Origin of the sequence: Caulobacter sp. UNC279MFTsu5.1, assembly GCF_900114015.1 — a bacterium.
GTDB lineage: Bacteria > Pseudomonadota > Alphaproteobacteria > Caulobacterales > Caulobacteraceae > Caulobacter.
In genome coordinates, this window is record NZ_FORN01000027.1 from 1 (window position 1) to 57,671 (window position 57,671).

Genomic DNA, 57,671 nt, shown 5'->3' on the forward strand with positions numbered 1-57,671 from the left:
CCGCTCCGCACATCACCCGATAGCCGTCGTTGTAGATCTGGTTGTAGTGCGGCCCCCAGATGATGTTGATCGGGAAGTTCGAGGCCAGGCACAGGCTCACGGTCGTGCGCAGGCTCTGCGGCCAGGATTCGATCGGGCCCAGCGGGGTTTTCGACCAGTCGCTGGCGGCGATCAGCTCCGCCATTTCGCCGCCGCCGGACAGAAAGTCGGAATTCCTGAACGCCGGAACGTCGATCCGCTTGTTCATGACGGCAAGCCTTGTCGGGGCGTCGAAGACCGTTGTCCGTGTTGAGAGTTCGCTTCTGAAGTCTACGCAGAGTTGTGGCGGGCCGCAATGGCGGGAACTAGGTAGCTACCCTTAGCGGATGTCATCATCCGCCATGGGCTGCGGGGTCGCACTGTTATCTCCAATTTTCCAGCTGGTGAGCATGTCAGGACGGCGCCAGTTGCTGACGTTGGCACCCCTCCAGGAACACGACATTCAGCGCGCGAGGCGCAGTGGCGAGATCGCCCCATGTCGGACCCTAGTTCGACCTCAAGTACTCTCCGCAATCAGCGCTTCGGCTTAGAGTTGGCGATCGGTCGGACGTGTTGCACGAGGAAATCGAGAAACGCCGTCGTATGGGTCTCCAGCGCGTGATTGCCCGCGCCCGGAATGGTGACGAAGACCTTCTTCGGGGCCTTAAGCTCGTCCAGCCAGGCCTTGGCCATGGGCGGCGGCGCGTTGGTATCCTCCGCGCCCTGGATCACGAAGACCGGCACGGCTAAGCGCCCGCCCAGCGAACCATAGTCGAAGCTCTCGCCCCACGAATGGCCCAGGGCCTTCTCGTTCTGCAAGGCGGCGGCCTGGGCGGCCATCAGTTCCTGGGGTGTCCAATGCGGCGCGCTCATCGCTTCCTGCATCGGGTTGGCCGGCACAGGCGCCCGGTACTTAACGTAGACCTTCTGGAAGGCGGCGACCCGTACAGGGTCACGCGGTTCGCGGAAGGGGGTGGGGCCGCTAGTCCTGAGATCTGCCAGCGACGCCTCGTCGTTCGCCGCCGTCGCGAGTCGTAGCAGGCGCTCGTAGCCGTAGCGTTCGCGCTCTGCGCGGGGCTTCACGATCTGGCCGGCCGCCACATAGGCGCTGAACATCTCTGGCTTGGCCTGGATCATCTTCACGGCCAGCGTCGAGCCGAAGTTGACACCTAGCAGGACGATCTTTCGCTTACCGAGGCGACCGCGCAGATATTCGCTCAGCGCTAGCCCGTCCTGGACCAGCCGGTCGATAGTTAGGTCCGACCCAAGCGTCGCGCCATTGGCTACGAACGTCTTGCCCGCACCGCGTGGGTCCCACTGAACGACGGTGAAATCCTTCTCCCAGGGCTGGAATGTCCGGATATAGGGGCTGAGGATCGCGCCCGGCCCGTCGACCTGTGTCCCACCGATGATCAGAAGCACCGGATTGGCGCGGTCGTCGCCTCGTATCGTCACCCACTGCTTGATGCCGCCGATCTGGACGAAATCCTCTTCGTCGACCCCGTTAGGCGCGGTGATGGCGTACGGGGCGGACTGGGCCACCGCCACGTCTGCCCCCGCACAGGCGAGAAATCCAGCTAGCAGCACGAACATGACGGCGCTGATCGATGACTTCATGGACGGCATGCCTCCCTCCTTATTACGCATGTAATCACCATTCGAATTACATGTGTAACTTCTAGAGTCAATCCGGCCGGGCAGCGCCAGAAGCTGCCGTTGGAGCAGCTCCAGATTCCGGACCTTCAGCAAAATACGCCGGTGGCGACGTCCAACCCGTCGCATACGAAAAGGGGCGAGGCTGTTTGCGGCAGGAAATGAGGGAAGCCTGTCATTGTCGCGGCGCCTGTATCGGGTGATACGGCAGGCGGAGGACCCTACATGGCTCTTGAACTTAGGCCGAACTGCGAATGCTGCGACAAGGACCTCGCGCCCGCCTCAACCGAAGCTCGGATTTGCACCTACGAGTGCACCTTCTGCAGCGACTGTGTCGATGAGGTGCTGTTGGACGTCTGCCCTAACTGCGGTGGCGGATTCGTCCCCCGGCCGATCCGTCCTTCTCGGGACCTACGGCCCGGTCTAGGCTTGCCTAGCCGGCCCGCGAGCATCCAGCGACGCCGCCTGTCCTATTCAATGGACGAAGTGCGGGCCTTCAGCGCGCAATGGGCGGAGATGCCTCCCACCGACCGCTAATTGCTCGCCGACATGCGCTAGCCGCGATTTTCCGTCCGCGGCCCGTCCGCCGAGTGCGGCTTCACCCGCATCGAGTGGCCTGTCAAGACCGCCCATCCCGAGGTCAGCCGGGTGTTCATCGAGGCCGAGAGCTTCGCCGCCGGCCGGCGGCCAAAGAGCCGATCGCAAGCTAATCCACGCCCGACGTGGGCCCTCGGGCTTTCGGATTCCCAAGGTTTGGAGTCTCTGACAGATGCTCCGCCCAAATCGGTAAGGACTCCTGCGCGCCGCGCGGCCGGGCACCCTATGTTTTCGCAGGGGCGGTCAGGACCAGCATCAGTACGCTGTGCGGCGCCAGCCGCGCTTGCAGTTTGGTGCTGGTGTCGCCGGTCTTCTTGCTCCACAGGTCGGACCAGCGGTAGGTCGTCTGCTTGAAATCGACCGACAGCTTGCTCAGATCATCGGTCAGGATTTGCGCCTTCCAGTCATGGTGAATGTCGGCCGCCTGGTTGGAGCGGTTCAGGAACATCAGCGCCCATTGGCCGCCATCGAGCGGCTTGGCATAGATCTCCAGCGGACCGTCGACCATGACGCGCAGCGCCTGCACACCCAGCTTGTCCTGGCTCACCGCGATCACACCGGGGTTGGTCAGGATGCGGCGGGTCGACTCAGACATGGTGCGCAGGTCGTTGCCCAGGATGAGGGGCGAGGCCATCATGGCCCAGATCGACAGATGGGCGCGGTCTTCATCCTCGCTCATGCCGTTGCCCACTTCGAGCATGTCCATATCGTTCCAGTGGCCGGGCCCTGCGAACTTGCGCAGGCCTGCCTGCCTGTCGAGGATGCGCAGCACGCCCAGACCAGTCGATAGACCGGGGCTGAATTCGCAGTCGAAGCAATTATAGATATCGGGCGTGGTGCGCCACGAATGGCCAACCTGGCCGCCCCACTCCCACGGCTTGCCGATGCCCCATTCGCATATGCTGAACAGCATCGGACGGCCCGCCTTGGCGATCGCGTCGCGCATCGTGGTGTAGGCCGGTTCGGGGCTCATGCCCGGGGTGTCGCACCAGTCGTACTTGACGTAATCGATGCCCCAGCGCGCATAGCTCCGCGCATCCTGATACTCGTGGCCACGGCTACCGGGACGGCCGCCGCAGGTGTTCGCGCCGGCGTCCGAGTAGATGCCCAGCTTGAGCCCCTTGCCATGCACATAGTCCGCCAGCGCCTTGATGCCGGATGGGAAGCGCGTGGGGTCGGGCTGGATGTTGCCGTCGGCGTCGCGCTGGCCCTGCCAGCAATCGTCAATGTTCACGTATTGGTAGCCGGCCTCCTTCAAGCCCGTCTCGACCATGGCGTCGGCGGTCTCGCGGATCAGGCGTTCGTCGATACTGCAGGCAAATTTGTTCCAGCTGTTCCAGCCCATTTGCGGGGTGCTGGCCAAGCTTTCAGCCTTTTGAGCCCAGCTATTGCCGCAGGCGGCGGCGCCCAGAAAGACGCCCAATACGAGCTGCGCTATGCGTTTGGTGTTCATCTCAAATCCCTGAGCCTGATCCTGTCGTCCTGGCGCCACGCCATACTGAGGTGGACGATCTTAAATGCGGCTTTTCTGTCTTCAGCAAGCACAATCTCCCATTTCTATAAAATCTCGATAGTCATTCAAGCGTGAAAACAATATTCAAGCCTTGTTTTTCTGTGAAATATCTGCAATCATCATACCATATGAAAGCCACAGCCTCGGATCTTGAAATCATAATCTAGATTCATTCTAATCAGTCGTAATTTGCACTCTTATCTGACGAATTCGACGCAAGCAGCCGCGAGACGTTCTCGCTACCTTGCGTCGAAGAGCGTTAGCCGCCCTACCCGCAAAACCGCCGGCGGGCCTGGCCCACCGGTTTTGCCCCGACTATTCCAGGCCGAGCACCGTCACCGACGCCGGCGCGACGGTGACGGTCAGCTTGCCGCCCGCGACCTTGGCCGACAGCGCCCTGGGGGCGACGGTGTTGGGTGCGTCGAAGGTGTTGATGCTGTTGACCTTCGGCGCCGAAAGGGTCTGGCCCGAAGCCTTCGTGGCTTTCACGCCGGCCAGTGAAACGCTGAACGTCGCGGGCGACTTCGGGTCGATATTGGTGACGGCGATCCAGACCTTGCCGGCCTTGTCCCTGGCCGCGATGGCGTCGACGCGCGGCAGGGTGACGCCGTCCGTCGTATAGGCGCCGGCGTCGAAGGTCAGCGGTACGAAGGTCGCGTCCTGGAACGGCACGTACATGTGGAAGACGTGATAGGTCGGCGTCAGCAGCATCCTGTCCTTGTCGGTCAGGATCATGGCCTGCAGGACGTTGACCATCTGCGCGATATTGGCCATGCGGACGCGGTCGGCGTGGCGCGCGAAGATGTTGAAGTTGAGCGCGGCCAGCACGGCGTCGCGCTGGCTGTTCTGTTGCACCGCGCCGCCCGAGTTCGATCCCGACGCCGGCACGAGCCACGCGCCCCATTCGTCGACCACCAGGGCGACCTTCTTTTCGGGATCATATTTGTCCATGATCGCCGACTGCGTCTTGAGCGTGTCGTCCATGCCGAGCGAGTCTTTCAGCAGGACGGCGTAGTCCTTCTCGTCAAAGCCGGTGTCCGACATATGCGGCGGCCAGCCGCCCGTCGAATAGGAATGCAGGGACAGGCCTTCGATGTCCCAGGCCCAGGACCGGCCCTTCCAGGCCTTCATGACAGCCTCGGTATAGATGGGGTCCGGGCCGCTCGGTCCGACGGCCACGCGCTTCATCGGCTGGGCGGGATTGTAGCTGTGCACGAAGTGCGAGAAGCGCTTCATTTCGTTGACGTAGAAGTCCGCCGACATCGCGCCGCCGCAGTCCCAGGATTCGTTGCCGAGACCAAGGACCGCGACCTTGTACGGCTCCGGATGACCGTTCTTGGCGCGCTCGGCGCCCAGGGCGCTGTCGGTCGAAGACGTCATGTACTCCAGCCATTCGGACGCTTCCTGCGCGGTGCTGGAGCCGAGATTGACCGAGATGTAGGCTTCGGTTCCGATCTGCTGGGCGAAGTCCATGAATTCGTCGGTGCCGAAGGTGTTGGGTTCACCGATGGCCGGCTTGCGCTCAGGGCCGATACCGCGGCGCCAGTTGTATTGGTCGGCGAAGCAGCCCCCCGGCCAGCGGACGTTGGGGACCTTGAGCGCCTTCAAGGCCCCTACGACATCGTTTCGGATGCCGCGCGTGTTCGGGATGGTCGAATCCTTGCCGACCCAGATGCCGCCATAGATCCCGCTACCCAGGTGCTCGGCGAACTGGCCGAAGACATGGCGGTCGATCACGACGCCGGGCTTGGACGCATCAAGCGCTACCTGAACCGGGGCGTCGGCGGCATGGGCCGCGACAGGCAGGATCACGGCGGCGGCGATCGCGGCCGCGGAGGTCAGAAGGCGCATTGATTGGATCCCCGGTAGATTATCGCGCCATTGTCCAGCGCGGCTATTTGTCTGATTAATTGGCCGGCGGAGGGGGCACGGACACGCCGGCCTCGGTCTGGACGACGGGCTTCAATGTGCCGTCCGGGTTGTATTGCAGGTATTCTACCGTCACGGCGCGGCGGCCGACGGCGCCGCCCTGGTCCCCGACCGTAAGCGTCGCATTGTGCAGGAAGATGTACCCCTGGCCCCTGAACTCGGCGATGCCGGGATGGATTGTGAAGCTGTTCTTGGCCGATTTGGTCAGCTCGCCGCGATAGGTCCATGGCCCGTCCAGCGAGGTCGCGGTGGCGTAGGACACGTGTTCGTCGGTCTGAGTCGCGCGGTCGAGCGACGCATAGGTGAGGTAATAGAGATCGCCGCGCTTGTGCAGCCAGGGACCTTCCTCGAAATGCGGCGGGGTGATCTTGCGGATCGGGCCGTCGATTTCCGTCATGTTGGCCTTGAGTTTCGCGATGTAGCAGTCGCGATTGCCCCAGGCGATCCAGGTCACGCCGTCATCGTCGGTAAAGACGGTGGGGTCGATATCCTCCCAGCTGTGCTTGCCGTCGGGCGTCATCTGGTTGGTGATCAGGGCCGATCCCCGCGCGTCGGTGAAAGGCCCGGTCGGGCTGTCCGAAACGGCGACGCCGATGGCCTTGCCCGGACGGCTGTCGTCGTGTTCGACGGCGGCGTAGAAGTAGAACTTGCCGTTCTTCTCGATGGTCTGCGACGCCCAGGCGTCCTTCTTGGCCCACTTGAAGTCCTTGACGTTCATGATCGGGGCGTGCGGCGTCCAGGTCTTCATGTCCTTGGTCGAAAAGACCAGCCAGTCGCGCATGTCGAACATCGCGTCGCCCTGGGCCTGGTCGTGGCCGGTGTAGAGATACAGCGTGTCGCCGACGACCAGCGGGGCGGGGTCGGCGGTGAACCGGTCGCGAAACAGCGGGTTGCCCCGATTGACGATGACCGGCTCGGGACTGGCCGACCGACCGACCGACGGCGCGCCGAATGAAGCGAGCACTACGGAGCAAGCGAGCGCAAGAGACAGATTTCGTTTCATCCAGTTCCCTCGGTCGCCGTTAGCGTCCGCGACATTACTCAGACAATTTGAACTCGTAAAGCGGTTATGGCGGCCTACCGTCGTGGGTGGCCGCTTCCCACCCTGCTCGATCCATTGGCGCGTCCGGTGTTATGGCGAGGTCGCGCCAGTAGCATGCGTAATCGGGCAGACCCCTAAAGGGTCGAGCTCCCAGTAGGGTCTCGGTTTCAGCCGAGACGAAGGGGGACGACGATGTTCTACGCAGCTTTGGAACCGACGTTGACGCACCTCCAAGAAGGCGACATTAAGCGCTCGATCGCAGACGCCGGGGCCGACCTAATCAACCGGTCAACGGCCTGGCGACGACAATCGATCTTCCAAATTGTTAGCCACCGAAAGACAGCGCCAAGCTCTGCCTATGAAAATCTCCGGCAGGACGATCGGAGCACTCAAGCAGCACGTGCCGGGCGATAGCGGGCTGACGCCCAATCGCTTCGGTCAGGGTCTAGTCGCTCTTCGGCGTCGCAAAGCCGATAGAAGCCACGCCATTGCCGGGCGCCGAAAATTGCGCGACCTAGGGTCCTTGAGCGCGTAGAGCCTTTGAAGGAATGCTCCTCGGCTCCTGCGCCTTTGAGGGAAGGTATGCGTTCGCATCGACATCGACGTCGACACTGGGCGGACGCCGGCGCTTTGCTGCTCGCGATGACGGCATGCGCCGCCCATGCCGCGCCGGTCCTTGTCGATGTTCGCGCCGGCCCCCTGCAGGACGCCCTGGCCGAACTCGCGCGAGAGGACAACGCCGAGGTTCTCTATTCGGCCGACCTGGTCCGGGGCCGGCGAACCCCGGCCGTCAAGGGCAGGCTCACCCGAGAACAGGCCCTCGCGCTTCTGCTGCAAGGGTCCGGCCTCGGCTACCGGATCACGCCCGACGGCGTCTTCGTGCTTTTCGAACTGCCCAAGCGCGATATCCCCGACCCGGGCGACGGCGCGATCTCAGAAGTGCTGGTGATCGGCCGACGCACCCAGAACGCCGACATCCGTCGCACCGAGAACGACATTCAGCCCTATACGGTCGCGGGGCCTCACAACCTCGCAGTGGCCGCGCAGGACAATGTCGACCAGTTCTTGCGCGAGCGACTGCCCGCCAACGGCCGGGTATATTCGCCCGGCCAGATGGTGAACGGCGCCGGGGCGCCCAACTCGGCGATCGACCTTCGCGGCGTCGGCTTGCAGAGAACCCTGGTGCTGGTCGACGGGCGGCGCCTGCCCAGCCTGCCGACTCAGATGACCGGGCTGGAACAGAGCGACATCAACGCCATCCCTCTTGGCGCGATCGAGCGTATCGAGACCCTGACCGCCACGGCCGGCGGCATCCATGGCCCCACCGCCATCGGCGGGGTCGTCAACGTCGTCCTGAAACGCGACTACCGCGGCGCCGACCTGACCGTGGTCTCGGGCATATCCAGTCGCGGCGACGCGGCCCGCGGGCGCCTCGAGGCCCGCCTGGGCTTCACGCCCGACCATGGAAGCACGGACGTGATGCTGTCGGCTTCGTACTCGGCGGCCGAGCGGCTCACCGTCGGCCAGCGCGATTACGCCCGACGATCCCTGGAACTGCAGGCCAGGAACAATCCGGCCGAGTTCCTGCTGCAGAACCGGGCCGTCAACGCGATCACCGTCCGCAGCCCCCGGGGCGAGCCGCTGCGGCTGGACGCCGCCTATGGCGGAGCCGTCCTGGGCGGCAGCTACACCTTCCTGCCGATCGGCTTCCAGGGGACGGACCTGGAGAAAGCGGCGGTCCTGGTCGCCAACGCCGGGCGCCTGCCCACCGACCCAGCCTATGGCGACACTTCGCTGATCGCCGCGCCCGAGACCTATTCGATCCTGTTCAGCGCCCGTCGCCGGATCAGCGACCGGGTCGAGGCGTTCGTGGACGGCTTCGATCTCCACCAGCACGGACGCATCATCACGCCCAATCCCAACAATACTCGAAGCGTCAGCGCCGCAGACGCGCCCGGCAACCTGTTCGCCGATCCGGTCAGTTTCTATTTCCCCCTGCCGGACCTGGTCGAAGAGAAGACGACCACCACCGACGTCCGCCGCCTCACCGGAGGTCTGATCGCCACCCTGCCCCGAGGCTGGCGGGCGTCCGCCGACTATACGGTGGGCCGCGCGCTGCTGGACGCCCGGCGCGAGGGCCTGACCATGAGCTTCAGCATTGATGGCGCCCTGCGCAACGGCCTCGCCGGGGCGCGAGGCCAACCCCCGGTCGTTCCGCTCGGCGACTTCGCCGCCCTGCGGTCGGCGGCCATGGCCTACACCGTTCCGACCGCCACCTATGGCCGATTCACCACCCAGTTCAGCAACGGGGTCGCGCGCGCGGCGGGCCCTCTGGTCACCCTTCCCGGCGGCCCCCTCACGGCCACGCTGCTGGCCGAGGTGCGACGCGAACGCATGCCGCAGACCGAGTATGGGCAGGTCAACGAATTCTCGACGATCATCAGCGTCTCGCCAGACAGGGTTCAGCGGGTGACGTCCGGCTATGTCGAGCTGCGCGCGCCCTTGCTGTCTCGCGAGCCCCGGATCGTCCCGGCGCGCGGCCTGGAGCTGCAGCTGGCCTTGCGGCGAGACGACATCAAGACGACCTTCCCCGACATCACCCAGACCGGCTTCGCCACCGTCCGGGTCATGACCGCCGTTCGCCACGAGGCGGACGTGTTCACCCTGGGCCTGCGCGCCTTTCCGGCCGACTGGCTGATGCTGCGCGCCAGCGCGGCGACGGGCGAGTCGCCGCCGGACATGACCCATCTCCAGGAAATGGTCTTCGTGGCCCGCAATCCAGCCATCTATCCCTATACCGATCCCAAGCGCGGCGGGCGGCTGCTGGTGGCCGACGGCCCGTTTCTGTGGGGCCGCAGCGGATGGCGCGATATCGGCCAGGAGAAGGGCCTGACGCGATCGTTCGGGATGGTTTTCAACCCATCCGGCCGGAGCGGCCCGCGCCTTTCGGTCGATGTCTCCCACGTCGAGATTCGCGACGAGATCGGGCTGACCCTCCTCAGCGCCCAGCAGGTGCTCAACGCCGAGGAGCGCTATCCCAACCGCGTCGTCCGCGAGCCCCTGTCCGCGGCGGACGCCGCCCTCGGCTACACCGCCGGTCGGGTCACCGCCCTCTATACCGGGCTAGGAAACGTCGGGCGGACCGAGGCTGAAACGGTCGATGCGCAGCTGGACTGGACGCTGCCCCCGGTGCTCGGCGGCGACACACGGCTTTACGGCGCCGCCACCTGGCAGCCGACGCTGCGAACCCGGCGCAGGCCGGACACGCCCTGGCTGGACCGCGTCGGCTATCGCGACGGCCCCTTGGAATGGCGCGGCAACGCGGGCGTCCAGTGGGAGCGCGGGCCGCTGCTGGTGGACCTGAACGTCCAGTATCTGGGGCGCTCAAGCCCGCTGTGGTCGGCCTACAGCAATATCATCCAGACCACTTCCCGCAATCAGGGACGGACCTACATTCCGTCGCGCGCCTATCTGGACCTCACCGCCCGCCGCCGGTTCGATTTCGCGGCCGACCATGGACTGCGGTCGTTCGACGTCGGTTTCGCCGTGCAGAACCTGTTCGACACCAGCCCGCCGATCGTCGCCGATCCCAATCACATGGGCTACGACTATCGCGGCGACGCGCGGCGGCGGCGTTTCGAGCTCAGCCTCGCCGGCCGGTTCTGAGGTCGACGCCCGATGAGGGTTCTTCGCAAACCTGCGTTCCCCCTTGTGAGGGCGTCCGACCGGACGCCGGCACTCCGGAGGACAGCCCGTGTTCAAGTTCGCCCCCGTCGCCTTGGCGGCGTTGTTGCTTTCGGCCTCCGCCCCAGTCTCCTCGGCTTGGGCGCAGGTCAAACCGTTCCCCGTCGATTTCAAGACCCAGGAGATCGCCACCAACGGCGCGACGATCCATGTTCGGGTCGGCGGCAAGGGACCGGCCGTGGTGTTGCTGCACGGCTATGGGGAAACCGGCGACATGTGGGAGCCGATGGCCGTCGAGCTGGCCAAGGACCACACCGTGATCGTGCCCGACCTGCGCGGCCTTGGCCTGTCGTCCAAGCCCGCTTCGGGCGGCTATGACAAGAAGACCCAGGGCGAGGACGTGGCGGGCGTCCTCGACGCGCTGAAGGTCGGCAAGACCGACCTGGTCACCCACGACATCGGCAACATGGTCGGCTACGCCTTCGCCGCCGAGCACCGCGACCGCGTCGGCCGCTTCGTGCTGATCGACGCGCCGCTGCCCGGGGTCGGGCCGTGGGAAGAGATCCTGAAAAATCCGCTGCTGTGGCACTTCCGGTTCGGAGGCCCCGACATGGAGCGCCTGGTGGCCGGCCGCGAGCGCATCTATCTCGACCGCTTCTGGAACGAGTTCTCGGCCAATCCCGCCCGCTTCACCGAGGCCTCGCGCGAGCACTACGCGACGCTTTACGCCATGCCCGGCGCCATGCATGGCGGCTTCTCGCAGTTCGCCGCCTTCGACCAGGACGCCGTCGACAACAGGGTCTTCGTGGCCCAGGGCAAGCTGAACATGCCGGTCCTGGCCCTGGGCGGCGAAAAGTCGTTCGGGCCGATGATGGCCACGGTGATGCGCTTCGCCGCCAGCAACGTCACCGAAGGCGTGGTCCCCGATTCCGGCCATTGGATCATGGAAGAGAACCCCAAGGTCACCGTGGCGATGGTGCGCGACTTCCTGGACGCCAAGCCGTGAGCGGCCGTCTCGCATCCACGGGCGCGGCGTTCCTACTGATCGCCTTCGCCGGCGCCGCCTCGGCCCAGGAGCGCCTGCTGCGCTTCACCCCGAGCGAGATCGAGGACATGACGAAGGGCGGCGCCGGGGCCGGCACCTCGGGCGTCGCCGGGATCAGCACGACGATCCTCTACGGCGATCCCACCAAGGCCGGCCCCTACACGATCGCGCTGCGGGCGCCGCCCAATGTCCGCATCGCCGCCCACAGCCATCGCGACGACCGCACCGCCGTGGTCGTCGCCGGCGTCTGGCGGTTCGGCTACGGACGCAAGGCGGACGAGGCCCTGGTCAAGACCCTGGCGCCCGGCAGCTTCTACAGCGAACCCGCCGGGGTCGAGCACTTCGCCATGACCGGACCGGAAGGCGCGGTCGTCTACATCTCCGGCTTCGGCCCGACCAGCACCGACTATGTCGAGGCGGCCAACGCGCCCAAGCCCTGACGGTCGCTGCATGAGAGAGAGGGGGGAGCAAGCCCGCCGAGCCTTGCTCCCCCTTTTGTCGGCTCAGTGGCCGACCGCGCGCAGCACGATGTCGGCGAAGCCCTCGGCGGTCGCCTTGCGGTTCCAGTCGCGCTGCAGCTCGCAGGCCACCTGGATCCAGCTGACCGGCTTGCCGCCCGCCTGGACGACGCGGTCGATGCCGGCGCGGTGGGCCAGCTCCGAGGTGCCGCCCACCGCGTCCACCACCGCGAAGACCTCGAAGCCCTCGGCCAGGGCGTCCATTGCCGGGAACGCCAGGCAGACCTCGGTCCACAGGGCGACCATGATCAGCTTTTTCCGCCCCGTCGCCTTTACGGCGGCGACGAAGTCCTCATCCTCCCAGGCGTTGATGGCGGTGCGGTCCAGCGGACGAACGTCCGGCAGCATGTCGGTGATGGGCGTGATGGTCGGGGTGTTGAGGCCCGTCGCCACGTTGACCGTGGTCAGCACGACCGGCAGACCATAGAGCTTGGCGGTCTTGGCCAGGTTCGTGACGTTGGCGATCAGCAGGCGTTTTTCCATCGTGACGATGGACGAGACCTGGACCGGTTGGAAGTCGATGATCACCAGCGCGGCGTTCTGGGGCGTCAGCAGGTGGTCGACCAACGGGTCGCGGATAGTCTGGGGCGATGTCATGTCGGATCCTCGCTCATGGGTTCGAGCGACGACAGATGTCGGCGAGGGAGACCCCAGGCCTGCGGCGCTCTACTAGGGAGAACGCCGCGTTCTCAAAAGTCCTCAGGAGCGACCGCGCCTAGCGCCGCGTCGAGACCAACTCATAGGTGTCAGCGTCGTGGGCGATCATCCTCACCGGCAGGACCTGCGACACCGAACGTCCGAAACGCTTGATGTCTCCGGTCTTGAAGACGCCGGTGATGCGCAAGGTCGCGACCTTGGGATCCTTGATGACGATCTGGGCCCGGGTGTAGCGGTTCAGCAAGCCGACCGCTTCGGACAGCGGCTGGTCGCGAAATTCCACCACACCCTGCTTCCAGGCCAGGGCCTCGTCCACATTGGCCGGCGACACCTTGCCCACGCCCCCCGGCTGGGCGGAGAAGGCTTGACCGGGCGAAAGCTTGATCGGCGGCGCGGCCGCGCCTCCCGGGGCCGAGCTCACCGATACCCTGCCCTCGGCCAGCACGACCCGCAAGGCGCCTGACGTCAGCCGCACGTCGAACTGGGTGCCCAGCGCTGTGATCACGCGTCCATCCGCCTGCACGGCGAAGGGATGGGCGCGGTCGGGCGCGACATCGAAGAAGGCATGGCCGTTCAGCAGGCGCACGTCGCGCCGGCCGTCTGCGAAGGCGACGTCGACCGCACTGTCGACGTCGAGCGTGACGCGCGTGCCGTCGGGCAGGTCGACGATGGATTTCTGTCCCCCGCCGGTGACGTAGTCGGCCCGCCCGATGGCCGTAAGAGAAGCGGCCTCGTTGACGGCGATTTGAGTCGGCTTGGCGGAGCGGTCGAACCAGCCCTGCTGGGCGCCTATGAACAGCGTCGCCGACACCGCCGCGATAGCGATCGAGGCCGCGACGAGTTGCGGCCAGAAGGGCTTGGCGGCGGGCTCGGGCCCGGCCTGCCTGGCCGCCCGCGCCATGGCGGCGATCAGGTCGCTGTCGTCGGCGTCGTCGAAAACGTCCCACATCTGATGCGCCTGGGTCCAGGCGATGCGGTTCTCCTCGCTCTCCTCCAGCCAGGCCGCGAACTGCTCGCGCTGAGGAGACTGGTCGAGGTCGTCGCGGGCCAGCCATCGCGCGGCGGCCTGAGCGGGGGTCAGGATGTCGCGGGTCATCGGGCGCCTCCCGCATGGGCCATCAGATGCTCGATGGCGCGAACCATGTGCTTTTCGACGGCGCTGACCGAGAGGCCAAGCTGCTTGGCGATGGCCTGATGGCGAAGACCGTCGATCCGGCGAAGCAGGAAGATCGTCCGCGTCCGCTCCGGCATGGTCATCAGGGCGGCGGCGGCCGCGTTGAGAGCCTGTTTGCCGGCATAGATGCGGGCGGGATCGAAATCCTGCTCGCCCTGAAGATCCGGGTCCAGCGCGACATGCTCGTCGGCGCGCCTGACCGTGCGGCGACGGTAGCGGTCGGCCAGCACGCTAGCGGCGATCTGGAAGATGTAGGCGCTGGCGTGGTCGGCATGGTCGGGCGTGCCGCGTACCGTCAGGCGCAGAAAAACCTCCTGCACCAGATCCTCCACCTCGCTGGCGTTGCGGATCCGGCGGCGAAAATAGGCGCCCAGGGGGCCGCGCATCGTCGCGGCTTGCCGGGCGAAGGCGTCCGCGCGCGCGGCGGCGTCCGAAGCGTCGCTCATGGGCCCCTCTCGCGCCATTCCCATCAGAGAGTCCGCCTTCTGTCCAACGACCAAAGCGCATCGGCTGTCGAGAAGGCAGAACGCAGGCCGGGAGGAAGTCCTCACCAAGCGTCCGGGGGGTGAGGAAATTTGACCGACCTGCGTTCAACCAGACGGGACGACGGCAAGGACAGCCGCCCGACGGAGACGAGGATGATGGACGACAACGCCGCGAGACCAGTGAAATCACGCCCCGGGGGATTGGCGCCGTGGCAGGAGCGCAAGGTCCTGCACCATGTCAGCGAGCACCTCGGCCGGTCGATTCAGATCCGCGACCTGGCCGGTCTCACCGGCCTCAGCGTCGGCCATTTCTCGCGTCGCTTCAGAGGCAGCTTCGGCCTCACCCCGCGCGCATACCTGATCCGTCGTCGCCTCGAATACGCCAAGACCCTGTTGATGCAGACCCCCTCTCACCTTTGCCAGATCGCCTTGGCCAGCGGATTCTCCGACCAGTCTCACATGTCCCGCACCTTCCAGGCGATCGTGGGCAGCACGCCGACCCGCTGGCGGCGAGAGCGAGCGCCCCATCCCACGCCCTAGCCGGACCGCCGAACAACCGCTCTTCCTCCTCTTTCAAGGACTTTTCCCATGACCCAGAAAGCGGCAGCCCTCGCCCTGGCCCTTGGCTTGACCAGCCTCACCGCCGCACACGCTCAAACCAAGCCGACGGTCGTTCTCGTCCACGGCGCGTTCGCCGACAGCAGCAGCTGGAACGGCGTCGTCGCCGACCTGACCCGCGACGGCTACCCTGTCGTGGCCGCCGCCAATCCCTTGCGCGGCCTGGCGAGCGACGCGGCCGCGGTGCGGACGGTGCTCAACGCGATCCCCGGCCCGGTGATCCTGGTCGGCCACTCCTATGGCGGCGCAGTGATCTCGGCCGCCAGCGACGGCGCCACCAACGTCAAGGCCCTGGTCTATGTCGCCGCCTTCGCTCCCGACGCCGGCGAGAGCATCTTCGAGCTCTCCGGGAAGTTCCCGGGCAGCACCCTATCGGCCGCCCTGGACAAGCCGGTCGATCTGCCCGGCGGCGTCCATGACCTCTACATCCAGCAGGACAAGTTCCCGGCCCAGTTCGCCGCCGACGTTCCCCTGTCCCAGGCCAAGCTGATGGCCGTGACCCAACGTCCGCTGACCGACGCGGCCGGCGCCGAGAAGGCTGTCGCCACGGCCTGGAAGGCCATCCCTTCGTGGTGGGTCTACGGCGAGGCCGACCGCAACATTCCGCCGGCCGCCATGAAGTGGATGGCCGAACGCGCCCACGCCAGGCAGGTCGTCACCGTGACAGGCGCGTCGCACGTCGTGATGATTTCCCATTCCCACGAGGTGTCCAAGCTTATCGAGGCGGCGGCGCGATAAAAATCCCTCCGCAGGCGGGCGCGGCGGCCCACCCCCATAAGCTGACGTTGGCAGCCCTCCAGGAACACGACGTTCAGTGGAGGCGCGCTGTGTACTCGGCCTTTGTCAAAGCTGATGCCCCTCATCGAGCTGGGCGTCGCACCCAGAGCCGGTCTAGCAGTCGCCTTGCCAGAAGCGATCGAAAGGAAAGGGATGCCGACTCGTTCATCCTCCGGACGACGAGATTTGCTCGAGCTGTTGGCGAACGACATTGATGGTCTCGATCAACTCGACCAGGCTAGGCGCCTCTCCCGAGGGGGGGCGGTCTGAAACTGGTGCGGGCGATCCAGTCGCACGGACCGGCGCGATGAAGCGATAGCCTCTACCGACGACGGTCGCGATAAACCGCGGCAAGCAAGGATCGTCCTCCAGGGCTCGCCGCAGGCCGGCCACATTCACCTTGAGGTTGGTTTCCTCGACATAGGTGTTCGGCCAGACCCGTGAGATGAGCGAGCGCTTGTCCACCAGTTCGCCCGGTTTCTCGACCAGAGCCGTGAGGATGTCGAGTGCGCGTCCCCCGATTCTCACCGGCGCCTCGCGCTTTAGCAGTAACTGCTGTTCCGGCCTCAGGAGGAAGCAGCCGAACGCAAAGCAGCGTTGGCCCGGCGCCGCTTGGTCAATATCGGATCCGTGCTCTGGTGAACGAGTCACCCCAAGAAGAGGTTCGGAAGCGGCGGCAGTCGGCATTTCGACATTCCTCCAGGCTTGGCGCATAGCCTTACCAGTCGGCATCTGGCCCATCACTGGAGTGGGTTCGACAGTGTCGCCCTATCCGACGACGGCAGCATAAGCTTCAGCTCCGACCTCGGTCCATGGCCCCAAACCGGGGAAGTCAGGATACCCGTTTCAGTGACAACACATCTCTAGCGCATGAGGTCAGCGACCGGACGGAAATCGCTTCCGGTCGATCAAACCGTTGACGGAGCGGCTACAGTTCGATGATCCCTCGCTTGGCGGCGACCGTCACCGCGTGCGTCCGGTCCGCGACCCCGAGCTTGGCGAAGATGCGCTTGAGATGCGCCTTCACCGTGTCCTCCGAGATGCCTAGCCTCCGGGCGATCTGCTTGTTCGGATTGCCGGCGGCCACCAGCGACAGAATCTCGATTTCGCGCTCGGTCGGGGCCTCGCCGATCGCGTGCACCGCGATCTGTGTTGCGACCTCCGGAGGGATATGGCGTCCGCCGCCATGCACTGCGCGGATCGCGTCGATGAGATCGGTTCGCATCGCGCTCTTGAGCAGATAGCCGTTGGCGCCCGCCTTAAGCGCTCGCAACGCTTTCGCGTCGCCGAAATAGGTTGTGAGCACCAGGATACGCACCTGCGGGTGTTTTCTGCTGATCGTCTGGATCGCCTCGACCCCGTCGATGCCCGGCATTTGGAGATCCATCAGCACGACGTCTGGATTGGCCGCATCGATAGCGGCGATCGCTGCGGCGCCATCGCCAGCCTCCGCGGCCACGACCATATCGGGCTGCCGCTTGATCGACCCCACGACCCCGTCGCGCAGCATCGGGTGGTCGTCCACGATCATCACGCGGATCGGATTGGCGGTTACTGAGTCATCCATCGCTACGTTCCATCGCGAACCAACGCCGCCAGGCTAGCCAGATCGGGCGCGATCTGTCGGCGTAGGCGATGTCGGCCCCAATCACCACTTCGACTTGCGTGCCACGAGCGGGGCCGGGGGTGATCGCCAGTTGTCCGCCAATCTTCGCCGCCCGCTCGCGCATGCCGACCAGGCCAAAGTGACCAGGGACGCCGCCCTGCGCGACGATCGCCGGCGCGATGCCGATGCCGTCATCGGTTATCCGTAGACTCAATACCCTGGCGCCGAAGATGATCGCGATCGTAACGCTACGCGCCTGCGCGTGGCGTGCAATGTTGAACAACGCCTCGTCGGTGATCCGCAGCAACTCGTCGGCGACCGCCGGATAGATGTCGCGCCGTGAGCCCTCGACCACCACACGTGTTTCGACCTTCTCGGGCCGCAGCAGCCGTTCGGCAGTACGCCCGACGAGGTCGGACAGGCTGCGCGTGTCGCTCCATTGGCGCAGCGCGTGGACACGATCGCGTCCCTCGATGACGATCGCGTCCGCGCTGTCGAGCGCGTCGATCATCTCGCGATGCGCGGGCGGTATGGTGGCGATGTCCTGGGCGATGTTGCTGAATCGCATGATCAGCCCCTGCACGCTTTGCAGCAGCGTGTCGTGCAACTCGCGCGCAATGCGCTCGCGCTCGTCCAGCCGCTCGTTCATCCGCGCCCGGATGTGATTGGCGACGGCGCGTAGCCGCAGCGAATAGGCGAGCCACAGCAACGTCAGCGCCAACGCCGCGCAAAGCAGGTAGAACGGCCAGCTCTGGAAGAAGGTCGGCGGAATTCCGAACTCCAGTGTCGCACCGGTGTTATTCCAGACGCCGTCCCGGTTCGCGGCACGCACCTGGAACCGGGATTTTCCCGGGCCAAGGTTGGTGTAGGACGCCGACCGGCGATTGCCCGGGTCGATCCAGTCCTCGTCGACACCCTCGAGCCGATAGCGAAACTCTACCTGCTTCGATGCGATCATGGTCATCGCGGAGAATGTGATGTCGAGCGACCGGGTACCGGCCGGGAGCGTGAGATTCGTCGGGTCGAGCTGAACATTTCCTCCACTGGCGAGCGAGCGTATCACCACGGGCGGCGGCCGGGTATCGCGGGTGATCCGGCCGGGATCGATGAACGATGGGCCGTTGTTGTTCAGCAGCCAGATCTTGCCATCGCTGGCGACCGCGCCCTGCTCGCCCGGGTAGGGACTGCCCTGCGGCGCGCTCGTGCCGTCCTCCGGCGCGTAGATGTCGCGCCTGAGGGGCGCGCTCGGGTCGTCGAAGGCGCGATCGAGGTCGGCCGTGTCGACCCTGGAAAGTATTCGTCCTTTCCTCAGCCAGGTATCGCCGCGAGGGGTTTGCAGCACCATCCGGAGTTGCGCGATCCACGGGAACCGTCGCCAATCAAGCCGCGAAACGCGGGTTCCACGTATGCGCAGCAAGGCGTCGCTCCCGCCGACAAAGATGTCGCGGGGCCCGGCTTGGATCTTTGTAATGGTCCCTGGCTTGAAGGGGGCGAGGTTTATCGTCGTCGCTCTCACCCCGTTCAATCGGACGAGTTCGCTTCCGGTCACATAGGCAACCTCCCCCCATGGAAGAAACAGCAAATTCGCGCTGCGGGGCGTGGGCAGCGTGCGCTCCGGCGAATGCCAACCGCTGGCGTCGTGCCACATCACTTGCCGATCGGCGGTGATGATCCACAATCGGCCGGAACTATCCTCGCCGCAGGCTCCCGACAGAGGCTTGCCCGGCGGGGGCGAAAATGATCGGCGAGTACCGTTGATGAAGCGGGAATAGCCGGACAATTCGACGGTCCAGACACCGCCGCTTCGACCGGCGCAAATGCCGCCGACGCCAGCGGGGGTGACTCGGCGCGCTGGACCGGGCGAGATCTGGAAAACTCCGAAGCTGTTGGAGAGATAAACTTCCTGTCCGTTTCGCTTGATGCTGTAGCCGTCGTCGGGATTGCCCACCAAAGCCGGCTCTCTGAAGACGGAGGCGGCGCGGAACTGGTCCAGCCCCGCATTGCTTCCCACCCAGACGGTGTTTTCGCGATCGACGAACACGCTGAAGGTGTCGTCCGCCGTCAAGCCTTCGGCCGCCGAAAAGCGTCGCATCTCGTCGTCGGCGGTACGTGGCAGGCGGCCGGCGTCGGGGGTGTAGTATACCCCGCTGCTGGTGCTGGCCTGCCACAGTCCGCCGCTGCGATCGAACGCCACCGGCGTCGAACTGACGCCCGGCGCGGCCGCGAGGACGATCGGGCGCTCGATCTTTTTTCCGTCCACGCCGACGACGAGCCGGACCCCCAACTCGTCCGTGAGCCAGAGTCGCCCCAGCCGATCACCGGCGCATGCCCCAATCGTGCCCATGGGATGGGGACTGGTTCGAAAGCGCGAAGTTCCGGGTGGGAGATAGGCCAGCAAACCGACCCCGGCGGGTCTCATCACCGCCGCCCAGCGCGTTCCGTCAGCCGTAGAGCAAAAGGATCCGACGAAGCCATCCGGCAGGCCGAAATTGTCCGGCGACGATGCCCAGCGCCGGTTGTCCCATCGAAACACCCGCCTCTCGTTATAGCCGCCGTCCCAAGTGGCCAGGATCGCGCCATCCGTGGTCTGCGTCATCGACGTGATCATCGCCGGAGGCTCCGGCATGGACATGTCGCGCAACTCGCCGTCCCGGAAAACGCCGACACCGCCATTCTGGGCGAACCCGACCCACAATTCGCCTGACCGGGTGACGAGCAGCGACAACACACCGGAACGCTCCATCGGCGATCCGACCGGCGGCGCAATGCGCTCAAATGTTATCCCGTCGAACCGATACAGTCCGTCGGCGGCTCCCAACCAGAGCCAGCCATCGGCGGTCTGCGCGATCGCCCCGATGCCGGTCGGCGCACCGTCGTCTGCAGTCCACCGGCTATGTGTGAACTGCCCGAAACCGAGCCGGGCATATTGAGCAGCGGCGGACGACGCTGAGAATGTTGCAGAAAGAAACAGCAGCGCGATCGAGATGCACTTACCCAGAGATAAATTTCGTACCGATCTATTCATTTGAGATTTTCATGACCGTTGCCTCGGTCGAACGGAGCGCATCGCAAGAAGCGTCGAGCTTAGTCGCCAGGACTAGCCTCCCGCTTCACGCACGTCGACAGCCAACCCTCGCCTAATGTCGTCGCGATACCGGAATTAACCCCGCTTCACCGAGATGAACGACTGCACGTCGCGTCGCGGCGCCCTGTGCGCGGAGCGACCATGACAGCGAATACTGTGTCATCTACCGTTGCGTTTCACCGCGATGCGACGCCACAAGGCCAGCCATATCGGCCGCGGCCTGTCGGCATAGGCGATCTCGGCCGCGACCTTCACTTCTACTTGCGTGCCGCCGGCCGCGACCGTGGTGATGGTCAGTTGTCCACTGATCTTCCCCGCCCGCTCGCGCATGCCGACGAGGCCGAAGTGACCCGCGACACCGCCCTGGGCGACGATCTCCGGCGCGATGCCGGTTCCATCGTCGATGATGCGCAAGACAAGTGCTTCCGCGCCATAAGCAATTGTGATCGAGACTTTGCGCGCGTGCGCGTGACGGGAGACGTTGAACAACGCCTCGTCCGTGATACGCAGCAGTTCATCGGCAATAGCGGGGTAGATCTCCCGTTGCAGCCCCTCGACGCCTACTCGAACCTCGATCTTGTCAGGCAGCAGGAGCCGCTCGGCAGTGCGGGTGACGACCTCGAACAGGCTCCGCGCTGCGCTCCATCGGCGCAACTCGTGAATACGGTCGCGCCCTTCCACCACGACGGCGTCCGCGCTGTCCAGCGCGTCCAGCATATCGCGGTGCGCCGGCTGAATCGTAATCATATCCTGGGCGATGTTGCTGAATCGCATGATCAGCCCCTGCACGCTCTGCAGCAGGGTATCGTGCAGCTCGCGCGCGATGCGTTCGCGCTCGTCCAGCCGCTCGTTCATCCGCGCCCGGATGCGCTCGGCGACGGCGCGTAGCCGCAGCGAATAGCCGACCCACAGCAGCACCAGCGCCAGCGCCGCACAGAGGAGGTAGAACGGCCAGCTCTGGAAGAAGGTCGGCGGGATTTCGAACTCCAGCGTCGAACCGGTGTTGTTCCAGACGCCGTCATCGTTCGCCGCCATAAGGCGGAACCTGTAGCTGCCCGGCTTAAGCCCTGTGTAAAAGGCTTCGCGGCGGGGACCCGGGTCGACCCAACCATCGTCGACGCCTTCCAACTGGTAGCGGAACCGCACGCGCGAAGGCACGGAAAGGCTTGGCGCTGTATACTCGATCTGGAGATTGGACGTGCCCTTCGGCAGCTGGATCGGCGTAGCGGCCATATAGGTGCGGCCGCCGGAAACTAAGGACTTGATGATCACTGGCGGTGGGAGCGAATTGAAGGAAAGCCGCTTGGGGTCGATCCAGGCGACGCCAAGCCTCGTCACGAACCAGAGACGCCCGTCGGAGGCCTCCATCGCCGTTTGCGACCGGGAGTCCTGCTGCGCCACGCCGGGCATCCCGTCGTCGCGATCGAACACCCGCGCCTTCACCGAGCGACCGGCATGCGCGAATGCATCGTCCAAGTCGGCGCTCTCGATCTTGACCACGCCGGCCACAGTGTTGAGCCACAGATCGCCTTCGGAGGTTTCGACGATCCCGGCCGTCCGGCTCAAAAACGGGTGCAAGTCCGACCTGAGGGTGACGAAGCGCCGGCCATCGAACCGCGCCAACCCGAAGTCCCCGCCCGCGTAAACATGCCGTCCCCGGATGGCCATCACCACGACGGTTCCCAGCGCAAGATCGTTGCGCGCGGAAAACACCCGGCGTGTCGGTCCATCGACCATCTCGATGCGGACGCCTTCCGCGATCCATACGCGCCCGGCTCCGTCTCGGAGCATCTGCATCGGCAGGATGCCTGGGGTCGCGAGGCGTGGCTCGGGCGTCCATCCACGCCCCTTCCGGCAAAAGGCGCCTTCCACGGACGAGACGCAGATTCGACCCGCGGCTTCCTCGACGAGAGCAAATGGCCTGCTTCTCGCCCACGGCAGCGGTACGTCCTGAACCGTGGCGCCGGACAGAATGCCCAGCGTACGGTCCGTGCCGATCCAGGTGCGTGACAGCGCATCCGTGTGCAGTATCAATGGCCGCCGCGGAAGTCGGACCACCTTCCGGGCGACATGCTCCGGGTCCGCTCTAAAGAGAGCGTCGTTCGACGTCACATACATCGAGCCCGCAGGACCCGGCGCGATCCGGAAACCATTCCGCGAATCCGTAGGCAGGCCGGTCGCGACCACCACGCTCGTCTCGCGAAACTGGTCGAGACCAAGATTCGTCCCTACCCAGACGTTGCCTTCACGATCCTCCAGGATAGGGTTGGCGAGGTTGGACGTAAGGCCGCGCTCCACGCCGAACCGCTCTCTCGCGCCATCGGCGACGGGCGCGCCGCCTCCCAAACCGACGCCGCCGAGACGAAAGACGCCGCCACTCCCGTAGGTTCCCCAGAGACTGCCGTGTCGGTCGAACAGGATGCTCTCCGCTCGCGGATTGGCCGTCATCGGCGGCACGACCCATGTCGGCGTGGCTTGGGCAGGCGACGCCGCGATGCGCTGAAGACCCGGGCGTGCGCCGGTGGTCAGCCATATCGCTCCATCCGGCGATTGCTTCAGCTTTGGTCTGTCCGAAGCCGAGGCGGCGACGCGCGAAAAGCGATCGTCGCCTGGATGCAGCACCTCAAGTTGGCCGCCGGCCGCTATCCAGACTGATCCGTCGGCCGCTCCGAGTACGCTGGTCGCCGCGCCTGCGGCTACCCCGCGAGAACGATCGAAAATCTCCCATCCACCCTGACGGAAGCGGGCGACTCCGCCTCTGCCATCCCCGCCTAGGGCCGCCCAAATCCCGCCCGCGCGGTCCTCAGCCAGCTCCAGCACGGGGACTGGCGGGAGACCTAAGTCGAACGTGGTCAGGTGGCCGGCGCGAAGTCTCGCCAAGGCGCCTGATGCAAACCCAATCCAAAGGTCGCCAGAGCGGGTGGCAAGCAGTGAATTGACGTTGAGCGTCGGAAGACTCTCGCCCTCGACTGGTCGGAACTTCTCGAAACTCGCTCCGTCGAACCGGTAGAGTCCGCCTCCCGTGCCCAGCCAGAGGTAACCGTCGTCCGACTGGGCGAGGGCCCAGACCTCCGGCGGAGCTCCGTCTCTGGACGTCCAGGCGGTGTGCCGAAGTTGCTGAAGACTCCGCTGCGCATCCGCCGCGCACGTGTCGCACAGGCTCGGCAGGAGCAGGGCAAGAATCCCCAGCAAAAGGAATTTCCCAGCGGACGACATGCCCCATCTTTTCATCCAAAGTGGACGAAGTGTCACGGTGGAGCATGGGGGGCACGAGTCTCACGGAATACATGTTCCGCCTGCCGCTCTGTTACGCATCGGCAGTCCGCCACATGTCGCTAAGCTATTCGGTCTGGCTGGAGCTTCCGTCGGCATCGCTTTAGGCGGTGTGGACAAATTCCACACGCCACGGCTGCCGTTCAAGCGCCCACTGGGGTCGGCAGGGAGCAAGGCGCAATGCCGGCGGTGGAGTGGACCTCCGTCAAGGCCGAGCAACGCTGCCAGGGCCGCCGCTTCGATGGGGGCCGGGGCCGACGAATTTTCGAGGAGGGTTCGGACTTCGTCACGACGACGAAGTCCGAACCCTCCTCGGTTTAGGCCCCCAAGCCTTCACCACAGGCGATGACCGGGGAGAGATGTCGTCAGGACTTGATGAACGCCAGCAGGTCGGGATTGAGAACATCCGCATGCGTGGTCAACATGCCGTGGGGGTAGCCGGGATAGCTCTTCAGCGACCCGTTCTTGAGCAGGTTGACCGCGCGCGGCACCGAGCTCGTGAATGGGACGACCTGGTCGGCTTCGCCGTGCATCACCAGCACTGGCACGGTGATCTTCTTGAGGTCGTCGGTATAGTCTTCGAGCCAGGAGGCGACCGTCTCGTAGTGCGCCAGGGCGCCGCCGGCCATACCTTGGCGCCACCAGTTGGCGATGATGGGCTCCGAGGGTGTGGCCCCATCGAGGTTGTAGCCGTAGAACGGGTTCTCGGGGACGAAGCGGTAGAACTCCGACCGGTTGGCCAGCATGCCCCCGCGAATGGTTTCGAACCACTCCGGCGGTTGGCCGGTGGGGTTTTCCTCGGTCCGGTACATGCTTGGCGTCAGGGACGCCACCAGCACCGCCTTAACGACGCGCTCCTGGTGGCGGGCGACATAGCGAGCCACCTCACCGCCGCCCGTCGAGTGCCCGATATGGATCGCATCGCGCAGGTCGAGGTGCTCGGTCAGGGCCGCCAGGTCCGCGACCCAGGTGTCCATGTCGTTGCCGGTGCTAGGCTGGTCGGACCGGCCGTGGCCGCGCCGGTCGTGGGCGATCACACGATACCCGTTCTGGAGGAAGAACATCATCTGGGCGTCCCAGTCGTCCGCGCTCAGCGGCCAACCGTGGCTGAAGACGATCGGCTGACCCGAGCCCCAGTCCTTGTAGAAGATGTTGACGCCGTCTTTCGTCGTGACCGTAGGCATTGTTCAGTTCCTTTCGATAATCTTCCTGCCCATCGTCTCGGATCTCCGTCTCTCCGCCTCAGGCAACCACGACCGCCTGGAGGCTCAAGGCCCGGCGGTCGGCCAGCGCGCCGACATTGGCGCGATAGTGCTGAAAATGCGGAGAGGCCCGATGCGCCGCGGCCGCGTCCTTGTCGACATAGAGTTCGTCGAGCACGAAGACGCCCGGCTGGGACGGATCGGTCCAGAGGTCGTAGCGCAGATTGCCCGGTTCCGACCGGCTGGAGCCGATCAACCCTTCGAGCAGGCTGCGCAGTTCGGTTTCCTTGCCCGGATGAGCCGTCAGGATGCCCACGGTCTTCACATTGCCGGTCATCTCAGTTCTCGCGCTGCGTTGCGATGCGCCTTCTCGGCGGATCGCCACCCTAGGTCGGCGCGTCGCTTCGGCGGGTTAAACGCGGTAAAACTCGGTCAAGCTCGACCGGCCTCGGCGCTCATGGTGTCGCAGGACACGACAAGCCTGAGCTCGAAGGTGGTCCCGGTGTCGCGCGGCAGCATCAGGAAATCGATGCCCGCGCCACGCGCGAGTTCTTCGACGATGGCGGCTCCCGTCCGACGCTCGCGGCGCACGGCGCCGATCCCGACGCCATTGTCGCTGATCCTGCATAGGATGGCCCCGCCGCTCCTCGTCAGCTCGATCAGGACCTGACCGCCTGGGTCCTCAAACGCATGGCGCGCTGCATTGGTGAGCAGCTCGGAGACGATCGCGAGCAACGCCCAGCCACGCTCGGCGTCGAGCACGACCTCGCAGGTCTGCAGCCGAATGAACGCGCCCTGTTCCGCGAAGCGCGCCTCGGCCTGGTAGTGGCAAAGCTCGCAAAGGCGATTGCCGAGATCGATCGAGGCCTCGCGCGGCGGCTGCAGGATCCGCTGGATCGACGCCAGGGCGTGCAACTGCGTCGCCGCCTGCGCCAACCGGTCTTGCACCGCCGAAGGCGTCGGCATTCTCGAGGCCACACGTATCTTCGCGCAGGCAGTGGCGAAATCGTTGGCGGTGCGATGGATATACTCCGCGAGCAGGAGCGCGGCCGCGGACGGGCCGGTCAGGCGCGCTTTCGCATTCTCGTCGGGTGCTCTTGCGACGGACACGGATGGCCTCCCGGATAGATCGGCGGCATCGGCGCCGTGGATTCAGGGCCAATCGTATCGCCAGTCGGCGGGCCCGGAGAGTTAAGCGGGGTCAATTCCGGGCAAAGTCTGATCCTCGGCCGACTAGTCTTGGGCGCTGTCGACCTCGCTGGTCTCTGGGGCCAAGTTTTCGTTTAACCCAAACTAACCGCAATTCACGACCGAGACCTGAGGCGCGAGCGTATCAGACGTGCGGCTGCTGCTTCCGCAGATCACCGCAACGGAGGACGTCATGAGCAAGGGAAAGGTCGTCGTCCTTGGTTCGAATGCGACTCGCATCGAGACCAGGGGCGGCTATTGGGGCGCTACCGGCCAGTACCTCAACGAAACCGTCGTCCCGGCGATGGCGCTGGTCGACGCCGGCTATGAAGTCGTGATGGCGACCCCCGACGGGACGCCGCCGACGATCGACAAGGCCTCGGACGCGCCCGCCCATTTCGGCGGTGATGTCGCGGCCTATCGGCGCGCCAAGGATTTCTACGCCGACGATCCCTCGATGAAGGGCCGCACGCTGGCTTCGATCCTGGAGGACGGCGTCGCCAGCTATGCCGGCGTGTTCATCCCGGGCGGCCAGGCGCCGATCGTCGACCTGATGCAAGACCAGCAGGTCGGTGAGATTCTGCGCCACTTCCACACGCATCAGAAGCCCACCGCGATGCTGTGCCACGGCCCGATCTCCGCGGTCGCGGCGATGCCCCATGCCCGCGAATTCCGCGCCGCGCTGATCGCCGGCGATCCGGAAAAGGCGAAGGAATGGGCCCGCGACTGGCAATATGCCGGCTACCGGATGACCGTCTTCCAGAAGAGCGAGGAGAAGGTGATCGAGGATACGATCCTGCACGCCAAGATCTATTTCGACATGCCGTTCGCGCTCGGCCTGGCCGGCGCCGTGGTGGATACCGGGCCCGACTTCGAGCCCTATGTCGTTGAAGATCGCGAGCTGATCACCGGACAGAATCCGCGGTCCGACCATCCGATCGCCAGGGCGCTGATCGCGGCGCTGGATCGCCAGCTCGCCGAGGCGGACCCGCAGCTCGCCACCGCATGAAACCCAAGCAAGGAGCAAGATCCATGAAACGCATCATTATCGGAGCATTGATGGCCATGACCAGCCTGTCCCCCGCCGCCGTTCAGGCCGCGCCCAACAAGCCCGTCTCGATCGTCCTCGTGCATGGCGCCTTTGTCGACGCCTCGGGCTGGAAGTCAGTCTACGACATTCTGACCAAGGACGGCTATGAAGTGCTGGTCGTCCAGAACCCGACCGTCACGCTCGACGGCGATGTCGAGGCGACCCGACAGGTGATCGCCAAGGCGACCAAGCCCGTCCTGCTGGTCGGTCACAGCTATGGCGGCGCCGTCATCACCGAAGCCGGCGCCGATCCCAAGGTGAAGAGCCTCGCCTATATCTCGGCGCTCGCGCCGGATGTCGGAGAATCGGTGTTCGAACTGGCGACCCGGCCGGTGCCGGGCGAGTCCGGTCCGCCCCTGCTGCCGCCGGCCGACGGGTTCATCATCGTCGATCCCGTCAAGTTCCCGAGCGCCTTTGCTCAGGATGTCGACATCTCGGTCACCGGCTTCATGGCGGTGGCGCAGGTTCCTTGGGGCGTGGGCGCCGTGCAGACCAAGCTCTCCACGGCGGCGTGGAAGGACAAACCGGTCCGCTGGATGCTGACGACGCAGGACCACATGGTCTCGCCGACCACCCAGCGCTTTATGGCGACCCGCGCCAAGGCCAAGCTGACCGAAATCCACAGCAGCCACGCCGTGATGCTTTCCCACCCCAAGGAAGTCGCCACCTTCATCGAGGCTGCGGCCGCCGACGCCCAATAGCCGCAACGTCCCGGGCGGCGGCGCGCGTGCGCCGACCGCCCCGGAACGCCGGAACAAAACGAGGGCGGCGGTGAGGTGAACGCCTTCGCCCCCGCGCCCGCGCTGCTGAGCCCGGTTTATGGCGCTCAGGCCTGCGCCCAAACGAACGCTCCTGCCGCGACCGACCACGCCGCCCAGGTCGTCAGCCTAGGGATCGCGGCAACTGAGCTGCGAGGACGGGAGGTGGGGGCGGGTGCAACTGACCTGTGCGGCATCTCCCGTAGGTGCGTAAAGCGCCAGACGGTCAACCATCTCGGCGAACTGATCGGATTATCGGTTGAAGGGAAAATGTTAGATGGTCGATATTTCACACACGCCGAACTCATTGACACGCCGCCAGGCAATCACCCTGGGCGGTGGCGCGCTGTTCGCCTCGGCGCTACTCGCCGCGAGCGGGTCGGCCAGCGCCGCTGCTGAGCGTTCTACACGAAGCGCGAGCCTGACCCAGGTGCGTAATGCGACCTTGCGCATCGACTATGGCGGGGTCCGCTTCCTTGTTGACCCGTTGCTGGCGGACAAAGACGCTTACCCCGGCTTCGAGGGAACGGCGAATAGCCAGCGGCGCAACCCGCTGGTGCCTCTGCCCATTCCGCTGGCCTCGATCGTCGACGTGGATGCCGTCATCGTGACGCACCTGCATCCCGACCACTGGGACGAGGCGGCGAAGGTCAAGCTGAACGAGTCGCTGCCGATCTTCGCTCAGAACGCAGAGGACGCCGCCCAGCTCCGATCGGCCGGCTTCTCAGACGTGCGGCTGCTGACCGAAAACACTGAGTTTCGGGGCGTGCGCCTGAGCCGTACTGACGGGCAGCATGGCACCGACGCGACACTGAAGGCACTGCCGCAGATCCTCGGCCCCGTCAGCGGCTTCGTCATGCGCCACCCCGCCCACAAGACCCTGTATGTCGCCGGCGACACTATCTGGAATGCCGAAGTCGAGCGCGCCATTGCCCGCTACTCCCCGGACGTGATCGTACTGAACGCCGGCATGGCGACGGTGATCGGACTCGATCCAATCATCATGGGGCCTGCCGACGTTCTCGCCGTGCACCGCGCCGCGCCGAACGCCATGCTGATCGCCAGCCACATGGAAGCCGTCAACCACTGCATCCTCAGCCGAGCCGACCTGCGCGCCTTCTCGAAACGAGAGGGATACGAACGGCGCCTGCTCATCCCCGCGGATGGCGAAACGCTGGCGATCTGAACCAGGGTCGCGACATGCAGGGAGGGCTGGCCGCTCTGGGCGTCCAGAAGTTCGATATGGTCACCCATGACATCGGCGACATGGTCGGCTTCGCGCTGCCGACGCAGCTACGCTAGAGGTCGATCTGCTCGGACATCTCCAGCGCGTCGTCGACCTCGATGCCAAGGTATCGGACCGTGCTCTCGAGCTTCCTGTGCCCGAGTAGAAGTTGGCATGCGCGCAAGTTGCCAGTCTTCTTATAGATCAACGCCACCTTCGTTCGGCGGAGGCTATGCGTGCCGTAAGCCCGGGGCTCGAGTTCAATCATCGACACCCACTTGTCGACCAATCGGGCGTACTGACGCGTGCTGACGTGATCGCCTGGTCGACTGCGGCTGGGAAACAGCCAGTCGTCGTTACGACGTCCACGCACCTTCAGCCAAGCCGTCAGAGCGTCTCTTGTGGGCTCGGTGATCTCGAACGGGACGGGCTGTCCGGTTTTCTGCTGGATAATCGTCGCGCGTGCTCGCAGCGCACCGCCCGGCGCCACGTCGCTGACGCGCAGCTTCACCAGATCACAACCTCTGAGCTTGGCGTCTATGGCGCAATTGAACATGGCGAGGTCGCGGACCCGCCCGTTCGCTTTGAGCTGCTGTCGGATCCCCCAGATGTGCCTGGGCTTGAACGGCGGCTTGGGGCCGATGACGCGGCCCGTGTTCCAAGGACGTTTGGGTGGAAGGAAGAGGTCAAATTGAGCCATGTTCGCCTCCCGCGAATTGGCTGCTCCCCTCAATTCATCCTAGCACGCGTGGGCGCCTGACCCTCCGGCGGCGTATGGCCGACGTTGGGTGGCACCAGGCTCCGGACCTTGCATCGTTGACGCCTTCGACCGCTATCGGCCCTTCCCAGCCGATCGCGACGTCTGCATCGCCGGCGGCATCGCGCCAAATGTGGACTTCCGCCGCCCCACCCGCAGGATTTATTTGGCTTTTACGCCATTGTGTGCGGCGGTTTTGGGCTCTCGATGCAAAAGGATCTTTCCATCCATTGTGCGGGGAGCAGTCGCCGCGTACTGCGGCCACATCCTGTCTCCACGCGCAGCGACCGGCGCCCGTATGGTTTCTCGGGATGTGACCTTTATGGCTAGCAAATGTGAATCGTAGCCGCCCCTGGCGCAAGCCGTTGTAAACTTCGTTGTCGCGCGGCGGCCTTGAATCTTGGCGTATAGCCAGCGCAAACGTGTTGCCGCGATTTCGGATCAGAACTGGCTAGGCACGGTAAGGATTGGCGTTGCCGCCATCTAGAACGGCTCAGAGCCGCTCGCGCATCGCGGCGCGAGCAAGGTCACGCCTTACTGGATGGTGACGGCTTGCAGGACGCCGTCCATGTCGCGGACAGTCGCTGGCGTGATGTCCATGGCGTTGTTCCAGCCATAGGCGTTGTCGCGCTCCATCACGACGCTGCATGCGCTGCGGGTGATGACGCGGCTGAGGGCGTCGTTGAGCGCACGATCGACCTGCTGCTGGCCGCGGGTCTGGGCGGCGATGAAGCGGGCGTTCTGCTGCTGGTCGAGCGCCTGGGCCTGTTGACTGAGGCCGGCCAGTTGCCGCTGGAACTCGATTGGCGCGATCGCGCCCTGCCGCCCTTCGAGCGCCCGGCGTTGTAGATCAAGGGAGGCGCGCCGTTGCGCCAGCTCGGCGTTCAGCGACGCCTGCATCTGGCGCAGTTGAGCCTGCATCGACTGGCCCGCGCGCGAGGCGCTGATGGCGCCCGTCCGCGACAGCAGGCACATGCCCGCGATGGGCGGCCCGAACGTCTGGGCGGAGGCCGGCGCGCCGACCATCGCCGCTAGGCCGATGATCGACATCCCGATCAAGCGCATGGAGCGTCTCATCCGATCAGTTGGCCGCCGCGACACGGTCCGCGCAGGATTTCTCCTGCCAGACCACTTCGGACACCGTGACGTTGTAGTGCCCGCGCGGACGCGCGAAGCGGATCTCCATCCGGCAACGCACTCGGTCCACGCTGCCCGGAGCGACCGGAAAGAACAGCACATAGTTCCACCGTCGCCGGACGCTCTCTGCGAAATGCGGCGGGCCCAGCAGGGGGTAGATACTGAACTTGTCGACCCCTGGCGTGATCAGCCGCACGGACGCCGGGCTGACCGTCACGCCCAGCTTATCCCGTTCACCCGGCGCCTCACGAAAGGCTCCGGGATCGACCGTCGCCACATAGATCGGGGCGGACGGGGGCGCGGCGTCTCGCGCGAAGGCCGCCGCCGGGCTCACGAGGCTGAACCCCGAAAGGATCGTAAGGATGAGGCGCTGGGCTTTCATCGTGTCCTCCTTGGAATGATCGAATGAACGACGCGGGTCAGAACTGGAAGCCGATGCCGACATTGGCGCCCGTGCGTTCCTGGGTGTCGTAGGTCGCGCCCGCCTTGAGGATCGTGCGACCGTCGTCCATGATCCGCGAAAGGCCCATGGCGAAAGCGGATTGCCCGCCATAGGTGCCCGCGCCCAGGGCGAACATGCTGCGACCCGGTTCGTAAGCCTGAGGCAGGCCCGCCGCCGCCAGTGCGCCCGCGGTCCCGGCGAAGGACTCGCGCCGCGCCTTCGACATGTCGACCACGAAGCCCTGCAGCCGCGCGTCCGTGTAGGCGTTGGCGGTCGAGACGGCGTTCGAAAGCCCGTCGTTGAGCTGCTGGACATTGACCGCGTCGGTCGGTGCGACGCCGGCGGCGACATTGTGCAGCGTCGCGGCCTGGCCGCCGGGGTTGAACGTCACCGATCGGCCGCCGGCGTCGTACTGCACCGAATTGCTGGCCACCTGCTGGACCTGGTGCAGTTGCGAGCCGTTGACCGCGTCGGTCGAGGTGGCGCTCACCGCCCCTGCCCCGACATTGCGGACCACGTTGCCGCCCATGTCGACCGTGGTGTTCTGGCCCACGGCGAGGCCGCCGTTGGCGTTGATCACGCCGTTGAAGGTCGGGTTGTCGGCCATGGCGATCTGCAGCTGATTGCCGCTAAGCGTCACCACGGTGTTGGACCCCGCGGTCACGTTGAGCGTGCCGTTCGACGGGACGTTGGTGGCCGGGCCGCCATTGGCCTGGATGTTCCAGCCGGCGGCGGCCGTCTGGTTCAGGGCCTGGAGCGCGGCGTTGACGGTGTTGTAGTTGTTCCCGCCGACGCTGAGGCTGGTGGTCACCGTGCCGGTCGTGGCGTCATAGCTGGAATTGCCGCCGAGGCCGGCCGCCACGCTGCCGCCGAGATTGGTGACGTTGTTCTCGACAGTGGTCGTGCGGTTGTCGAGATTGGTCACGCGACCGTCGAGATTGTTGACCGCCGTCGCCTGGGCGCCCAGCGCGTCCCCGACATTGTTGTAGGTGGCGCCGCCGACCGTATAGCTGGGCGCGGTATAGGCGCCGGTGGCCGGATCGTAGGACGCCCCGCCGCCCAGCGCGGTGGCGGTGTTCTGGGCCACCTGGTTCAGCTGGCTGACGTTCACGGCGTCGGTCGGGGCCGAGCCGGCCGCGACGTTGGTGAGCTGCCGCTCGGCGCCGGCGCTGCCCACCGACACCTCGCCCACCGAGTTCTGCGGCGTGGCCAGACCATAGCCGGCATAGCCGGTCCGCGCCCCCACCCCCGTCGTCGCGCCCGCGCCCAGCGCCACGCTGCCCGCGAAGCTCGCATTGGCGCCGGCGCCGAGAGCCAGGGCCTGGATGCCGTTGGCGACCGAGTTTGTGCCCAGCGCCACGCCATCGGCCAGATTCACCGTGGCGTTCTGACCGATGGCGACGCCGCCCGGCGCCGTCATCTGGACGATGGCGCCGTTGCCGAGACCGACGCCGTTGTCGCCATTGACCGTGGTCCGCGGGCCGATGGCCACTGATTCAGCGCCGACCGCCAGGGAGTCCGACGCCGTCGAATTGGCGTGGAAATACTGGATCGGCGTGACCGAGAAGGAACTCATCGCCCCCTTCAGCTGTCGCAGCGTCACCGCGTCCTGATCCTGGGTGCCGTCGGCGACGTTGATGATCTGGCGATAGCTGGTGGCGTTGCCCACCGACAGGGCGCCGAGCAACGTCAGGTCGCTGGTGTTGTAGGGCACCAGGTTGGTCCCGACGAGGATGCTGCCCGAGGTCCCCGCGATGGCGCGGTCGGACACCGATCCGGACCCGAGCGCGACGCCGCCCAGGATGCTGGACTGGGCTTGGCGGCCGAGCGCCAAGGCGCTGTCGGCCGTGGCCAACGCCTCATAGCCCACCGCCGTCGAACCCATGCCCTGGGCGAACGCGTCGCTTTGCGTGAGCCCGGCTTCGTTGGTGCGGGCGTAGCGGATGCCCTCGCCGTTGGCGTCCACGAAAACGCTGGACGTGTCGCCCGCGATGTTGGTCAGCGCGCCGCTGAAATTGGCGATGTCGGTCGTGTTTTGGGTGACCTGGTTTCCAAGACTGGTGATGTCGCTGGTGTTCTGGGTGACTTGGGTTCCAAGATTGGTGATGTCGCTGGTGTTCTGGGTGACCTGGGTTCCAAGATTGGTGATGTCGCTGGTGTTCTGAGCGACCTGGTTTCCAAGATTGGAGATGTCGCTGGTGTTCTGAGTGACCTGGTTTCCCAGGGTGGTGATGGCGGTCGTATTGTTGCCGATCGCCGTCGTGTTGCTCGTCACCTGCTGGTTGGTGGCGAACAGCTGCGAGCCGTTGACCGCGTCCGTCGAGCTGCCGTCGATCCGCCCGGCCGCGACGTTCTGGATCTGCCGTTCGGCCCCTGCGGAGCCGATCGAGAAGGCGCCGCTCGGCGTCACGCCGGCGAACGCATAGTTGACGCCGCCGATGGTCACGCCGGAGACGGCGGTGGTGACGCCGGAGGCCGCGTTCAGGCCGATCGCCACGTCGCCGGCGTTGTTGGCCACCGCGTTCGGGCCGACGGCGACGGAATCCGTCCCCAGGGCCTGGGAGTCGGCCAGCGCCGAACTGGCGTGGAAGTACTTGATGCCCGCGCCGGTGTTGATGTTGGCGACGGTGTTGTTGAGATTGGTGATGCTGGCGGTGTTGGCGGCGATGTCGGTGGTGTTCTGGGTCACCTGGGTGTTGGTCGCGAACAGCTGCGAGCCGTTGATCGCGTCGGTCGAGCCGCCGTTGATCCGCCCCGCCGCGACATTGGTGATGCTCCGCTCGGCGCCGCCCGCGCCGACGCTGACCGTGCTGGTCGGAGTCGTGCCGGCGAAGTTGTAGGTCACGCCGCCGATCACGGTGCTGGCCGTGCCGACCGCCGCCAGGGTGGTCGAACCCGAACCCAGGGCCACGTCGCCGGCGCTGGCGGTCGCGGTCGCGCCGTCGCCGATCGCCACATTCCCCGCGAGCCCGGCCGCGCCGGCGGTCGAACCGTTGCCCAGCGCCACGCTGCCCTGGCCGATCGCGCGGTTGGCGTTGCCGATCGCGACCGCGCCATTGGCCTGGTTCGCGGCCGTCGCCGTGGCGGTTCCGTCGCTGTTGGCGATGTTGTTGGCCCCGCCGGTGAAGGCGCCCGTGCCGCTGGCGTAGCTGGGATCGCCGATCGCCACCGCGCCGTCGCCGAAGGCGGTGTTGGAGCGTCCGATCGCCACCGCGCCGCCGCCGGCGGTGCCGGCGTTGGCGGTGCTCAGATTGCCGATGGCCACGTTGACGCCGGTCGCGCCGGTGGTGGCGGTGTCGCCCAGGGCCACCGAGGAGGCGCTGCCGGTCGTCGACCTGTAGCCGACGGCGATCGAATTGCCGAAGTTGGCCACCGTATTCTGGCCGATGGCGATAGCTCGAGCCGCACCCGCCGATGCAGGGGTGCCGAGCCCGCCGCCGCCGCCGCCGCCGATGGCGATCGACCCGCCGCTTATGGCGCTGGCGCCCGCGCCCGATCCGGGCCCGCTTCCGATAGCGACGGTATAGGCGTTAGATGCGGACGCCGACTGGCCGACGGCGATCGCTCCCGTGAAGAGGGCGGACGCCTTCCCGCCGATGGCCGTCGAGCCGGAACCGCCGCTCAGCGCCGAGGCGCCGAGCGCGACCGCGTTGAGGCCGACGCCCTGGTTGGAAGCGGCGTTGCCGATGGCGACGCTGCTGCTCGCGCTCGAAACGGCGTCCACCCCCATGGCGATGGAATTCGTCCCGGTCGCACCGTTGTTGCTAAAGTTGCCGCCCGTCACACCGCCGTCGTTGACGCTGACATAGTGGATGGCGGTCGTGCTGACCGTGTTGGCCAGCGAAGTCACCGCTTGGTTGGTGGCGAACAGCTGCGAGCCGTTGACCGCGTCGGTCGAGCCGCCGTTGATCCGGCCCGCCGCCACGTTGGTGATCGTCCGCTCGGCCCCCGCCGCGCCGACGCTGACCGTGCTGGTCGGCGTCGTGCCGGCGAAGTTGTACGTCGTGCCGTTGAGCACAGTGCTGGCCGTGCCCACCGCCGCCAGGGTGCTCGAACCCGAGCCCAGCGCCACGTCGCCGGCGTTGTTGGCGACCGCCGTGTCGCCGAAGGCGAGAGCACCGGCCGCCAGCGCGCTGCTGGTGTTGCCGATCGCGACGCTGCCCTGGCCGACGACGGTGTTCTGATAGCCGATGCCGACCGCCCCCTGGGCGGCCGTGCCGGCCGTGCTGACCGCCTGGCCGCCGCCGCCGACCATGTTGGTGTTGCCCATCGCCACCGAGCCGTTGCCGGTGGCGGTGTTGTCCTTGCCGCTGGCCACCGCCCCGTCGCCGGTGGCGGTGTTGGGATCGCCGATCGCCACCGCGCCGTCGCCGCTGGCGACATTGCCCGAGCCGACCGCGACGGCCTTGCCGCCGGTGGCGGTGGAGCTGTTGCCGATGGCCACGGCGTCGGCGGAGTCCGCGAAGGCCTGGAGACCGACCGCGATGGCGTTGGTCGCGGTCGCCTGGCTGTCGCGCCCCATCGCGATGGCGCCGTCCTGGGACGCCGTCACGTCCGTGCCGATGCCGATGGCGCTCTCGCCGCTGGCGCTGGTCGCGAACGTGCTCGAGCCGAGATAGATGGAGTTAATCCCGGACGCGCGCGAGCCCGCCCCGACGGCGACAGCGTTCTGGGCGCTGGTTCGGGCGCCGAAACCGAGGGCGGTGCTGCCGCCGCCGGTGGCCCAGGCTTCACGCCCGATGGACGTTGAATTGCTGGCGGTCGCCTGGCTTTGGCGCCCCACCGCCAGGGCGTCGGTGGCGTTCGCGATCGAGCCCAGGCCGACTGCTACGGCGTTCGTGGCCGACGCAGCGGAATTGTTGCCGACCGCTACGGAGGAGACGCCCGCGCTCTGGGCTCCCGAACCCGCCGCGACGGAACCGACGCCGCCCGACACGGCCAGATTGCCCAAGGCGAGCGCGAAGTCGCCCGAAGCATTGGCGCTGGGGCCAAGCGCTGCGGAGCTGGCCCCTGTCGCACGGGTGCCTGTCCCGATTGCGGTGGCGAATTGGGCGGACGCCACGCTTTGGCGCCCTATCGCGGTGGCGTCGGCTTGGGACGCGGTCACATCCGTGCCGATGGCGATGGCGCTCTGCGCGAGAGCGCCCGTTCCCGCTGCAGTGCGTGAGCCGAGAGAAACAGAGTTGACGCCCGATGCAATCGTCTGAAAGCCGATGGCCACGGCGTTCTGATTGCTTGCGGCGGCAGAAGTGCCTTGGGCCAGCGAATCCACCCCGGACGCGTTCGCCCCATGTCCGAGCGCGGCGGCGCGCAGCCCGCCCGCCCTGGAAACATAGCCGATCGCCGTCGATTCCAGTCCGTCGGCGCGCGCGTTCAGGCCAAAGGCGGCCGCGCTTGAGGCCGCAACTGAGTTGACGCCAATGGAGCTTGCTCCGTCCGCGGCCTGGGCGTTCCCGCCTATGGCAAGAGCATTGGTGCCGGTCGCGCCCGCAAAGACACCGATGCCTATGGCGTTAAGGCCATTGACGCCCATCGAATAGCCAATGGCGATGGAAGCGTTGCCGGTCGCGGTCGCGGCGGTGCCCACCGCCACGCTGTTTACGCCATTCGCCGTGACGCTGTTGCCGATGGCGATGGCGTTGCCGGCTGTCGCCGAACCGCCGCCGGCCGCATATTGCGCCTGGGCCGGGGCGGAGAGGCCGAGCGCCAGGATCGCGGCCAGGCCGCCGATCACGCTGGCCGGACGCAACCCGCCGCCGACGCCCAGCGCCCCGAGACCCAGCCGGTCGCGCTTGAGCCCGAGCACCCGATGGGCGTTGCGAAGCGCGGCCATCAGCCGGCGGCGTTGCGACCAGCCCCGTCCGACGCCGTCCATCCCGTTGCGGGCGAAGCCGGCGTGGCGGCGATCTTTCGACATGTCTCTGACCATGGCAACGCTACCCCTCAATGTCGGTCCGCCGGCCCCTTGGGGCGTCGACGAGAGCCGCGATCTGGGCCCACTTCACTTGTCCCGCGCGGACGGGCCTCCTGCCCGCACGATCGATTCTGCGGGCCGGGACTCACCGGCGCTGTGTCATCCCGGACAAGGTCACCACCACGCAGGTGGAGCCGCTCGGGATCATCAGGGCCTGGCCCTGGCTTCCGGCGAGCTGGTATCGCCAGACGCCCGACAGGGCCTGGCCGGCCGTGCTTCCGGCCGGAAGAAGGCTGACGACCTCGGCGCAGGGCTTCTGGAAGGGCGCCACGCGCACCAGGTACCCCTCGCATCCGCCCTCCCCCGGCGCGGCGAGGACGACGCCGCCCGCGGATCCCTTGAGGTCGGGCAGGTCGTAGGTCATGCCCAGGACGCCCTGGACGATATGGGCGTCGGGCGCGGCCTTGTCCGCCTCGGTCTTCACCGAGAACGCCGCTCCCCGGGTCAGGCCCTGGCCCAGCGCCTCGTAAAGGTTCGCGCAGCTCCGCGCGCCGACCTTGTTGGCCTGATCGCGGAAGACCTCGGCATTGGCGGGGGCCGTGGCCGGCACGGCGGCCGCCGCCGCGAGGGGGGCGAAAACGCAGACATTGCCGACCAGCGCCAGCCCCAAAACGGCCGCGAAGGCGCGTGCGCCTCGGGGGCGCGGCGTCGCGCCGCGTTGCTGAACAGGATTACCCGCCAATACTTCGATCGTCGTCACTCTAAACTCCCGGCTGACGGTCCGTACCGCGGCGTTCGAGGCATTCGATCCCCGAAACCGCGTCGTTTTCACGTCTAGGTGGCAGATATAAGTGAGCGAGCGGCCCAATTTGTTAACAAATAACTAACAAGGCAGCCCTGGACGGAGCGTTGGTAGCGATAACAGTCCTTAGAATCGGCCCACTTCTAGGTAATCTATACTAGATATATAGTACATTTGAAATGTTATGAAAGTATATATTTCTATTACTTTGAAAACCGTCAACGCCATGCCCCACCATGAAGAATAAGGCCCGCCCCAAGCCCCGCCACAGAGACCCGCGACGGAATACCCGCACGAAACTGAAATGAACGTTTCTCGAAACCGCAAACCCAAGCTGGACGTTAAGCTGAGCCATACTAAGAGGTTTGCCATATTTATTTATATTACAATACGTCAACATACATATTATGCGTGACACATATCAATATACAGAGGCACACCGCTCCACAATTTACATTCCCGTATTTCCAACTGGATCAATATCGATGATACTTCGAATCGTTATCTACGAATTTTCTTTGCGCATAGCCAAACCTATACCCGCAACTTCGGAATTATTACGTGATTATCGACGCCAATCGCGGCGATATAGTTAATAAGCATGTCAAGTTGGAGAAAAATCTCTGAAGCTTGAGCGTAAATGTAAACTTTCGTATATATTTTGCAGCCACCGGAGCAAAATATCCACAACCAAAAAAGCGATCCCGCCGTATATCATTAGACAAGATGAAAAACATCGATAATAAAAACTAAATACTTGAGGATATAGATTTGACTTTACATAGAATTCCGACAAATCAGCCCTGATTGTGGGAAATCAATTGCCGATCAACTCGGCATCGCAGAAATTTTCTCGATCAAGGCCGTTTTTCAATGCAGGCCCAGCCCGACCCAACTTGCGATCCATCTGGTGATGGAATGATCAACTACGGCGCGTGTCGGGCAGGGTGGACGAATCCGTCCCCTCCCCGCCCTGCTCGAGATCGGTCAAGGCCTTCGAACCGCGCCCCGGATCATGCGAAGCGCCCTCACCAGGCGTCGTTCGGTCGGCGCGATGCCGCTAGAACTTCACCCTGATGCCCAGGCCCGCGGACTCGCTGGAAGTGCGCCGGCCCCATTCCGTCGCGTAGTTGAAACGGACCGAGACGCGATCCTCGCCGACCACGTTGAAATCGACCCCCGCTCGGTAGGCGCTCTTGTCGAGCGGGATCTGTGCGGCGATCGCCCGGACGCCGGATTCGCGCCCTGCAGGCGGAACGGCATCTTGATGGCGTCCGTCGTCGTGAAAGCGCCGCCCAGCGTGAACGACACCGCCGCCTGGCTAGTCGGGGTCTCCCTGACGATGACGCCAAAGGCCAGTTCGGGGCTTGCGCCGCCCAGCCACTGAACGTGTCGAACGCAGCCTGTTCGGCGCGGCCCGCGACTTCATCGACCAGAACCTCTCCGATCCCGAGCTTTCGCCGGCCAAGATCCAGGCCCATGTCGGCGTCTCGCGGGCGATGGTCTACCGCCTGTTCGAGCCTGTCGGCGGCGTCTCGGCCTATGCGCGCCGCCGACGGCTGGACTATGCGGTGATCGCCGTCGCGGCGGCCGCCCGCACGGGACGCAGCCTGTCGCAGGTGGCCTATGGCCACGGCTTCCGGTCGGACTCCAACTTCAGTCGGGCCTTTCGCGCCCGCTTCGGCATTCCGCCGGGCGAGCTGAAGTCCGACGAGGCCAGAATCCTGCTCCAGCCGCCGGCCCCGGACGACATCCAGAACGCCCTTGGCTGGTTCCGGGAGCTCAAGCCCGGCGCGCATCGGGCATAGGGATGTCGCACGGGACCGCGACCTTCCTGGCCCGCGTCGGCATCAGACTTGCCGTCAAAGATCCACGCCGCAGCGACGCATCAGCCGCTCGTAGGTCGAGCGCCGGATCGGGCGCTCGTCCCGCAGCCGCACCCAGGTCGTTTCGCTGATCCCCAGCGTCCCCTGCAGATGCGCCTTCGTGACCGCCGGCAGCAGGCCGCGCAGGCGTCGAACCTGCTCGATGTCCACGACGACCATGGTCATGGCGTCGTCGCCTCGACGAGGTCCAGGCGCGGCTTCAGGGGATCGGGCGTCGCCTTCGGCCCTTGTTCGGAAAAGTCGAGGATCCGATCGGACGCCGCCTCGTAGCGCGGCCAGGCCGGACCGCCGGGCGCGACGGGAACGCCGGTCCTTGCAAAGCCGACCCAATAGGCGTGGGCCGCCTTGGCCGCCGCCGCGTCGGCGGGGGTCAGGGCTGCGCCGTAACGGGCGTCGACCGTATCGAACACGAACGGAATCTCGGTGGCGTGCGGCGCGCCCCACCATTGGCCGCGCTGGCTTTCGGCGACGTACGAGAAGCGGAACTGGTAGACGGGCGCGCCCTGGCCAGCCATCACCCGCGCCACGGCCCGGGCCGGCTCGATGAACATGCGGTCGCCCGCCGCCGCCCAGCCATAGACCCTGATCTCACCGTCGCCCTTCGGGTCGTACAGGGCCTCTGCCTCGGGCCGACGCACGCCGAACGGCGCGAAGACCTGGTCGCGGCTTCCACCGAAGAAGAAGCCGTCGGCGCTGGTCGCGCCGATGACGATCGGTATCTTGCTCCACGCCCCGGCCTGGTAGGCCTTGAGCGGCTCGCGGGTCATGATCTTGCCGTCTAGCATCGGCCCGCCGGCCCAGGTCGGCGTACCGGCGGTGGCCATGTTGAGGCCGTCGACCACGGTCTCGGCCGGCAGGGCGCGCAGGGCGTCCAGCGCCGCCGCGTCGGTTCCCGAGACCCCCGCCTTGGCCGCGAAGGCCAGGCCCGCGGCCTCGGCCGAGCGCTGGCCGGCCGGGGCGGTCATCGGCAGGGTCGGCAGCAGGCGCGGCCGTCCGCCGCCGGACTGGATGATCGCCTTGTGGAACAAGCCCTTGGCCTGGGGCGCGGTCAGCAGGGCGTGGAGCGACAGGCCGCCGGCGGACTCGCCGAACACCGTCACGTTGCCGGGATCGCCGCCAAACGCGGCGACGTTGTCGCGCACCCATTTCAGGGCGGCGATCTGGTCCATCAGGCCATAGTTGCCCAGCAGACCGCTGTCGGCGCCCGCCGCTGTCAGAGCCGGATGGGCGAAGAAGCCGAAGCGGCCGACCCGGTAGTTGAAGCTGACCAGCACCACGCCGTCGCGGGCGAAGCGGTCGCCGGCGTAGACGGCGGGGGAGCTGCCGCCATTCACGAAGCCGCCGCCATAGATCCAGACCATGACCGGCCGCTTGACCTTGTCCTTCAGCGCCGCCGCCGGCGTCCAGACATTGGCGTAGAGGCAGTCCTCGGCCGGCTTGACGCCCAGGGGGGCCGCGTCGCCGGGGAACGGGTTCTGCATACAGTCCGGGCCATAGGCCTTGGCCTCGCGCGGCGCCGTCCAGGCAGTCGGCGGCTGGGGCGCGCGCCAGCGTAACGGACCGACCGGCGGGGCGGCGAACGGCACGCCCTTGAAGGCGGCGACGCCCTGGGCGGCCTCCCCGACCACCGGGCCGAAGGTGGTGGCCACCGTCGGATCGGCGGCCTGGACCTGGCCGGCGCCCAAGGTCGCAGCGGCGGCGAGAGCGGCGATACGGATCATCAAGAAGAGTCCTCCCACTTACGGCTTCAGAGTCCGCGCCTTGACCTTGGCCGAGCCCTTGAGGGCGAGGTCGGCCGAGGAGGCGCCCACGCCGACCTGATAGTCGCCGCCAGTCAAGCTCCAGCGGTTGGCCTTGACGTCGAAGGCCCCCAACAGGCGCGGATCGGCGGTCACGGAAACATGGCGCATCTCGCCCGGCGCCAGTTCGACCCTTTCGAAGCCGATCAAGCGCTGCAACGGCTTGCCCGGCGCGCCGGTCAGATAGACCTGCGGCGCATCCTTGCCGGCCCGCCGGCCGGTGTTGGCCACGTCGAAACTCACCGTCAGGGTGTCTCCGCCCGCCACCTTCAGGTTCGAATAGGCGAACCGGGTGTAGGACAGGCCGTAGCCGAACGGGAACAGAGGCTTCTGGCCGCTCATGGCGAAGCGGCGGTAGCCGACGTCCGCCCCTTCCGAATAGACCACGTCAAAGCGGGTCTTCTCAGGCACGCCGCGTCCCGGCAGCTGGGCGCGGGGATATTGGTCGATCGAGGCCGGGAAGGTCATCGGCAGGCGGCCCGAGGCGTCGACCGTCCCGAACAGGACGTCGGCGATCGCCTCGCCGCCCTTGGCGCCCGAGTACCAAGCCTCGACCACGGCGCCGGCCTGGTCCAGCCAGGGCATCGCCACCGGGCCGCCAGTCTGCAGCACGACGACCGTATTGGGGTTGGCGGCCGCGACGGCGGCGATCAGAGCGTCCTGGCCGTTCGGCAGCGACAGGTCGGCGGCGTCCTCGCCCTCGCCCATCCACTGGTTGCCGAACACCACGACGACGTCGGCGGCCTTGGCCGCGGCGACGGCGGCGGACACGTAGCGGCCGTCGTCGAAGGCGACCTTGGCGTCCGGCGCGAGCTTGCGGATGGCGGCCAGGGGCGAGGAGCCGTTGAAGTATTCGCTCCGGAACGGGCCCATCATGCCCTCCCCGCCCAGCGGGACCACGCGCTTGGCGCCGCCCGGCGGGACCACCTGGGACGAGCCTCCGCCCGACAGCACGCCGGCGTCGGCGTGACCGCCGATCACGGCGATGGTCCTGACGGTCCTGGCTAGGGGCAGCAGGCCTTCGCGGTTCTTCAGCAGCACGATTCCTTCAGCCGCCGCGGCGCGGGCCACCTCGGCGCCTGCGTCGTAGTCGATGGTCCCGCCCGGCGTGACCGGCTTGTCGAACAGGCCGGTGGCGAACATTGAGCGCAGGATCCGGCGGCTGGCGTCCGACAGGCGCGCGGCCGGGACCTCGCCCTTTTCGACGGAGGCCTTCAGGGGCTCGCCGAACCAGATCTTGGCGTCCAACTGTTCGCCCGACTGCTGATCCAGGCCCTTGAGGATGTAGTCGGTGGCGTGGACGGCCCCCCAGTCCGACATCACCCAGCCCTTGTAGCCCCAGTCGCGCTTCAGGACCCCGTTCAGCAGGTGGTCGTTGCCGCAGCTGTAGTCGCCGTTGACCAGGTTATAGGCGCACATCACCGAGCCGGGCTGGCCCTTCTCGATGGCGATCTGGAAGGCCAGCAGGTCGCTTTCGCGATGAGCCGCTTCGTCGATCACCGAGTTGGCGAAGTGGCGGCTGGTCTCCTGGCCGTTCAGCGAAAAGTGCTTGATGGTCGAGACGATCCCCTGGTCCTGGATCCCCTTGATCGACGCCCCGGCCAGGTTGCCGGCCAGCCACGGATCCTCACCCAGATATTCGAAGTTGCGGCCGTTGCGCGGATCGCGGGCCAGGTTCACGCCGCCGGCCAGCTGGACGTTGAAGCCCTTGGCCCGCGCCTCCCGCCCGACCACCGCCCCGCCGTCATAGGCCAGCTTGGTGTTGAAGGTCGCCGCCAGCGACAGGCCCGACGGCAGGGCCGTGGCGCCGTCGCCCGGGCGCACGCCCAACGGATTGGTCACGCCCAGACTGGCGTCGCTCTCGTTGACGGCCGGCACGCCAAGGCGCGGAATGCCGGGGATATAGCCGGCCGAGCCAATCGCCCCTTCCGGCTTCTTGATGCCGAAGATCGGCATCGACATCGGCCCGTGGACCAGCCCGATGCGCTCGTCGAGGGTCATCGCCTTGTCCAGCAGGGCCGCGCGCTCGTCGGGCGAGAGCTTGGCGTTCATCCAGGGGCGATCGGCCTGGGCGTGACCGGCCGTGGCGAAGGCGAGGACGGCGAGGCTCGCCGCGACTTTCAGGGTACGGATCAAGGCGGAGGTCCTCAGTAGGTCAAGCCGAAATGGATCGGATAGAGCGGGTTCGCGGAATCATGCGGCGCGTCCTCGGCCTGGGCCTCGACGGCGGCCATGGACGACGGCAGCTCGAACGGCAGCTTGCCGCGCGGCGGGGCGACGCCGATCAGGGCGTCGAGGAAGGCGTCGTCGCCGGCCCCGAAATCGCCGATCAGGGCCGTCGCCTTGTCGCGCACGTTGGTCAGGATGGCCGGGCGGTCGAGATAGACGGCGACGATGGTCGGGACCCTGGCCGAGGCGGCCTTGATCGCCTCGTAGTCGGCGGCCCCGTCGTGGAACGACAGGTCGCCTTCGTGCTGCAGGCTTCCGAACATGTAGTTGGGGTGCAGGGTCTGGAACGGCGCGGCCGTGCGGACGATCGCCAGCTCCGCCTGGGCCAGGTCCTCGACCGGAACCAGGCCGTGGGCGCGGGCGACGTCCGGCGAGACGCCCTTCAGCCAGACCTTGCGGCCGGCGGCCTTCAGCGGCAGCAGGCCGTTCCTGTTCTCCAGCAACGTCAGGGCCGCGCTTTGGGCCGCGCGCCCCTCGGCCACGAAGGTCTTCGAGCCGACCACCGCCCCGGCGGCCTTGGGATCGACATAGGGATTCTCGAACAGCCCCTGCTCGAACTTGATCGCCAGGATCCGACGCGCGGCGTCGTCAATCCGGGCCGGCGCGATCTTGCCGGCCTTGACCGCAGCCACCAGTTCGGCCGTGTCCTCGACGCCGCCGAACTGGTCGAGACCCGCGTTCACGCCCTTGGCGTAGCGGTCGACCTTGGCGAGATCCTCGACGCCCCATCCCGTGGAGAAGCCCTGGAAGCTGGGCCTGACGCCGGCGGGAAAACCGTTGCGGCAGGTGTCGGAGCAATCGTTGGTGATCGCCCAGTCCGAGACCACGATCCCCTTGAAGCCGTGCTTGGCCCGCAGTTGATCGGTCAGCAGCTGTTTTGAGAACCCCGCCCCCACCGGCTCCAGCGGCCGGCCGTCCAGGCTGAGGTCCTTGAGGATGGCGTAGGTCGGCATCACGCCGACGACCCCGGCGGCGAAGGCCTGGTCGAACGGCTTGAGGTGCAGGTCGAACCGGCCGGCCGGGAAGACGGCGTAGCGGCCGTAGCTGTTGTGGCCGTCGAAGCCCTTGCTGGACGCCCCGTAGCCGACCCAGTGCTTGACCACGGCCGATACACCGTTCGGCGTCAGGCTGGTCTCTCCGCCCTGGAAACCCTGGACATAGGCCTTGACCATCCGCCCCGCGAGTTCAGGATCCTCGCCGAACGTGCCGCTGATCCGCGACCAGCGCGGCTCGGTGGCGAGGTCGGCCATCGGCGAGAGGGCCTGGTGGATCCCGACCGCGCGGTATTCCTGGCGGGCGATGTCGCCGAAACGCCGGACCAGGGCCGAATCGCCGATCGCGGCCAGCCCTGTGGCCTCAGGCCACTGCGAGAAGCCGACGCCGGCGACGCTGGCCCCGGCCACGAACTGGAAGTGATGGCGCGGATCGGTGCTGACGGTGACCGGCACGCCCAGGCGCCCCTGCTCGGCGAGCGCCTGCACGGTGTTGTTCTGCTCGGCCAGCCAGGCCGGATCGCCCGACAGGCGGGTGATGAAGGTGGTGACGTGACGTTCCAGGATCAGCGGCTTCAGCTTTGTAAGATCGTAGCCCTGTCCTCGCCCCGGGATCATGCCGCCGACGGCGGGCAAGGTCCCGTGCATCATCTCGCCGGCCTTCTCCTCCAGGGTCATGCGCGAGACCAGGTCGGCGGCGCGGGCGTCCGGCGACAGACGCCAGTCCTCGAACGGCGACAGCCTGCCGTCGCGATCCAGGTCGCGGAACCGCAGGCCGTTGACGATGACGATCTTGCCGTCGCGGACGCCCAGCGCCGGCTGATCGGCCGCGAACGCCGGGGATCCGGCCGCGACCGCCAGGGCCGTAGAGATCAGAAGACGTTGAAGGACGCGCACGCCAGAACTCCCAGATACCGAACAAAGAGGCGCCCTCGGCGGCGCAGGAACCGCCGAGGGAGAGGGTCGCCGAGACGCTAGAAATTCACCCCCAGGCGCAGACCATAGGTGCGCGGCGGGGCGTAGAACTCGCCGTTGCCGTTGGTGGCCAGGCCGGTGGTCGAGTTCGGCGACGAGGCGGTTCGCACGTCGTCGTTCTCGAGGTTGCGGACATAGCCCTGCAGGGACCAGCGGTCGTCGGCGCTGGAATAGGTCAGGCTGACGTCGGTCTTGGTGAAGGCGTCCTGCCTGTTCTGGGCGAAGCCGTGATATTCGAGGTTCTTGCCGCTCTCGTAGTGGGTCTGCACCCGGCCGACGACCTTGGCGCCCGAAGCGATCTCCCAGGTGTGCTGGTAGCCGACATTGAGCGTCCAGGTGGGCGTACGGGCCATGCGGCAGCCCGAGAAGTCCGTCGAACGGGGCGACGCGGCCGCGAAGTTGGCCTTGAAACACGCCGCCACGTTGGCGTTCGCCGCGTTGTTGGCGAAGGCGTCGCCCAGCGGCAGCACGAAGTCGGTATACCGGGCGTGCAGGTAGCCAAGCGTGGCGTCCACCCGATCGTTCTCGGTCACGACCAGATTGCTCTCGAACTCAACGCCATAGACCCGGGCCTTGTCGGCGTTGAGGGTGACCGTGGCGTTCTGGCCGGCGATCACACCGACGGCCGAAACCTGGAAGTCCTTGTAGTCGTACAGGAAGCCGGTGGCGTTGAACTGCAGGCGGTTGTCGAAGAAGCGGTTCTTCACGCCGGCTTCGTATGAGGTGATCTTCTCGGGCTCGTAGGTGTTGGCCCCGACGCCGTCGAAATAGCCGCCGGCCTTATAGCCCGTGGCCACGTTGGCGTAGAGCATCGAGCTGCTGGTCAGGTCGAAGTCGGCCCCCAGCTTCCAGTTGGTGGCGTTCCACTTGGCGTCGGCCAGGTTCTTGACCACGGTCGAGGTGATCGCCCCGGCCGAATTGGTCAGGAAAGTGCCGCCGTCGCGGGCCTTATGGTCCTCGGTGTAGCGCAGGCCGCCGGTGATCCGGAACCGGTCGGTCACCGAATAGGTGCCCTGGCCGAAGGCGGCCATCGACTTGGCGGTGACCTCGGGCTGGATGAACGACAGGTAGGAGTTGGTCGCCAGGAAGACGCGGAAGTCGACGTTGTTGTCTTCGGTGAAGCGATAGAGGCCGACCACCCACTTCAGGTTCCCGGTGTCGCCGCCCAGGCGCAGTTCATGTGACCAGGTGTGGTCCTTGCCCTTGAAATAGTTGGGCGCGCCGGTGCTGGCGTTCTCGCCGCTACGGTCGAGGCGCGAGAAATTGTAGCCGGTCAGATAGGTCAGCGTGCCGAAGCCGAGGTCCAGGTCGGCCTGGGCGTGCGCGCCGAAGAACTTGTTGTTGCGATAGAGGTTGGTGGCGCAGTTGCAGGTCCAGGGATCGCTCGTGGCCAGAGCCGTGCCGTAGGTCTTGTCGCCGCCGCCGGCTCCGCCCTGGTGCAGATAGTCCGCGCCGAGAGCGAGCGAGAAGTCGCCGCTGGGCTTCCACAGCAGTTGGACCCGGGCCGACTTGTCGTCCTGGTCGTAGCGGTCATTGCCGCCGGTGCCCGGCCCCTTGTTCAGGGCCTTCACATAGCCATCGTGGCGCGACTGCTGGAAGGCCGCGCGAACGGCCAGGGTGTCGCTGACCGGCACATTGACCATGCCCGAGGTGGTGATGGCGCCGTAGTTGCCGACGTCCAGCGCGCCGGAGCCTTCGTAGTCGAACTTGGGCTGCTTGGTGATCACGTTGATCGCCCCGGCCGTGGCGTTGCGGCCATAGAGCGTGCCCTGCGGCCCGCGCAGCACCTCGACCCGGTCGATGTCGTAGAACAAAGCGCCGACCGAGGTGGAGCGGGCGATGTAGATGCCGTCGATGTGATAGGCCACCGCGGGGTCGCCGACCTCGGTGGTGTTGGTGCTGCCAATACCGCGCAGGAAGACCACGGCCGCGCCGGAACCGCTGGAGCTGATCTGCAGCGCCGGCACCTGGGCCGACAGATCCACGACGGTCTTGATCCCTTGCGATTCCAGCTTGTCGCCGGTGACCGCCGAGACGGTCAACGGGGTCTTCTGCAGGTTCTCGCTACGCCGCTGGGCGGTGACGACGACCTCGTCCAGCTTCGCGACATCGGCGTCCTGGGCCATGGCCACAGGCGCGTGGAAGCTCACGACCGCGAGCGCGGCCGACGCCAATAACAGACTACGCATCTATTTCCCCTTGTCCTAGTCGGACCCGGGACGCGACGGCGCAGGCGCCGAACGTCACGATGTCCAATCGGCGTCCGGGCGGACGCCTTGATTGCGATTCCTCCAGTCCCTTGTTTCGAGACCTTTCCTGCCACCGTCGCCGTGCCTGATAGCAAGTTACGACAACGTTGTCTTAAAATGACATCACGCAACGACAACGTTGTCTACAGCGATTTTATTGACACCGCTGTCCGGGCTGACGGACTTGCGGACGGTCCATGCGCCCTTACAGGTCTATGATGGAGAGTTCTTTTTGGGACGGCGATCCGGCGCGAAAACTTGTCCCGCAAAAGCACCGCCGCCGGCTCGGGCTTGGCGCGCCGTCAAACCGGCGGCGGTGCGGCGGAGTCCCGGGAAACCAGGCGATAGTCCAGCTGGCGGACCACGACTCGCCCCCGGAAGCGCTCGTCGCCGAAGCCCTCGATCAGCATCTCGACCGCCGCTTCGGCCATTTCGGCGGTCGGCTGGTGTATGGTGGTCAGGCGCGGCCAGGCCGACTCGGCGGCCGGCGTGTCGTCGAAGCCGACCACCGACAGATCTCGCGGCACCGACAGGCCGTGCTTGGCCGCGGCCGCCAGCACGCCCACCGCCATTTCGTCGTTCGCCGCGAAGATGGCGGTCGGCCGCTCAGGCAGGCGCAGCAGCGCCTCGGCGGCGTCGAAACCCGACAGGCTGAGGAACTCGCCCTTGGCGATCCACTCGGGCCTAGGCTCGATCCCGCGTTCGCGCAAGGCCGAAATATAGCCCTCCCGGCGACGGATGGCCGAGCCGTGGGTGTCGGGACCGTCGATGAAGGCGATCCGGCGATGCCCCATGTCCCAAAGCCGCAGGGTCTGCTCCCAGGCCGCCCGGCGATCATCGGTGAAGACATAGGGCGAGCGCTCGAATTCCTTATGCGGCGCCATGCGGACATAGGGCAGACCCGCCGCTTCGATCGCAATCAGCACCTCCGGATCGTCGCAGGTGGGCGGGGTCAGCACCACGCCGTCAAACCGGGCGTCGCGCAGCACGTCCGCGAAGGCCTGGACGCCGCCGACCGTCTCCGGCGGCTTCACCTGCTCGATGACCAGATGATACCCGGCCCGGCGGCAGGCGCGCATGGCGCCGACCTGCACCTCGCCGACATAGTGGTAGGCGCCGACCTGCATGAAGATCACGCCGATCAGATAGCTGCGCCGGCTCGATAGCGACCGGGCCGAGACGTTGGGCCGATAGCCCAGTTGCTCGACCAGTTCCTGGACCCGCGCCCGGGTCTGCGCCCCGACGCCCTCCTCGCGATTGATCACCCGCGAGACGGTCTTGATCGACACGCCCGCCTGGCGGGCGATGTCGACGATCGTGACCGGTTCGCCGCGCTCGTTCTGCTGCATGCACGACACCTAGCCGAAACGCGATCCGCGCGCGAGCCGCGCGCGACGCGCCGCGTTCAGAGTTCGAGCGCCGCCTGGTGGATCAGTTCCGACAGCTTGGCGATCGACGGGTGCGGCGCCGGACCGACGCGGCGGACATAGGCCACCTGCGGCACGGCCGGCAGCCCTTCCTCGATCGGCGCGGCGCGCGGCCGAAACAGGGCGGTGCGGCAGGTGACGGCCAGGCCGGCCTCGACCGCCGCCCTCAGCGCCGAGAGGCTGGGCGTCTCCAGGGCGACGCGGAACGGCCGCCCCTCGCGCTCCAGCGCCGCCAGGGCCGCGTCGCGGAACCGGCACGGCGGGGCCAGTATGGCCAAAGGCAGGACGGCGGCCCGCGCCAGGTCCGGCTCGCCGTGCCAGACCATCGGCGCCACGCGGGCCGCGTGCGGATCGTCGGCCGCGCCCATGCACAGCACCACGTCCAGCCGGTCACCGTTCAGCAGGTCCAGCAGCTCCGGCGAGCCGGCCACCCGCACCTCCAGCTGGACGTCGGGATTGAGCTGGCTGAACCGGGCCAGAACCCCCGACAGCAGGGTCTCGGCGAAGTCCTGGACGAGCCCCACCCGCACCGGCCCGACCAGGGCGTCGCCGGTCAGGGCCACCACCGCCCGGTCGTTCAGCGCCAGGATCTCGCGGGCGTGGCCCAGCAGGGCCTGGCCGGCCGGGGTCAGCGTCAGCCGGCGGCCGTCGCGGTGGAACAGCGGCGTCAGCACCGTCTCCTCCAGCCGCTTCATCTGCAGGCTGAGCGCCGACTGGGTCACGAATACCCGCTCGGTGGCCTTCAGCATCGACCCGGAATCGACGATGGCCACGAAGCTTCGCAGCAGTTCGGTCGGCAGATTGGTGGCCATGACGCTCGCCTATAAGAAACTCTGATATGACCCCTGAGGATAAGTCTATTGATCCGGTAGGGTTTAAACGCCTTTCTCTCTGGAGCAAAGGCGTTCGCGCCGCAACGGTTCACGGGACGGCTCACCCTCATGTCTTTGGCGGTCACCCTTAGAAATTCTCAAGCACTGCCATGGCGTTGGCCGCGCTTAGCCAACGCCCGGTGGCTGTCACCAACCGTCCTGCTGCTGCTGTGGGAGGCCGGAGCCCGGCTGGGCCTGATCCCGGCGCGGGTGCTGGCCGCCCCTTCCACAGTGGCCGAAACCTTCTGGGCGATGACCGTCTCGGGCGAGCTTCCGGCCAATCTCCTGGTGTCGCTGGGCCGGGCCGGCGCCGGCCTGGGGGTTGCCCTGACCATCGCCGTCACCCTGGGCCTGGTCTCGGGCCTGTCGCGCTGGGGCGAGACCCTGGTCGACCCGCTGATGCAGATCAAGCGGACCCTGCCGGTCGTGGCCCTGACCCCGCTGTTCATCGTCTGGTTCGGCATCGGCGAGGTCCCGAAGATCGCCCTGATCGCCACCGCCGCCGTCTTCCCGCTGTACCTGAACCTGTTCGCCGGCATCCGCGGGGTGGACGTGCGGCTGGTCGAGGCGGCCCGCAGCTTCGGCCTCTCCGGCCGCGACCTGATCGCCAACGTCATCCTGCCCGGCGCCCTGCCCTCGTTCTTCGTGGGCCTGCGCTATTCGCTGAGCATCAGCGTGGTGATGCTGGTGATCGCCGAGCAGATCAACGCCCAGGCGGGCCTGGGCCACCTGATCAACAACGCCCGCGACTTCATGCGCACCGACATCATCGTCGTCTGCCTGCTCGTCTACGCCCTGCTCGGCCTCGCCGCCGACGCCCTCGTCCGCACGCTGGAGCGCAAGGCGCTGGCGTGGCGCCCCAGCCTCGTGGAGCAATGACCATGGCCCAACCCCGCATCCGTGCCGTACCGGCCGCCGTCACGCCCGAAACGCCGACCGTCCAGCTCAAGGGCTTCACGCGCCGGTTCGGCGACAACGTGGTCATCGACGGCCTGGACCTGACCATCGCGCCCGGCGAGTTCGTCGCCCTGCTGGGGGCCAGCGGCTCGGGCAAGACCACCCTGCTGCGCACCCTGGCGGGCCTCGATCCGGTCCATGGCCAGAACGTGACCACGCCGGACGCCCGCGCCGTCGTGTTCCAGGACGCCCGCCTGCTGCCGTGGAAGAAGGTCTGGCGCAACGTCGCGCTGGGCCTGAAGGACAATGACGTCCGGGCCCGCGCCGAGGCGGCGCTGAAGGAGGTGGGCCTGGGCCATCGCCTCGACGCGTGGCCCGCCACCCTCTCCGGCGGCGAGGCCCAGCGCACGGCCCTGGCCCGCGCCCTGGTCCGCGAGCCGGCCCTGCTGCTGCTGGACGAGCCGTTCGCGGCCCTGGACGCCCTGACCCGGCTGAGGATGCACGATCTGGTGCTGTCGCTGTGGCGCGAGCACAGACCCGCGGTGCTGCTGGTCACCCACGACGTCGACGAGGCCATCGCCCTGGCCGACCGGGTGCTGGTGCTGGACAAGGGCAAGATCGCCGTCGAGGAGCGGATCGTCCTGGAGCGCCCGCGCGTCCCCGACGCCCGTTTCCACGCCGTTCGCCGCCGGTTGCTGGCGCATCTGGGCGTCGAGGCTCCCGTTCCGCAATCTGCTCCAGCCCCCGCCTCCCATTCGGCCCTGGTCGCCTTCCCCACCGGCGAGGTCGTGCTGTGAGCCGCGCCGCCGCCCTGCGCGTGGCCGAGGCCCCGGCCGCCCTGCCCGACCTCGACGCGATCCTGCCCGGCCTGACCGCCGCCTTCGCCGCCACGGCCGCCGTCCACGACCGCGAGGCCAGCTTTCCGAGCGCCAATTTCGAGGCCCTGCGCGAGGCCCGACTATTGGCCCTGACCGCGCCGCGTCGCCTGGGCGGACTGGAAGCCGACCTGCCCACCACCCTGAAAGTGGTCTCCGCCGTCGCCCGGGGCGAGCCGGCCACCGCCCTGGTGCTGGTCATGCAGTACCTGTTCCACGCCTCGGTCGAGGGCCGCTCCGGCTGGCCCGAACACCTCAAGCAGCGGGTGATCGGCGAGGCGATCAGCCACGGCGCCCTGATCAACGCCCTGCGGGTCGAACCCGATCTCGGCACCCCCGCGCGCGGCGGCCTGCCCGCCACCGTCGCCCGCCGCACGCCCGAGGGCTGGCGGATCAGCGGCCGCAAGATCTACTCCACCGGCTCGACCGCCCTGACCTGGTTCGTGGTCTGGGCCCGCTCCGACGACCCCGAACCCCTGGTCGGCGGCTGGCTGGTGCGCGCCGACACCCCCGGGATCACGATCGAGGAGACCTGGGACCATCTCGGCCTGCGGGCCAGCGCCAGCCACGACGTGGTCTTCGAGGACGTGCTGGTCCCGCTGGACCACGCCCTGGACCCGCAGCCGGTCGGCGCCCCGCCGCCCTATCCGGCCAGCTTCGCGGCCTGGTCGGCCGTGCTGACGTCGGCGATCTACGACGCGGTGGCCCGGGCCGCGCGCGACTGGCTGGTCGACTTCCTGGCCAGCCGCAAGCCGGCCAATCTGGGCGCGGCCCTGTCCATCCTGCCCCGCTTCCAGGAGGCGGTCGGCGACATCGACGGCCTGCTGCTGGCCAATCGCGTCCTGCTCGACACGGCGGCGCGCGGCGAGGTCGACGGGGTCGAATCCAGCCTGGTCAAGCACCTGGTCACCGAGAACGCCATTACGGTGGTCGAGAAGGCCCTGAAGCTGACCGGCAATCCCGGCCTGACCCGCCACAACCCCCTGGAGCGCCATCACCGCGACGTGCTGTGCGGCCGGGTCCACACCCCGCAGTCCGACGTGGTGCTGACCAGCGCCGGCAAGGCGGCGTTCGCAGCCCATGAAGGCAAGATGGGCGAGGCCGCCCAATGAGCCGCCTGGTCGTCGCCAGCCAGCTGCCCGAGCTGTTCAATAGCGTCTTCGCCCAGCATGTCGGCGACGCCGAGATCGTGGCCGTGCCGCCGGGCCTGGCCGCGCCCTTGCCCGCCGAGGCCAAGGTCTTGGTCGCCGCCCCGTTCCGCAAGGCCGGCGGCGTGCTGCCGCCCGAACCGCCCAAGGGCTGGCCCTATGACGTCCGGTGGGTGCAACTGGTCTCGGTCGGGATCGACTTCTATCCCGACTGGCTGTTCGACGGCCCGGTGGTGACCTCGGCGCGCGGCTCTTCGGCCGTCGCCCTGGCCGAATTCGCCCTGGCGGCGATCCTGGCCGAGGCCAAGCGCCTGCCCGACATCTGGATCGACAAGGCCGAGCGCTGGGCGCCGCAGCCGCTGAAGCTGATCGCCGGCACGACCCTGGGCCTGGTCGGCTTCGGAGCCATCGGCGAGGCCCTGGCCCCGCGCGCCCAGGCCCTGGGGCTGAACGTCGTCGCCACCCGCCGCTCCGACAAGCCGATCCCGACCCCGGGCGTCGAACGCGTGGCCGACCTTGCGACCCTGTTCGCCCGCAGCGACCATGTGGTGCTGGCCGCGCCCGCCACTCCCGAAACCCAGCGCCTGATCGGCCGCGAGGTGCTGGCCGCCGCCAAGCCCGGCCTGCACCTGATCAACATCGCCCGCGGGGCCCTGATCGACGACCAGGCGCTTCTGGAAGCGCTGGACGACGGCCGCGTGGCCCGCGCCAGCCTCGACGTCACCCATCCCGAGCCGCTGACCGAGGGCCACCCGTTCTACAGCCACCCGAAGGTCCGGCTGTCGCCGCATACTTCGGTCCACACCCCCGACACCCGCATCAACCTGGCGACCCGCTTCGCCGAGAACCTCGCCCGCTTCCGGTCCGGCGCGCCCCTGGCCGACGTCGTCGACCTGTCGCGCGGCTACTGAAGGACACCGTCATGACCGCCATCAGCCCCGCCCGGGCTTTCCAGACCCAAGCCCCCCCCCCGGCCAAGATCGAGACCGTGCTGCCGGAGTTCGGCTCGCGCGAGCTGCCGCGCCAGCCCACCCACGCGCAGGAGCGGCTCTATCGCAAGCAGCGGCTGGCGGCGTCGTACCGCCTGTTCGGCCGCTACGGCTTCGACATGGGCGGGGCCGGCCATATCACCGCCCGCGATCCGGAACTGACCGACCACTTCTGGGTCAATCCGTTCGGCGTGCACTTCTCGCGGATCAAGGTCTCCGATCTCATGCTGGTCAGCCATGCGGGCCAGATCGTCCAGCCGCCGGCCAAGGCCCCGGCCCGGCTGAACCGCGCCGCCTTCGCCATCCATTCCCAGCTGCACGAGGCCCGGCCCGACGTGGTCGCCGCCGCCCATTCGCACTCGCTGTACGGCAAGGCCTGGTCGACCCAGGGCCGGCTGCTGGATCCCCTGACCCAGGACTCCGCCGCCTTCTACGACGACCACGCCCTGTTCGAGGAATTCTCCGGCGTGGTGCTGGACACCAGCGAGGGCGAGAAGATCGCCAGGGCCCTGGGCCCCAAGAAGGCGGTGATCCTGCAGAACCACGGCATCCTGACCGTCGGCCAATCGGTCGAGGCCGCCGTATGGCGCTACCTGGCCCTGGAGAACGCCTGCCAGACCCAGCTGCTGGCCGAGGCCGCCGGCCCGACCAAGCCGATGCCGCCCGAAGTGGCCAGGCACACCGCCGGCCAGGTGGGCAGCGAGGCCGGCGGCCTCTGGGCCTTCCAGCCCTACTGGGACGTGGTCACCGAAGAAGAGCCGGACCTGTTCGACTGATGATCCTGTCCCGTCGCCACCTCCTCGCCGGCGGCCTGTCGGTCGCCGGCCTCTCGGCGCTCGCCGCCTGCTCGCCCGGCAAGGCCGCCAAGCCCGCCTCGCTCGAGGACCTGACCCTGAGAGCCGCCACCTATCGGGGCAACCTGGAAACCTTCTTCCAGGCGGCTGGCGTCGCCGACACGCCCTACAAGCTGGCCAAGTCGGAATTCGTCGGCGGCAACCTGATCACCGAGGCGATCAACGCCGGGGCGCTGGATGTTGGCGGCATGAGCGAGATCCCGCCGATCTTCGTGGCCGGCGCGCCCGGCAACCAGGTCCGCATCGTCGCGGTGCTGCAGGGCGACGTGAACAACCAGGTCGTGCTGGTGCCCAAGGACAGCAAGGCCCAGGCCTTCGCCGACCTGAAGGGGCGGCGCATCGGCTATGTGAAGGCCACCACCTCGCATTACATCCTGCTGCGCCTGCTCGACGAGGCCGGCCTGACCTGGGCCGACATCAAGCCCGTGGCCCTGTCGCCGCAAGACGGGCTGGCGGCCTTCTCCAGCGGCGCGGTCGACGCGTGGATCATCTATGGCGTCGTCGTCCAGCAAGCCCGCCAGGCCGGCGCCCGGGTGCTGCGCACCGCCAAGGGCGTCCTGTCGGGCAACTACCTGGTCGCCGCCGCCCGCGAGGCGCTGGACGACGATCTCAAGCGCCAGGCCCTGGGCGACTATCTGGGCCGCTACGCCAAGGTGGCCGAGTGGGTGAACGCCGATGGCGCGCGCTGGGCCAAGGTCCGGAGCGCGGCCACGGGCGTTCCGGCCGAGCTCTATCTGCGGGAGTTCCAGGAGCGCAGCGGCCCGACCCGGCTGATCCGGATCAGCGATGCCGCGATCGCCTCGCAGCAGAAGGTCGCCGACGCCTTCGCGGCCACGGGCCTGATCCCCGGCAAGGTCGAGGTGCGCCCACTGTGGGACGACCGCCTGAACAGCGCCCTTCCCGATGATTAGAAATACTCAATCAACATATTCGCGTTCGCGATATGAGATGATCTGTAAGTCTATAGATTTTATATGGATTGAGGCGACATCAATATTCGATCTTTATCCTCGATAACAAGAACGGGGATAATGACGTTGCGCCGCTTTGCTTTTCTCTACTGGATTTCCGGAACATCCGCCTTGGCGCTGGCCGGCGCCGCCCAGGCCGCGGCTCCCGCCGCCGCCGAAGTGGACGCCAACGCCGCGCCGGCCGTCGAACAGGTGGTGGTGACCGCCGAACGCCGCGCCACGGACCTGCAGAAGACCGCCATCGCCATCTCGGCCTTCAGCCAGCAGCTGCTGGCCGACCGCAAGATCGACAGCATCCGCGACCTGTCGGGCCAGGTCCCTAATCTCAGCATCAGCCGCGTCACGATCAGCCACACAACCCAGACCTACGCCCTGCGCGGCGTGGGCGAGGCCGACCCGATCCAGGAGCCGGTGCTGGCCGTCTATGTCGATGACGTCTACATCCCGCGCCAGATCGGCTCGATGGTCGAGTTCAACGATCTGGAGCGGGTGGAGGTCCTGCGCGGCCCGCAAGGCACGCTGTACGGCCGCAACTCCAGCGCCGGCGCGCTGCGGATCATCACCCGCGATCCCGGCGACGCCTTCCGGGCCAAGGCGGAAGTGGGATTGGGAAGTTACGGCGCGGTCGACGCGCGCGGCTTGGTCGAGGGGCCGCTGGTCGAGGGCAAGCTGGCCGGCAGCCTGTCCTACATCCACCACGGCCGCGACGGCGTCACCTTCGACCCGACCCTGAACCACGACGTCAACCGCATCGACCTGAACGCCTATCGCGCCAAGCTGCGCTGGACGCCGACCGATCGCTGGGACGTGCTGCTGACGCTGAACGCCCTGAGGGACCGCAGCGACACCCGCAGCTACGTGCCTGTCCGCCAGCCGAACGGCGAGCACCGTACCGACCGCTCCTATTCCGAGGTCGAACCGGTCCAGGACCTGGACCAGGTCAGCGGCGCCCTGCGCGTGCAATACCTGCTGAACGACCATCTGAAACTGAAGTCCGTGACCTCGTACGGCGGCTTCAACCTCAACCCCGTCGCCTATGACAACGACGGCGAGGCGGCGCTGATCCAGAAGAACTTGATCCACTACAACGACCAGTACGTCACCCAGGAACTCCAGCTGAACGGCGACTACGGCAAGCTGACCTTCACCAGCGGCCTGTTCTACCTGCATGAGCGGTTCTTCGTGCAGCGCGACGGCTACAGCCGCAGGAACGCCCTGCCGACCGATCCCGTGGTCACTCCCGGCAACTACGGCTTCGCCCGCGCCCACAACATCACCAACACCGACGCCTATGCCGTGTTCGGCGAGGCGACCTATGC

44 protein-coding genes (1 of these 44 running past the window's edge) are annotated in these 57,671 nt (G+C 66.9%); 17 read left to right on the forward strand and 27 right to left on the reverse strand.

All coding sequences use genetic code 11. The features are described 5' to 3' along the window. Positions 1–247, reverse strand: a 247-nt coding sequence (locus tag BM066_RS15455) for a hypothetical protein (RefSeq protein WP_143093744.1), incomplete at its 3' end; no start/stop codon positions are given. 305 nt (positions 248–552) lie between these two features. Continuing rightward, positions 553–1,644: an alpha/beta fold hydrolase gene (locus BM066_RS15460; RefSeq protein WP_177218472.1), complete on the reverse strand. Its 1,092-nt coding sequence runs from the start codon at positions 1,642–1,644 to the stop codon at positions 553–555. A 252-nt stretch (positions 1,645–1,896) separates the two neighbouring features. Here BM066_RS15460 and BM066_RS15465 point away from each other — a divergent pair, with 252 nt between their 5' ends. Beyond that, positions 1,897–2,208, forward strand: a complete 312-nt coding sequence (locus tag BM066_RS15465) for a DUF1272 domain-containing protein (protein ID WP_089929374.1) — start codon at positions 1,897–1,899, stop codon at positions 2,206–2,208. A 283-nt stretch (positions 2,209–2,491) separates the two neighbouring features. Here BM066_RS15465 and BM066_RS15470 read toward each other — a convergent pair whose 3' ends face one another. The 3 genes from BM066_RS15470 to BM066_RS15480 form a co-directional block, all read right to left on the reverse strand. Continuing rightward, the gene (locus BM066_RS15470; protein ID WP_089929376.1) at positions 2,492–3,721 is read right to left on the reverse strand and encodes a glycoside hydrolase family 27 protein; all 1,230 of its coding nucleotides are present in this window, start codon (positions 3,719–3,721) and stop codon (positions 2,492–2,494) included. 375 nt (positions 3,722–4,096) lie between these two features. Next, positions 4,097–5,632 (reverse strand): alpha-N-arabinofuranosidase, encoded by a 1,536-nt coding sequence (locus tag BM066_RS15475; protein ID WP_089929378.1) that lies wholly within the window; start codon positions 5,630–5,632, stop codon positions 4,097–4,099. Between the two features lie 55 nt (positions 5,633–5,687). Then, a complete protein-coding gene (locus BM066_RS15480) occupies positions 5,688–6,674 on the reverse strand; it encodes a glycoside hydrolase family 43 protein (RefSeq protein WP_255367608.1) in 987 nt (328 codons plus the stop codon). Between the two features lie 708 nt (positions 6,675–7,382). On the opposite strand from BM066_RS15480, the gene BM066_RS15485 reads away from it, so the two are divergent. From BM066_RS15485 to BM066_RS15495, 3 genes are all read left to right on the forward strand, one after another. Further along, a complete protein-coding gene (locus BM066_RS15485) occupies positions 7,383–10,418 on the forward strand; it encodes a TonB-dependent receptor (RefSeq protein WP_177218473.1) in 3,036 nt (1,011 codons plus the stop codon). Positions 10,419–10,506: 88 nt separating this feature from the next. Continuing rightward, positions 10,507–11,442 (forward strand): alpha/beta fold hydrolase, encoded by a 936-nt coding sequence (locus tag BM066_RS15490; RefSeq protein ID WP_218150914.1) that lies wholly within the window; start codon positions 10,507–10,509, stop codon positions 11,440–11,442. Continuing rightward, positions 11,439–11,921 (forward strand): cupin domain-containing protein, encoded by a 483-nt coding sequence (locus tag BM066_RS15495; protein ID WP_089929385.1) that lies wholly within the window; start codon positions 11,439–11,441, stop codon positions 11,919–11,921. The genes BM066_RS15490 and BM066_RS15495 overlap by 4 nt, the downstream gene beginning before the upstream one ends. Before the next feature lie 63 nt (positions 11,922–11,984). Here the strand turns inward: BM066_RS15495 and BM066_RS15500 are convergent, their stop codons facing one another. The 3 genes from BM066_RS15500 to BM066_RS15510 form a co-directional block, all read right to left on the reverse strand. After that, on the reverse strand, positions 11,985–12,596 hold the full coding sequence (locus BM066_RS15500) for a hydrolase (protein ID WP_089929387.1): 612 nt from the start codon (positions 12,594–12,596) through the stop codon (positions 11,985–11,987). A gap of 118 nt (positions 12,597–12,714) precedes the next feature. Then, on the reverse strand, positions 12,715–13,752 hold the full coding sequence (locus BM066_RS15505) for a FecR family protein (protein ID WP_089929389.1): 1,038 nt from the start codon (positions 13,750–13,752) through the stop codon (positions 12,715–12,717). Continuing rightward, positions 13,749–14,276: an RNA polymerase sigma factor gene (locus BM066_RS15510; protein ID WP_177218474.1), complete on the reverse strand. Its 528-nt coding sequence runs from the start codon at positions 14,274–14,276 to the stop codon at positions 13,749–13,751. Before BM066_RS15510 ends, BM066_RS15505 begins: the two co-directional genes overlap by 4 nt. 129 nt (positions 14,277–14,405) lie before the next feature. Here BM066_RS15510 and BM066_RS15515 point away from each other — a divergent pair, with 129 nt between their 5' ends. Both BM066_RS15515 and BM066_RS15520 read left to right on the forward strand, forming a co-directional pair. Beyond that, on the forward strand, positions 14,406–14,855 hold the full coding sequence (locus BM066_RS15515) for a helix-turn-helix domain-containing protein (protein WP_089929393.1): 450 nt from the start codon (positions 14,406–14,408) through the stop codon (positions 14,853–14,855). A gap of 48 nt (positions 14,856–14,903) precedes the next feature. Continuing rightward, on the forward strand, positions 14,904–15,671 hold the full coding sequence (locus BM066_RS15520; RefSeq protein ID WP_089929395.1) for an alpha/beta fold hydrolase: 768 nt from the start codon (positions 14,904–14,906) through the stop codon (positions 15,669–15,671). Between the two features lie 204 nt (positions 15,672–15,875). On the opposite strand, the gene BM066_RS15525 is transcribed toward BM066_RS15520, so the two are convergent. The 7 genes from BM066_RS15525 to BM066_RS15555 all read right to left on the reverse strand — a co-directional run bounded on the left by BM066_RS15525 (position 15,876) and on the right by BM066_RS15555 (position 25,986). Continuing rightward, positions 15,876–16,397 (reverse strand): winged helix-turn-helix domain-containing protein, encoded by a 522-nt coding sequence (locus BM066_RS15525; RefSeq protein ID WP_089929482.1) that lies wholly within the window; start codon positions 16,395–16,397, stop codon positions 15,876–15,878. Between the two features lie 241 nt (positions 16,398–16,638). Beyond that, positions 16,639–17,277 carry a response regulator gene (locus tag BM066_RS15530; protein ID WP_019848259.1) on the reverse strand — a complete coding sequence of 213 codons (639 nt, stop codon included), beginning with the start codon at positions 17,275–17,277 and terminating at the stop codon, positions 16,639–16,641. Then, positions 17,270–20,341 carry a sensor histidine kinase gene (locus tag BM066_RS15535; RefSeq protein ID WP_089929397.1) on the reverse strand — a complete coding sequence of 1,024 codons (3,072 nt, stop codon included), beginning with the start codon at positions 20,339–20,341 and terminating at the stop codon, positions 17,270–17,272. Before BM066_RS15535 ends, BM066_RS15530 begins: the two co-directional genes overlap by 8 nt. A 219-nt stretch (positions 20,342–20,560) precedes the next feature. Beyond that, entirely contained in the window at positions 20,561–23,617 is a 3,057-nt protein-coding gene (locus BM066_RS15540) for a sensor histidine kinase (RefSeq protein ID WP_177218475.1), read from the reverse strand. Between the two features lie 422 nt (positions 23,618–24,039). Continuing rightward, positions 24,040–24,858 carry an alpha/beta fold hydrolase gene (locus BM066_RS15545; RefSeq protein ID WP_089929402.1) on the reverse strand — a complete coding sequence of 273 codons (819 nt, stop codon included), beginning with the start codon at positions 24,856–24,858 and terminating at the stop codon, positions 24,040–24,042. Between the two features lie 58 nt (positions 24,859–24,916). Next, positions 24,917–25,213: a putative quinol monooxygenase gene (locus BM066_RS15550; protein ID WP_089929404.1), complete on the reverse strand. Its 297-nt coding sequence runs from the start codon at positions 25,211–25,213 to the stop codon at positions 24,917–24,919. A 95-nt stretch (positions 25,214–25,308) separates the two neighbouring features. Continuing rightward, the gene (locus BM066_RS15555) at positions 25,309–25,986 is read right to left on the reverse strand and encodes an ATP-binding protein (RefSeq protein ID WP_143093745.1); all 678 of its coding nucleotides are present in this window, start codon (positions 25,984–25,986) and stop codon (positions 25,309–25,311) included. Between the two features lie 229 nt (positions 25,987–26,215). On the opposite strand from BM066_RS15555, the gene BM066_RS15560 reads away from it, so the two are divergent. The 3 genes from BM066_RS15560 (at position 26,216) to BM066_RS15570 (ending at position 29,098) form a co-directional block, all read left to right on the forward strand. Then, positions 26,216–27,073 carry a type 1 glutamine amidotransferase domain-containing protein gene (locus BM066_RS15560; RefSeq protein ID WP_255367609.1) on the forward strand — a complete coding sequence of 286 codons (858 nt, stop codon included), beginning with the start codon at positions 26,216–26,218 and terminating at the stop codon, positions 27,071–27,073. A 23-nt stretch (positions 27,074–27,096) separates the two neighbouring features. Further along, the gene (locus tag BM066_RS15565; RefSeq protein WP_255367610.1) at positions 27,097–27,855 is read left to right on the forward strand and encodes an alpha/beta hydrolase; all 759 of its coding nucleotides are present in this window, start codon (positions 27,097–27,099) and stop codon (positions 27,853–27,855) included. Between the two features lie 334 nt (positions 27,856–28,189). Next, positions 28,190–29,098, forward strand: coding sequence for an MBL fold metallo-hydrolase (locus BM066_RS15570; RefSeq protein WP_089929407.1), 909 nt, complete (start codon positions 28,190–28,192; stop codon positions 29,096–29,098). Positions 29,099–29,210: 112 nt separating this feature from the next. Here the strand turns inward: BM066_RS15570 and BM066_RS15575 are convergent, their stop codons facing one another. From BM066_RS15575 to BM066_RS15595, 5 genes are all read right to left on the reverse strand, one after another. Beyond that, positions 29,211–29,837: a site-specific integrase gene (locus BM066_RS15575; protein WP_089929409.1), complete on the reverse strand. Its 627-nt coding sequence runs from the start codon at positions 29,835–29,837 to the stop codon at positions 29,211–29,213. Positions 29,838–30,428: 591 nt separating this feature from the next. Further along, positions 30,429–30,959, reverse strand: coding sequence for an OmpH family outer membrane protein (locus BM066_RS15580; RefSeq protein WP_255367611.1), 531 nt, complete (start codon positions 30,957–30,959; stop codon positions 30,429–30,431). Positions 30,960–30,975: 16 nt separating this feature from the next. Next, positions 30,976–31,413: an outer membrane protein assembly factor BamE domain-containing protein gene (locus BM066_RS15585; RefSeq protein WP_089929411.1), complete on the reverse strand. Its 438-nt coding sequence runs from the start codon at positions 31,411–31,413 to the stop codon at positions 30,976–30,978. A gap of 37 nt (positions 31,414–31,450) precedes the next feature. After that, a complete protein-coding gene (locus BM066_RS15590; protein ID WP_255367612.1) occupies positions 31,451–37,390 on the reverse strand; it encodes a YadA-like family protein in 5,940 nt (1,979 codons plus the stop codon). Positions 37,391–37,532: 142 nt separating this feature from the next. Then, entirely contained in the window at positions 37,533–38,147 is a 615-nt protein-coding gene (locus tag BM066_RS15595) for a hypothetical protein (RefSeq protein WP_143093746.1), read from the reverse strand. Positions 38,148–39,556: 1,409 nt separating this feature from the next. Here BM066_RS15595 and BM066_RS15600 point away from each other — a divergent pair. After that, positions 39,557–39,997, forward strand: coding sequence for a helix-turn-helix domain-containing protein (locus BM066_RS15600; RefSeq protein WP_089929418.1), 441 nt, complete (start codon positions 39,557–39,559; stop codon positions 39,995–39,997). A gap of 54 nt (positions 39,998–40,051) precedes the next feature. Here BM066_RS15600 and BM066_RS15605 read toward each other — a convergent pair whose 3' ends face one another. The 7 genes from BM066_RS15605 to BM066_RS15635 form a co-directional block, all read right to left on the reverse strand. Further along, complete coding sequence (locus tag BM066_RS15605; protein WP_089929420.1) at positions 40,052–40,240, reverse strand: hypothetical protein; 189 nt, start codon at positions 40,238–40,240, stop codon at positions 40,052–40,054. Beyond that, the gene (locus BM066_RS15610) at positions 40,237–41,796 is read right to left on the reverse strand and encodes a carboxylesterase/lipase family protein (RefSeq protein ID WP_255367613.1); all 1,560 of its coding nucleotides are present in this window, start codon (positions 41,794–41,796) and stop codon (positions 40,237–40,239) included. The genes BM066_RS15605 and BM066_RS15610 overlap by 4 nt, the downstream gene beginning before the upstream one ends. Positions 41,797–41,814: 18 nt before the next feature. Beyond that, a complete protein-coding gene (locus BM066_RS15615) occupies positions 41,815–44,010 on the reverse strand; it encodes a beta-glucosidase (protein WP_089929424.1) in 2,196 nt (731 codons plus the stop codon). Positions 44,011–44,021: 11 nt separating this feature from the next. Next, positions 44,022–45,992, reverse strand: a complete 1,971-nt coding sequence (locus tag BM066_RS15620; RefSeq protein ID WP_089929427.1) for a glycoside hydrolase family 3 protein — start codon at positions 45,990–45,992, stop codon at positions 44,022–44,024. Positions 45,993–46,069: 77 nt separating this feature from the next. Next, entirely contained in the window at positions 46,070–48,259 is a 2,190-nt protein-coding gene (locus BM066_RS15625) for a TonB-dependent receptor (RefSeq protein WP_089929429.1), read from the reverse strand. A 362-nt stretch (positions 48,260–48,621) separates the two neighbouring features. After that, complete coding sequence (locus tag BM066_RS15630) at positions 48,622–49,668, reverse strand: LacI family DNA-binding transcriptional regulator (RefSeq protein ID WP_089929431.1); 1,047 nt, start codon at positions 49,666–49,668, stop codon at positions 48,622–48,624. 56 nt (positions 49,669–49,724) lie between these two features. Then, positions 49,725–50,558 carry a LysR substrate-binding domain-containing protein gene (locus BM066_RS15635; protein ID WP_089929433.1) on the reverse strand — a complete coding sequence of 278 codons (834 nt, stop codon included), beginning with the start codon at positions 50,556–50,558 and terminating at the stop codon, positions 49,725–49,727. Positions 50,559–50,687: 129 nt separating this feature from the next. Here BM066_RS15635 and BM066_RS15640 point away from each other — a divergent pair, with 129 nt between their 5' ends. From BM066_RS15640 to BM066_RS15670, 7 genes are all read left to right on the forward strand, one after another. After that, complete coding sequence (locus BM066_RS15640; RefSeq protein ID WP_089929435.1) at positions 50,688–51,497, forward strand: ABC transporter permease; 810 nt, start codon at positions 50,688–50,690, stop codon at positions 51,495–51,497. Beyond that, complete coding sequence (locus BM066_RS15645) at positions 51,494–52,312, forward strand: ABC transporter ATP-binding protein (RefSeq protein WP_089929437.1); 819 nt, start codon at positions 51,494–51,496, stop codon at positions 52,310–52,312. Before BM066_RS15640 ends, BM066_RS15645 begins: the two co-directional genes overlap by 4 nt. Beyond that, positions 52,309–53,502, forward strand: a complete 1,194-nt coding sequence (locus BM066_RS15650; RefSeq protein WP_089929439.1) for an acyl-CoA dehydrogenase family protein — start codon at positions 52,309–52,311, stop codon at positions 53,500–53,502. The genes BM066_RS15645 and BM066_RS15650 overlap by 4 nt, the downstream gene beginning before the upstream one ends. Further along, positions 53,499–54,449 (forward strand): D-isomer specific 2-hydroxyacid dehydrogenase family protein, encoded by a 951-nt coding sequence (locus BM066_RS15655; RefSeq protein ID WP_089929441.1) that lies wholly within the window; start codon positions 53,499–53,501, stop codon positions 54,447–54,449. Before BM066_RS15650 ends, BM066_RS15655 begins: the two co-directional genes overlap by 4 nt. A gap of 11 nt (positions 54,450–54,460) precedes the next feature. Then, positions 54,461–55,303, forward strand: a complete 843-nt coding sequence (locus BM066_RS15660; protein ID WP_089929443.1) for a class II aldolase/adducin family protein — start codon at positions 54,461–54,463, stop codon at positions 55,301–55,303. Continuing rightward, positions 55,303–56,292 (forward strand): ABC transporter substrate-binding protein, encoded by a 990-nt coding sequence (locus BM066_RS15665; RefSeq protein WP_089929445.1) that lies wholly within the window; start codon positions 55,303–55,305, stop codon positions 56,290–56,292. Before BM066_RS15660 ends, BM066_RS15665 begins: the two co-directional genes overlap by 1 nt. A gap of 171 nt (positions 56,293–56,463) precedes the next feature. Continuing rightward, positions 56,464–57,671 carry the 5' portion of a TonB-dependent receptor gene (locus BM066_RS15670; protein ID WP_255367614.1) on the forward strand. It continues 928 nt past the right edge of the window, so only the first 1,208 of its 2,136 coding nucleotides appear in the window; its start codon is at positions 56,464–56,466; its stop codon lies off the right edge, out of view.

Bases quoted from the DNA above. Each gene is read 5' to 3' on its own strand.
- BM066_RS15460 (WP_177218472.1), bottom strand. From the start codon at position 1,644: ATGCCGTCCATGAAGTCATCGATCAGCGCCGTCATGTTCGTGCTGCTA.
- BM066_RS15465 (WP_089929374.1), top strand. From the start codon at position 1,897: ATGGCTCTTGAACTTAGGCCGAACTGCGAATGCTGCGACAAGGACCTC.
- BM066_RS15470 (WP_089929376.1), bottom strand. From the start codon at position 3,721: ATGAACACCAAACGCATAGCGCAGCTCGTATTGGGCGTCTTTCTGGGC.
- BM066_RS15475 (WP_089929378.1), bottom strand. From the start codon at position 5,632: ATGCGCCTTCTGACCTCCGCGGCCGCGATCGCCGCCGCCGTGATCCTG.
- BM066_RS15500 (WP_089929387.1), bottom strand. From the start codon at position 12,596: ATGACATCGCCCCAGACTATCCGCGACCCGTTGGTCGACCACCTGCTG.
- BM066_RS15505 (WP_089929389.1), bottom strand. From the start codon at position 13,752: ATGACCCGCGACATCCTGACCCCCGCTCAGGCCGCCGCGCGATGGCTG.
- BM066_RS15510 (WP_177218474.1), bottom strand. From the start codon at position 14,276: ATGAGCGACGCTTCGGACGCCGCCGCGCGCGCGGACGCCTTCGCCCGG.
- BM066_RS15520 (WP_089929395.1), top strand. From the start codon at position 14,904: ATGACCCAGAAAGCGGCAGCCCTCGCCCTGGCCCTTGGCTTGACCAGC.
- BM066_RS15525 (WP_089929482.1), bottom strand. From the start codon at position 16,397: ATGCCGACTGCCGCCGCTTCCGAACCTCTTCTTGGGGTGACTCGTTCA.
- BM066_RS15530 (WP_019848259.1), bottom strand. From the start codon at position 17,277: ATGGATGACTCAGTAACCGCCAATCCGATCCGCGTGATGATCGTGGAC.
- BM066_RS15535 (WP_089929397.1), bottom strand. From the start codon at position 20,341: ATGAATAGATCGGTACGAAATTTATCTCTGGGTAAGTGCATCTCGATC.
- BM066_RS15540 (WP_177218475.1), bottom strand. From the start codon at position 23,617: ATGTCGTCCGCTGGGAAATTCCTTTTGCTGGGGATTCTTGCCCTGCTC.
- BM066_RS15545 (WP_089929402.1), bottom strand. From the start codon at position 24,858: ATGCCTACGGTCACGACGAAAGACGGCGTCAACATCTTCTACAAGGAC.
- BM066_RS15550 (WP_089929404.1), bottom strand. From the start codon at position 25,213: ATGACCGGCAATGTGAAGACCGTGGGCATCCTGACGGCTCATCCGGGC.
- BM066_RS15565 (WP_255367610.1), top strand. From the start codon at position 27,097: ATGAAACGCATCATTATCGGAGCATTGATGGCCATGACCAGCCTGTCC.
- BM066_RS15570 (WP_089929407.1), top strand. From the start codon at position 28,190: ATGGTCGATATTTCACACACGCCGAACTCATTGACACGCCGCCAGGCA.
- BM066_RS15575 (WP_089929409.1), bottom strand. From the start codon at position 29,837: ATGGCTCAATTTGACCTCTTCCTTCCACCCAAACGTCCTTGGAACACG.
- BM066_RS15580 (WP_255367611.1), bottom strand. From the start codon at position 30,959: ATGCGCTTGATCGGGATGTCGATCATCGGCCTAGCGGCGATGGTCGGC.
- BM066_RS15585 (WP_089929411.1), bottom strand. From the start codon at position 31,413: ATGAAAGCCCAGCGCCTCATCCTTACGATCCTTTCGGGGTTCAGCCTC.
- BM066_RS15590 (WP_255367612.1), bottom strand. From the start codon at position 37,390: ATGTCGAAAGATCGCCGCCACGCCGGCTTCGCCCGCAACGGGATGGAC.
- BM066_RS15605 (WP_089929420.1), bottom strand. From the start codon at position 40,240: ATGACCATGGTCGTCGTGGACATCGAGCAGGTTCGACGCCTGCGCGGC.
- BM066_RS15610 (WP_255367613.1), bottom strand. From the start codon at position 41,796: ATGATCCGTATCGCCGCTCTCGCCGCCGCTGCGACCTTGGGCGCCGGC.
- BM066_RS15625 (WP_089929429.1), bottom strand. From the start codon at position 48,259: ATGCGTAGTCTGTTATTGGCGTCGGCCGCGCTCGCGGTCGTGAGCTTC.
- BM066_RS15630 (WP_089929431.1), bottom strand. From the start codon at position 49,668: ATGCAGCAGAACGAGCGCGGCGAACCGGTCACGATCGTCGACATCGCC.
- BM066_RS15635 (WP_089929433.1), bottom strand. From the start codon at position 50,558: ATGGCCACCAATCTGCCGACCGAACTGCTGCGAAGCTTCGTGGCCATC.
- BM066_RS15640 (WP_089929435.1), top strand. From the start codon at position 50,688: ATGTCTTTGGCGGTCACCCTTAGAAATTCTCAAGCACTGCCATGGCGT.
- BM066_RS15645 (WP_089929437.1), top strand. From the start codon at position 51,494: ATGACCATGGCCCAACCCCGCATCCGTGCCGTACCGGCCGCCGTCACG.
- BM066_RS15655 (WP_089929441.1), top strand. From the start codon at position 53,499: ATGAGCCGCCTGGTCGTCGCCAGCCAGCTGCCCGAGCTGTTCAATAGC.
- BM066_RS15660 (WP_089929443.1), top strand. From the start codon at position 54,461: ATGACCGCCATCAGCCCCGCCCGGGCTTTCCAGACCCAAGCCCCCCCC.
- BM066_RS15665 (WP_089929445.1), top strand. From the start codon at position 55,303: ATGATCCTGTCCCGTCGCCACCTCCTCGCCGGCGGCCTGTCGGTCGCC.